At 43.6% G+C, this 57,671-nt stretch carries 53 protein-coding genes and 1 tRNA gene (2 of these 54 running past the window's edge); 31 read left to right on the top strand and 23 right to left on the bottom strand.

Going from position 1 to position 57,671, the window contains the following annotated elements:
• Both CLV31_RS12655 and fbp read right to left on the bottom strand, forming a co-directional pair.
• Positions 1–145, bottom strand: partial view of a PQQ-dependent sugar dehydrogenase gene (locus tag CLV31_RS12655; RefSeq protein ID WP_111393252.1) — the 5' end (the start) only. The gene continues 1,013 nt to the left of window position 1, outside the view; the window shows 145 of its 1,158 coding nt (coding positions 1–145); it begins with the start codon at positions 143–145; its stop codon lies beyond the left edge, outside the window.
• Positions 146–216: 71 nt separating this feature from the next.
• Complete coding sequence (fbp, locus tag CLV31_RS12650; RefSeq protein WP_111393251.1) at positions 217–1,254, bottom strand: class 1 fructose-bisphosphatase; 1,038 nt, start codon at positions 1,252–1,254, stop codon at positions 217–219.
• Between the two features lie 56 nt (positions 1,255–1,310).
• Here fbp and CLV31_RS12645 point away from each other — a divergent pair, with 56 nt between their 5' ends.
• Positions 1,311–2,579, top strand: coding sequence for an aspartate kinase (locus tag CLV31_RS12645; protein WP_111393250.1), 1,269 nt, complete (start codon positions 1,311–1,313; stop codon positions 2,577–2,579).
• Between the two features lie 66 nt (positions 2,580–2,645).
• On the top strand, positions 2,646–3,749 hold the full coding sequence (locus CLV31_RS12640; protein WP_111393249.1) for a Gfo/Idh/MocA family protein: 1,104 nt from the start codon (positions 2,646–2,648) through the stop codon (positions 3,747–3,749).
• 12 nt (positions 3,750–3,761) lie between these two features.
• Here the strand turns inward: CLV31_RS12640 and CLV31_RS12635 are convergent, their stop codons facing one another.
• Genes CLV31_RS12635 through CLV31_RS12625 form a run of 3 tightly spaced genes read right to left on the bottom strand, consistent with a single transcriptional unit; the run spans position 3,762 to position 5,609 of the window.
• Positions 3,762–4,259 (bottom strand): GNAT family N-acetyltransferase, encoded by a 498-nt coding sequence (locus tag CLV31_RS12635; RefSeq protein ID WP_111393248.1) that lies wholly within the window; start codon positions 4,257–4,259, stop codon positions 3,762–3,764.
• Entirely contained in the window at positions 4,259–5,131 is an 873-nt protein-coding gene (locus CLV31_RS12630) for a fructosamine kinase family protein (protein ID WP_111393247.1), read from the bottom strand. The genes CLV31_RS12635 and CLV31_RS12630 overlap by 1 nt, the downstream gene beginning before the upstream one ends.
• The gene (locus CLV31_RS12625; RefSeq protein WP_111393246.1) at positions 5,124–5,609 is read right to left on the bottom strand and encodes a low molecular weight protein-tyrosine-phosphatase; all 486 of its coding nucleotides are present in this window, start codon (positions 5,607–5,609) and stop codon (positions 5,124–5,126) included. The genes CLV31_RS12630 and CLV31_RS12625 overlap by 8 nt, the downstream gene beginning before the upstream one ends.
• A gap of 178 nt (positions 5,610–5,787) precedes the next feature.
• Between CLV31_RS12625 and CLV31_RS12620 the strand changes: the two genes are divergently transcribed.
• From CLV31_RS12620 to CLV31_RS12600, 5 genes are all read left to right on the top strand, one after another.
• Positions 5,788–7,038, top strand: coding sequence for a 3-deoxy-D-manno-octulosonic acid transferase (locus CLV31_RS12620; protein ID WP_245943394.1), 1,251 nt, complete (start codon positions 5,788–5,790; stop codon positions 7,036–7,038).
• Positions 7,035–7,958 carry a ribosome small subunit-dependent GTPase A gene (gene rsgA, locus CLV31_RS12615; RefSeq protein ID WP_111393244.1) on the top strand — a complete coding sequence of 308 codons (924 nt, stop codon included), beginning with the start codon at positions 7,035–7,037 and terminating at the stop codon, positions 7,956–7,958. The genes CLV31_RS12620 and rsgA overlap by 4 nt, the downstream gene beginning before the upstream one ends.
• A 54-nt stretch (positions 7,959–8,012) precedes the next feature.
• Positions 8,013–8,504, top strand: coding sequence for a phosphoribosyltransferase family protein (locus CLV31_RS12610; protein WP_111393243.1), 492 nt, complete (start codon positions 8,013–8,015; stop codon positions 8,502–8,504).
• A gap of 2 nt (positions 8,505–8,506) precedes the next feature.
• Positions 8,507–9,328, top strand: a complete 822-nt coding sequence (gene panB, locus CLV31_RS12605; RefSeq protein WP_111393242.1) for a 3-methyl-2-oxobutanoate hydroxymethyltransferase — start codon at positions 8,507–8,509, stop codon at positions 9,326–9,328.
• A gap of 161 nt (positions 9,329–9,489) precedes the next feature.
• A complete protein-coding gene (locus tag CLV31_RS12600) occupies positions 9,490–11,385 on the top strand; it encodes an outer membrane protein assembly factor BamB family protein (protein WP_181452626.1) in 1,896 nt (631 codons plus the stop codon).
• Between the two features lie 281 nt (positions 11,386–11,666).
• Here the strand turns inward: CLV31_RS12600 and CLV31_RS12595 are convergent, their stop codons facing one another.
• The 6 genes from CLV31_RS12595 to CLV31_RS12575 form a co-directional block, all read right to left on the bottom strand.
• Positions 11,667–12,860: a glycoside hydrolase family 57 protein gene (locus CLV31_RS12595; RefSeq protein ID WP_111393240.1), complete on the bottom strand. Its 1,194-nt coding sequence runs from the start codon at positions 12,858–12,860 to the stop codon at positions 11,667–11,669.
• Positions 12,857–14,146 (bottom strand): glycosyltransferase family 4 protein, encoded by a 1,290-nt coding sequence (locus CLV31_RS12590; protein ID WP_111393239.1) that lies wholly within the window; start codon positions 14,144–14,146, stop codon positions 12,857–12,859. Before CLV31_RS12590 ends, CLV31_RS12595 begins: the two co-directional genes overlap by 4 nt.
• An 11-nt stretch (positions 14,147–14,157) precedes the next feature.
• The gene (locus CLV31_RS12585; RefSeq protein WP_111393238.1) at positions 14,158–16,074 is read right to left on the bottom strand and encodes an amylo-alpha-1,6-glucosidase; all 1,917 of its coding nucleotides are present in this window, start codon (positions 16,072–16,074) and stop codon (positions 14,158–14,160) included.
• Between the two features lie 106 nt (positions 16,075–16,180).
• Positions 16,181–16,321 (bottom strand): hypothetical protein, encoded by a 141-nt coding sequence (locus tag CLV31_RS21850; protein ID WP_181452625.1) that lies wholly within the window; start codon positions 16,319–16,321, stop codon positions 16,181–16,183.
• 89 nt (positions 16,322–16,410) lie between these two features.
• Positions 16,411–16,487, bottom strand: a tRNA-His gene (locus tag CLV31_RS12580).
• A 79-nt stretch (positions 16,488–16,566) separates the two neighbouring features.
• Positions 16,567–17,910, bottom strand: a complete 1,344-nt coding sequence (locus tag CLV31_RS12575; protein WP_111393237.1) for a dihydroorotase — start codon at positions 17,908–17,910, stop codon at positions 16,567–16,569.
• Between the two features lie 47 nt (positions 17,911–17,957).
• Between CLV31_RS12575 and CLV31_RS12570 the strand changes: the two genes are divergently transcribed.
• The 3 genes from CLV31_RS12570 to CLV31_RS12560 all read left to right on the top strand — a co-directional run bounded on the left by CLV31_RS12570 (position 17,958) and on the right by CLV31_RS12560 (position 21,805).
• Complete coding sequence (locus tag CLV31_RS12570; RefSeq protein ID WP_111393236.1) at positions 17,958–19,316, top strand: DEAD/DEAH box helicase; 1,359 nt, start codon at positions 17,958–17,960, stop codon at positions 19,314–19,316.
• A gap of 297 nt (positions 19,317–19,613) precedes the next feature.
• The gene (locus tag CLV31_RS12565; protein ID WP_220084337.1) at positions 19,614–20,663 is read left to right on the top strand and encodes a DUF4221 family protein; all 1,050 of its coding nucleotides are present in this window, start codon (positions 19,614–19,616) and stop codon (positions 20,661–20,663) included.
• Positions 20,664–20,980: 317 nt separating this feature from the next.
• A complete protein-coding gene (locus tag CLV31_RS12560; protein ID WP_181452624.1) occupies positions 20,981–21,805 on the top strand; it encodes an alpha/beta fold hydrolase in 825 nt (274 codons plus the stop codon).
• Between the two features lie 38 nt (positions 21,806–21,843).
• Here CLV31_RS12560 and CLV31_RS12555 read toward each other — a convergent pair whose 3' ends face one another.
• Entirely contained in the window at positions 21,844–23,340 is a 1,497-nt protein-coding gene (locus tag CLV31_RS12555; protein ID WP_111393233.1) for a M28 family peptidase, read from the bottom strand.
• A gap of 189 nt (positions 23,341–23,529) precedes the next feature.
• Between CLV31_RS12555 and gcvP the strand changes: the two genes are divergently transcribed.
• Positions 23,530–26,424 (top strand): aminomethyl-transferring glycine dehydrogenase, encoded by a 2,895-nt coding sequence (gene gcvP, locus CLV31_RS12550; protein ID WP_111393232.1) that lies wholly within the window; start codon positions 23,530–23,532, stop codon positions 26,422–26,424.
• Between the two features lie 50 nt (positions 26,425–26,474).
• On the opposite strand, the gene CLV31_RS12545 is transcribed toward gcvP, so the two are convergent.
• The 3 genes from CLV31_RS12545 to CLV31_RS12535 form a co-directional block, all read right to left on the bottom strand.
• Positions 26,475–26,786 carry a hypothetical protein gene (locus CLV31_RS12545; protein WP_111393231.1) on the bottom strand — a complete coding sequence of 104 codons (312 nt, stop codon included), beginning with the start codon at positions 26,784–26,786 and terminating at the stop codon, positions 26,475–26,477.
• 85 nt (positions 26,787–26,871) lie between these two features.
• Positions 26,872–27,750 (bottom strand): lipoyl synthase, encoded by an 879-nt coding sequence (gene lipA / locus CLV31_RS12540; RefSeq protein ID WP_111393230.1) that lies wholly within the window; start codon positions 27,748–27,750, stop codon positions 26,872–26,874.
• 56 nt (positions 27,751–27,806) lie between these two features.
• A complete protein-coding gene (locus CLV31_RS12535) occupies positions 27,807–28,535 on the bottom strand; it encodes a hypothetical protein (protein WP_111393229.1) in 729 nt (242 codons plus the stop codon).
• Between the two features lie 71 nt (positions 28,536–28,606).
• Between CLV31_RS12535 and CLV31_RS12530 the strand changes: the two genes are divergently transcribed.
• Both CLV31_RS12530 and sdaAA read left to right on the top strand, forming a co-directional pair.
• On the top strand, positions 28,607–29,011 hold the full coding sequence (locus tag CLV31_RS12530; RefSeq protein WP_111393228.1) for an OsmC family protein: 405 nt from the start codon (positions 28,607–28,609) through the stop codon (positions 29,009–29,011).
• Between the two features lie 56 nt (positions 29,012–29,067).
• Complete coding sequence (gene sdaAA / locus CLV31_RS12525) at positions 29,068–29,976, top strand: L-serine ammonia-lyase, iron-sulfur-dependent, subunit alpha (RefSeq protein ID WP_111393227.1); 909 nt, start codon at positions 29,068–29,070, stop codon at positions 29,974–29,976.
• On the opposite strand, the gene CLV31_RS12520 is transcribed toward sdaAA, so the two are convergent.
• The 5 genes from CLV31_RS12520 to CLV31_RS12500 all read right to left on the bottom strand — a co-directional run bounded on the left by CLV31_RS12520 (position 29,965) and on the right by CLV31_RS12500 (position 34,743).
• Positions 29,965–30,423: a hypothetical protein gene (locus tag CLV31_RS12520; RefSeq protein WP_111393226.1), complete on the bottom strand. Its 459-nt coding sequence runs from the start codon at positions 30,421–30,423 to the stop codon at positions 29,965–29,967. The genes sdaAA and CLV31_RS12520 overlap by 12 nt on opposite strands.
• Complete coding sequence (locus CLV31_RS12515; RefSeq protein ID WP_111393225.1) at positions 30,420–31,361, bottom strand: calcium/sodium antiporter; 942 nt, start codon at positions 31,359–31,361, stop codon at positions 30,420–30,422. The genes CLV31_RS12520 and CLV31_RS12515 overlap by 4 nt, the downstream gene beginning before the upstream one ends.
• 1 nt (position 31,362) lies before the next feature.
• Positions 31,363–32,004, bottom strand: a complete 642-nt coding sequence (gene upp, locus CLV31_RS12510) for a uracil phosphoribosyltransferase (RefSeq protein WP_111393224.1) — start codon at positions 32,002–32,004, stop codon at positions 31,363–31,365.
• Between the two features lie 50 nt (positions 32,005–32,054).
• Entirely contained in the window at positions 32,055–33,344 is a 1,290-nt protein-coding gene (locus tag CLV31_RS12505; RefSeq protein ID WP_111393223.1) for an OmpA family protein, read from the bottom strand.
• 118 nt (positions 33,345–33,462) lie between these two features.
• Entirely contained in the window at positions 33,463–34,743 is a 1,281-nt protein-coding gene (locus CLV31_RS12500) for an OmpA family protein (protein WP_111393222.1), read from the bottom strand.
• A gap of 176 nt (positions 34,744–34,919) precedes the next feature.
• On the opposite strand from CLV31_RS12500, the gene CLV31_RS12495 reads away from it, so the two are divergent.
• The 11 genes from CLV31_RS12495 (at position 34,920) to CLV31_RS12445 (ending at position 46,101) form a co-directional block, all read left to right on the top strand.
• Positions 34,920–35,828 (top strand): M20/M25/M40 family metallo-hydrolase, encoded by a 909-nt coding sequence (locus CLV31_RS12495; RefSeq protein WP_111393221.1) that lies wholly within the window; start codon positions 34,920–34,922, stop codon positions 35,826–35,828.
• Between the two features lie 9 nt (positions 35,829–35,837).
• Positions 35,838–36,377: a hypoxanthine phosphoribosyltransferase gene (hpt, locus tag CLV31_RS12490; RefSeq protein ID WP_111393220.1), complete on the top strand. Its 540-nt coding sequence runs from the start codon at positions 35,838–35,840 to the stop codon at positions 36,375–36,377.
• Between the two features lie 13 nt (positions 36,378–36,390).
• Positions 36,391–36,963 (top strand): adenylate kinase, encoded by a 573-nt coding sequence (locus CLV31_RS12485; RefSeq protein ID WP_111393219.1) that lies wholly within the window; start codon positions 36,391–36,393, stop codon positions 36,961–36,963.
• A 76-nt stretch (positions 36,964–37,039) separates the two neighbouring features.
• Positions 37,040–38,032, top strand: coding sequence for a GTPase ObgE (gene obgE, locus CLV31_RS12480; RefSeq protein ID WP_111393218.1), 993 nt, complete (start codon positions 37,040–37,042; stop codon positions 38,030–38,032).
• A gap of 78 nt (positions 38,033–38,110) precedes the next feature.
• Positions 38,111–38,677 (top strand): nucleotide exchange factor GrpE, encoded by a 567-nt coding sequence (locus tag CLV31_RS12475; RefSeq protein ID WP_111393217.1) that lies wholly within the window; start codon positions 38,111–38,113, stop codon positions 38,675–38,677.
• 6 nt (positions 38,678–38,683) lie between these two features.
• Positions 38,684–39,790 carry a molecular chaperone DnaJ gene (gene dnaJ / locus CLV31_RS12470; RefSeq protein ID WP_111393216.1) on the top strand — a complete coding sequence of 369 codons (1,107 nt, stop codon included), beginning with the start codon at positions 38,684–38,686 and terminating at the stop codon, positions 39,788–39,790.
• A gap of 79 nt (positions 39,791–39,869) precedes the next feature.
• Entirely contained in the window at positions 39,870–40,754 is an 885-nt protein-coding gene (locus tag CLV31_RS12465; RefSeq protein ID WP_245943393.1) for a hypothetical protein, read from the top strand.
• A 6-nt stretch (positions 40,755–40,760) separates the two neighbouring features.
• Positions 40,761–41,657, top strand: a complete 897-nt coding sequence (locus tag CLV31_RS12460; protein WP_111393215.1) for an ABC transporter ATP-binding protein — start codon at positions 40,761–40,763, stop codon at positions 41,655–41,657.
• Positions 41,650–42,960, top strand: coding sequence for an ABC transporter permease (locus CLV31_RS12455; protein ID WP_111393214.1), 1,311 nt, complete (start codon positions 41,650–41,652; stop codon positions 42,958–42,960). Before CLV31_RS12460 ends, CLV31_RS12455 begins: the two co-directional genes overlap by 8 nt.
• Before the next feature lie 153 nt (positions 42,961–43,113).
• The gene (locus tag CLV31_RS12450; protein WP_111393213.1) at positions 43,114–44,349 is read left to right on the top strand and encodes a sensor histidine kinase; all 1,236 of its coding nucleotides are present in this window, start codon (positions 43,114–43,116) and stop codon (positions 44,347–44,349) included.
• 171 nt (positions 44,350–44,520) lie between these two features.
• The gene (locus CLV31_RS12445; RefSeq protein ID WP_111393212.1) at positions 44,521–46,101 is read left to right on the top strand and encodes a peptide chain release factor 3; all 1,581 of its coding nucleotides are present in this window, start codon (positions 44,521–44,523) and stop codon (positions 46,099–46,101) included.
• Between the two features lie 85 nt (positions 46,102–46,186).
• Here CLV31_RS12445 and CLV31_RS12440 read toward each other — a convergent pair whose 3' ends face one another.
• The 3 genes from CLV31_RS12440 to ade all read right to left on the bottom strand — a co-directional run bounded on the left by CLV31_RS12440 (position 46,187) and on the right by ade (position 51,508).
• The gene (locus CLV31_RS12440; RefSeq protein ID WP_111393211.1) at positions 46,187–47,344 is read right to left on the bottom strand and encodes a 6-bladed beta-propeller; all 1,158 of its coding nucleotides are present in this window, start codon (positions 47,342–47,344) and stop codon (positions 46,187–46,189) included.
• A 6-nt stretch (positions 47,345–47,350) separates the two neighbouring features.
• Entirely contained in the window at positions 47,351–49,804 is a 2,454-nt protein-coding gene (locus tag CLV31_RS12435) for an MG2 domain-containing protein (RefSeq protein WP_111393210.1), read from the bottom strand.
• A gap of 72 nt (positions 49,805–49,876) precedes the next feature.
• Positions 49,877–51,508: an adenine deaminase gene (ade, locus tag CLV31_RS12430; protein WP_111393209.1), complete on the bottom strand. Its 1,632-nt coding sequence runs from the start codon at positions 51,506–51,508 to the stop codon at positions 49,877–49,879.
• A gap of 130 nt (positions 51,509–51,638) precedes the next feature.
• Between ade and cmk the strand changes: the two genes are divergently transcribed.
• The 7 genes from cmk to nqrE all read left to right on the top strand — a co-directional run.
• Positions 51,639–52,343, top strand: coding sequence for a (d)CMP kinase (gene cmk / locus CLV31_RS12425; RefSeq protein ID WP_111393208.1), 705 nt, complete (start codon positions 51,639–51,641; stop codon positions 52,341–52,343).
• The gene (locus tag CLV31_RS12420; protein ID WP_111393207.1) at positions 52,327–53,223 is read left to right on the top strand and encodes a 4-hydroxy-3-methylbut-2-enyl diphosphate reductase; all 897 of its coding nucleotides are present in this window, start codon (positions 52,327–52,329) and stop codon (positions 53,221–53,223) included. The genes cmk and CLV31_RS12420 overlap by 17 nt, the downstream gene beginning before the upstream one ends.
• A gap of 132 nt (positions 53,224–53,355) precedes the next feature.
• The gene (locus tag CLV31_RS12415) at positions 53,356–54,705 is read left to right on the top strand and encodes a Na(+)-translocating NADH-quinone reductase subunit A (RefSeq protein WP_111393206.1); all 1,350 of its coding nucleotides are present in this window, start codon (positions 53,356–53,358) and stop codon (positions 54,703–54,705) included.
• 3 nt (positions 54,706–54,708) lie between these two features.
• A complete protein-coding gene (locus CLV31_RS12410; protein WP_111393205.1) occupies positions 54,709–55,908 on the top strand; it encodes an NADH:ubiquinone reductase (Na(+)-transporting) subunit B in 1,200 nt (399 codons plus the stop codon).
• Positions 55,895–56,644 (top strand): NADH:ubiquinone reductase (Na(+)-transporting) subunit C, encoded by a 750-nt coding sequence (nqrC, locus tag CLV31_RS12405; protein WP_111393204.1) that lies wholly within the window; start codon positions 55,895–55,897, stop codon positions 56,642–56,644. Before CLV31_RS12410 ends, nqrC begins: the two co-directional genes overlap by 14 nt.
• Positions 56,645–56,674: 30 nt before the next feature.
• The gene (locus tag CLV31_RS12400; protein ID WP_111393203.1) at positions 56,675–57,358 is read left to right on the top strand and encodes an NADH:ubiquinone reductase (Na(+)-transporting) subunit D; all 684 of its coding nucleotides are present in this window, start codon (positions 56,675–56,677) and stop codon (positions 57,356–57,358) included.
• A 12-nt stretch (positions 57,359–57,370) separates the two neighbouring features.
• A protein-coding gene (nqrE, locus tag CLV31_RS12395) for an NADH:ubiquinone reductase (Na(+)-transporting) subunit E (protein ID WP_111393202.1) crosses the window boundary here: on the top strand, positions 57,371–57,671 show its beginning. 311 nt of this gene lie beyond the right edge of the window; 301 of the gene's 612 nt are visible here — the first part of the coding sequence; its start codon is at positions 57,371–57,373; the stop codon falls past the right edge of the window.

The following is a 57,671-nucleotide window of genomic DNA, read 5'->3' as shown; positions in this document are numbered from 1 at the left end:
TGTCCACTTTGATGAGCAGTTTTTCAGTTTGAGTAGCGAAAGTCTCATCGATGACTTGCTCTTGTTCTTTTGGACCACATGCTGTCCAGAGGGACATCGATCCGGCCAAAAATGCAATTGAAAGAAAATGTTTGTTTGAAGACATAGTTTCCGATTTTATGAGCTCTAATTTAAAGCTAATACCTTAAAATCAGAATTAAGTTTTGAATAAAGGTCTTAAACCGTGACCAAACTTGAATGTAAAACTACCGATTGCTCTACTTCTTCGACCATTTGAGCAGAACCGATTAAAAGCGGTGTCCGCTGATGAAGGCTCTCTGGCTGAACATCCAAAATTCGTTGTTTCCCGTCACTGGCTTTTCCTCCTGCTTGCTCAATGATAAAAGCCAAAGCATTGGCTTCGTACAATAATCGCAGTTTTCCGGATGGGTTTTTCTGGGTAGCAGGGTAGAGGTAGATCCCCCCTTTTAGTAGGTTTCGGTGAAAATCCGCCACCAAGCTCCCTATATAGCGGGATTGCATTTTTCGCTCTTTGCAGGATTGGATGTAGGCAGCGATCCCTTTTTCCCACTCCAGTTGAAGACCTTCGTTGATGGAGTAGATGTTACCGGTCTTTGGAGCTTGGATGTCTGGGTGAGAAAGGAAAAATTCCCCAAGGCTGTTTTCGTAGGTAAAACCATTGACTCCGCAGCCTGTGGTATAGACCAGCATGGTCGAGGAACCGTAGAGTACATATCCCGCGGCTACTTGCTCGCGACCGGGTTGCATGATGTCCTTGAGTTGTATGGGACTTCCGATCGGAGATTTTCTTCGATAGATCGAGAAAATTGTCCCGATGCTGATATTCACATCGATGTTGGAGCTCCCGTCAAGCGGGTCGATGGCCACGACATATTTGCCTGAGTTATTTTGAAGGTCAATGACGGCATCTTCTTCTTCGGAGACGATGGCGCATACCTCGCCGCCTTTGCTTAATGCCCGCATGAATCGAATATTGGCGATCACATCCAGTTTTTGCTGCTCTTCGCCTTGGACATTGGTTTGTCCAAAAGCGCCTCCGATGTTGGCCAAGCCCGCACGATTGGTCTCGCGATTGACTATCTTCGCTGCCAAAACAATGTCCCGGAGTAGCTGTGAGAGCTCTCCTGAGGCAAAAGGAAAATCACTTTGTTTGAGTTTGATGAATCGATCAAGTGTAATTCCGACGGAGTAAGCCAGGCTCGTTTGGTCTGGCTGGAAAGGGGAAGTTTTCATTCTTTGAAAAGTACAATATTTGGGTTTATACTCTGGAAAATTAGGAAATATTCTTTATGGCAAAAACTTGGATTTACAAATTTGGAGGCGCTTCAGTCAAAGATGCCACTGCAGTGAAAAACTTAGCTGAAATTCTCCGTAATCGATTGCGAAAAAACCTCATTATTGTCGTTTCCGCCATGGGAAAAACCACCAATTCGCTGGAAGGCATCTTGGCAAACAAGCTAAACGGACTTGATTTTTATGAGAATAGTGCAATTTTAAAAACTTTCCATCGAGAGATCTGTGAAGAACTTTTTCCGGCAAATCATGCTGTTTTTGCTCAAATCGAAAATCTTTTTTTTCAACTCGATCTTCAGCTTCAAAAGCCGCTGTCCCGTGAGAATTACGATGAATTTTATGACCAAGTGGTCTGCTTTGGTGAACTGATTTCTTCCAAAATCGTGGCGGAATACCTGTGTTATCAAGATCTACTCGTGCTGTGGCAGGATGCTCGGGAAGTCATTCATACTGATTCTGACTTTCGCTTCGCAAAAATCAATTGGGAGAAAACACGCAAGGCTTGTCAGTCCACTTGGAAACCGATGCTGGAAAATTTCCCGATTTTGACGCAAGGATTTATCGGAAAGGATCCAAAAGGCCGAACCACAACATTGGGTAGGGAAGGGTCAGATTTCACCGCTGCGATTTTGGGAACGAGCTTGCATGCAGGCTCGGTCACGATTTGGAAAGATGTGCCCGGTGTGCTTAATGCCGATCCGAAGCTTTTCCCAAACACCGAAAAATTTGAAGAACTCGGCTATCGGGAAGCTGCCGAAATGACCTATTTCGGAGCCTCGGTCATTCATCCCAAGACCATCAAGCCTTTGGCCAATGCCGGGATTCCGCTTTTTGTCAAATCGTTTTTGAATCCGGATGCCCCGGGCACCAAAATCCACGAGCATGCCACACCACATGAAGTGCCCACCATCGTTTTGAAAAAGGATCAGATTCTGGTGAGTTTCAAAGTCACCGACTTCACCTTTATCGAGGAAAAACACATTCATCGGATCTACGAGCAGCTGCAAGCACTCAAGCTGAGGGTAAATATGCTCCAACTTTCTGCCATTTCAGTTTCGATTGTGATTGATGCACAGCTTTTCAAGTTTGAGCAGCTTCTGGAAAAACTCAAGGGAGAATTTGAAATCCGATACAACGAAGGTTTGGAACTGTTGACGATTTTGAAGCAAAAAGCAGAAGAAATTCCAGCATTCCTGATTGGTTATGAGGTTCTTTTGGAGCAATCCACCCGAAATACCTTTCAGGCCGTTCGCAGAAAAGTCTGAGCGAATATGCCTTGTCGACCTGAAGTTTTTCTAACTTCAAAGGGATAACCTAAAACCCACCTATCGATGACTTCAAGACGTGATTTTCTCCAAAAAGCAGGACTTTCGACCCTGGCTGTGAGCTTACCCTTTACCGATGCACTTTCTGCCATGAGTTTGGAGCGGGAGGATAAAGTCCTTCGCGTAGCCATCATGGGCTTGGGAAGCTATGGTACCCGAGTGGCAGAAGCGATGAAAGATTGCAAGCGGGCCAAGCTCGTCGGGGTCATCAGCGGTACCCCTTCCAAAATCGAAGCTTGGAAGCAGAAATACGGCATTCCCGCCAAAAATTGCTATAACTACGAAAACTACCATCAGATCAAGGACAATCCGGATATCGATGCGGTCTATGTGATCACACCCAACTCCCTGCACAAGCCGCATTCCATCGGTGTGGCCAAAGCCGGAAAGCACGTCATCTGCGAAAAACCCATGGCACTCAATGCCGAAGAAGGGCGAGAAATGATTGCGGCTTGCAAGGCAGCCGGGGTTCATCTCATGGTGGGCTACCGCATGCACTTCGAAGCCAAAACGCTCGAGGTGGTGAAAAAGCAGCGGGCTGGTGAGTTTGGAAAAACACTCTTTTTTCAGGGATTAAGCGGTTTTATGATTGGTGACCCAACACAGTGGCGACTCAATCGGGAGCTTGCCGGAGGAGGATCCATGATGGATATCGGTGTGTATTCGATCAATGGAGCCCGATACATGTTGGGAGAGGAACCGATCTGGGTGACGGCTCAAGAGGTGAAAACCGACCCGGTGAAGTTTAAGCAGGGGGTGGATGAGACGATCACATTTCAGATGGGGTTTCCTTCCGGAGCGGTGGCATCTTGCCTTTCGACCTATTCGATGAATAACCTGGACAAATTTTTCCTGAACGGAACCAAAGGTTTTGCAGAAATGCAGCCTTCAACCGGTTATGGACCTATCCAAGCCCGCACCAATCAAGGCCCGATTGAAGCACAGCACATCACGCATCAGACTACCCAAATGGAGGAAATGGCAGCCATCATTCTGGATGGGAAAAAGCCGTTGATCCCTGTGGATGGGGAAGAAGGGTTGAAGGATTTGGTGATTGTGGATGCGATCTATGAGGCGGTACGCACAGGAGCGAGAATCAGCCTCATTTGATCCAAAAATGGATTAGGAAAGTTTCAACTGCATAAAAACCAAAGTCAGCCACTTCCCAAATTTGAATGACACTTCGGGCATTCGGGCGGTTTCCCGAAACCCCAAGCGCTCGTGAAAGCGATAGCTTCCCAGGTTTTCGGAGTCCATGCCGGCAATCATCATGTGGAAGCCTTGTTCTTTGGCTTTTTCGATCAGCTGACGCATCATTTCAGAGCCCAAGCCTTTGCCTTGGGCTTTTTCATTGAGGTAGATGGAGTGCTCGAGGGTCTTGCTGTATCCCGGCTTTGCACGGAATTTTCCATAGGTAGCATAGCCCAATACTTCCCCGTCTAATTCCCCAACAAGAACAGGGAATCCATCTCGGATTTTCTCCGCAAACAGTGTCTGTACCTCTTCGAGCGTTTTGGGGTAATAGTCGTAATTGTGAGAGGTGTGAAGGATGGAGTCATTGATGATTTCGCGGATAGCAGCTGCATCCGTATCCCGATAAGTTCGAATCTGAAAGTCCATTATTGAAATCGGTTAAGCGTTTTTTCGATTCCGGGAAGGTATGCGGTGCCAAAGAGATTCAAGTGCACAAGCAAAGGATATAGATTGTAAACGGCAATTCGGGTTTCGAACCCGGGCTCAAGAGGTAAGATTGACTCATAGGCTTCATAAAACTTGGCATCAAATCCTCCAAAAAGCCTCGAAAATGCCAAATCCATTTCCCGATGTCCGTAGTAAATCGCCGGATCGATCAGGCAAGGTCTTCCATCAGCTCCACAAAGTACATTTCCTGACCAGAGATCTCCATGAAGGAGTGACGGTTTTTCTTTGGGAAAAAGGGACTCCAGTTTGGGATATAGGGTTTGAAATTTTTTCAGAAATTCCAGCGGAATCAAGCGGTCGAAATAGGCTTTTCCCAGTAAGGGTTCGAGTCGGTGTTCGATGAAAAAGTCCAGCCAATTGTCCAGAGCATGGTTTTTTTGGGGTAAGGAGGCGATGAAGTTATCATATTCGAGTCCGAACTGATCCTGATGATTGAGGTGGAGATGGGCGAGGCCCATGCCCAGATCTTCCCAATACTCTGGATGTGGGCGGCTGCTGGGGATGAATTCCGAAAGCAGGTAATTGTAGTCTTCTACCCGGCCGTGTGCGACCGATTTAGGGATTTTCAAAAAGGTAGACTTAGCCAATTTCTGAAGTCCTTCAGCTTCTTTTTTTAGAATATCTCTTTCATGATCAAAATTGAGTTTAAGAAAAAATGACCCTTCCGAGGTGTTTAGCTGGACTCCTTGATTGTGGTTTCCTGCTGCAACGAGGCTCGCTGAAATAAAATGAACCGAGGGGCCAAAAGTGTCAAAAAGTACCTGTTCGTAAATTTGATGCTGGTCAAGCATAGAGTTGATGAGTGACCTTTACCTGCTCCAAAAATCCTTCAATTGATTCCTCCAGGATTTGATAAATCTCGTCAAAACCTTCTTCTCCTCCATAGTATGGATCCGGAACGGGAAGGCCTTGCCAATCGGAGACGAAGTCTCTCATCAGATGAATTTCTTTGGTCGGGAAATTGTACCGCGCTTTAAGATTATTGAGATTTCTAAGGTTGTTGTCATCCATGGCGATGATATAGTCAAATTCCCGGAAGTCGGTTCGATTGACTTGTCTGCCACGATGGTCGATTTTCAATCCGTTTCGTTGGGCACACCTCAATGTCCTTTCGTCTGGGAGTTCTCCGATGTGATAGTCTGATGTACCCGCACTGTCAGATTTGAATTTGCCCTCCAATCCCAGCAGCTTGATTTTTTGATTAAAAATAGCTTCTGCAAGCGGTGAACGGCAAATATTTCCTAGGCAAACGAATAGAACTTTAATCATACTCTTTCAATATACTGGTCTGATAATTAGGTTGAAAAGTCAGGTTATGAATCTACTTATTTTTGGATTTAATTCTACCCGATTGAAATCAATTTTAAGGAAAAAATATTTCTTGAAGTTTTTATAGAGTGCAAAAATCAAAAAAAATGTGGAAATCTAAGGGATTGGCTACTTTTGGATGATGAAATTCATATATCCTGTTTTTTTGGGATTACTCACTGCGCTCTTACCAGTGATCGGTTTGTTTTCCCCCAAAGTCTCCGGATTTTTAGCAGGGCGGAGAAATCTTTTTATTATTCTTCAGCGATACCGAAATGAAAATCCCGGACCATTGGCCTGGTTTCACGTCGCTTCACTTGGGGAATACGAGCAGGCAAGGCCAGTCATCGCTGCACTAAAAAAGAGCAGAGAAAATCTGGCCGTGGTGGTCAGTTTTTTCAGTTCCTCCGGATACGACCATGTCATTAAAAAACCGCAACCTCATGTAGATTTTATCACCTACATACCATTGGACCGAAAAAGTTGGGCAAACAGATTCGTCACCATCCTCAGTCCTGAGATCGCTTTTTTTGTCAAGTATGACCTGTGGTATCACCATGTTTTAGCCCTAAAGAAAATGTCGGTGCCCACTTTTCTCCTTGCGGCATCTTTTCGGGAAAATCAAATTTACTTCACCTGGTACGGCGGGTTTTTCAGAAATATTTTGACTCAACTGGACTGGATTTTTACCCAAAATCAACAAAGTATTGAATTGCTTCAAAAAATCGGAGTTTCAAAGACAAGCCTTGCCGGAGATACCCGTTTTGACCGAGTGGCCGCCACTGCACAATCTCCCAAGGACTTGGCGGACGTGAGGACCTGGGTACAGGGTAAGCCGACTATGGTGGTAGGATCAGCTTGGGAGGAAGATATGCGATACCTGATTCCTTTGATCAATTCCAAACCGGAGTATTGTTGGATTGTAGCCCCTCATGATCTCAATCCGGAACCAATGGATCGATGGGCAAGTCAGATCGAACTTCCTTCAAAAAAGTATTCCCAGTGGACTTCGGCCGATTCCAATTCTGTGCTTTTCATCGACAACATCGGGATGCTTTCCTCTCTTTATCAATTTGCCCGGGTGGCTTATGTGGGAGGAGCTTTTGGAAAGGGACTTCACAATATTTTGGAGCCCTTGGGATTTGGAGTTCCGGTGATATTTGGGAAAGTCAAAAAAGCTGGAAAATTTCCCGAAGCGGCACAAAGCCAATCAGTAGGTTGTGGATTTGAGATTGAAGATGAAAATCAACTACAATACATCTTTGCCAAGCTGGAAGAGGATGATTTTTACCATAAAGCAAAAACATCTGCCCAAAATTGGGTATCATCGAACCTTGGTGCCGCAGATCGCATAGTATCCTTTATCCATGCCAAAAATCTTTCAACATGAAGGGAAGAGTCATCAAATCCACAGGAAGCTGGTACTTGGTCAAAGTTGAAGAACTGGTGATTTCTGCCCGGTTAAAGGGGAAGTTTAAGCAGGAAGACCTCAAGCTCACCAATCCTATAGCCGTGGGGGATTGGGTAGAATTGGAAAAAGAAGAGGGTCAAGAAACGGCTGTCATTCAGGATATCTTGCCGCGAGAAAACTATGTGATCCGAAAGTCTACCCGAAAGCAGCATTTTTCACATATTATTGCCAGTAATCTGGATCAGGCAATTTTGGTCATTACCATGAAAAAACCACGAACCTCTTTGGGGTTTATAGATCGGTTTTTGGTGAGTACGGAAAGCTTTGGAATCCCGGCCATTTTGGTAGTCAATAAGATGGATCAGCTTGAAGGTGAGGATGAAACCAGTTGGCTTCAAGACATTCACGAGATTTATGAGCCGCTCGGCTATCCTGTTTTGGAGGTTTCTGCCTTGAAGGATCAGGATTTAAAATCCAAGTTTTTACCCTACATCCATGGGAAATCCAGCCTGATCTCTGGGCATTCGGGAGTAGGGAAAAGCACGCTGCTAAACGCATTGATACCCGAAGCTAAACAGGACACGAAGGAGATTTCGGGATACAGTGCCAAAGGGGTGCATACTACCACGTTTGCAGAAATGTTTTTTTTACCGGAAGGAGGGGATTTGATCGATACACCCGGCATCAAAGAATTTGGTATTCTGGATGTGGAGGAGTTTGAATTGTCACACTACTTTCCTGAAATGAGACAATTTCTAGGTGAATGTAAATACAACAACTGCACGCATGTCAACGAGCCCGGATGTGTAGTGGTCCAAAAGCTGGAAGAAGGATATATCCATCCCTACCGATATCAGAGCTATCTGAATATTCTTCATGAGGAGGACAGCCACCGATGATCGGTTTGGTTAGCCCAGCATTTTGGCCTAATTTTCCTTTTTCAAAATCAATCCATGAGCGAGGTACTTAATCACAAACAGGTAGGGCAAAAAATTACCCGAATGGCCTTTGAAATATATGAGCGAAATATCCATACCTCCGGGGTGGTCTTTGCAGGGATTACCGGGATGGGGACCACACTCGCACACCTCTTAGCCTCGGAATTGAAAAGGATTTCCCCTATTTTGGTAGAGGAGGTGGAAGTAATTTTGGACAAAAAATCAATTTCTACTTCAGGAGTTGAGCTCTCTGATTCTTTGGATATGAGTGGCAAAACCATCATTTTGGTCGATGATGTCCTGAATACCGGAAAGACCTTGGTTTATGCCATGAAGCCCTTTCTGGATCGGGAGATCCAAAAAATGGAAATTGCGGTCTTGGTCAATCGAAGTCACGGCTTGTTCCCAGTCAGGCCAGATTATACAGGATATGAATTGGCCACCACGTTGAGTGAACATATTCGGGTGGATTTTTCTGATAACAACTATTCCGTACACCTACACTGATCATGTCTGTACATTCCTCTGCTTCCGTCAAGCGAATCACCACACATACCCTTCAGGAAATGAAGCATCGCGGTGAGAAAATCTCCATGCTCACGGCTTATGATTATTCCATGGCTAAAATCGTAGATGCAGCCGGGATAGATATTATTTTGGTTGGGGATTCGGCATCCAATGTGATGGCAGGTCATGAGACGACGCTCCCGATTACTCTGGATCAGATGATATATCACGCCTCCGCAGTCGTCAGAGCGGTGAGGCGTTCATTTGTGGTGGTGGATATACCGTTTGGCAATTATCAGGGAAACAGCACTGAAGCGTTACGGTCAGCTATCCGAATAATGAAAGAGTCCGGTGCCCATGCCGTCAAGGTGGAAGGGGGGGCTGAAATCAAAGAATCGGTCATAAGAATACTCAGTGCAGGTGTTCCTGTGATGGGACATTTGGGCTTAACTCCGCAGTCTATCTATAAGTTTGGGACCTATACAGTCCGTGCCAAAGAGGAAGCAGAGGCAAACAAGCTTTTGGAAGACGCGAAAGTTTTGGAAGAATGTGGATGCTTCGCGTTGGTACTGGAAAAAATCCCCGCCACCTTGGCTAAAAAAGTAGCTGAGTCTATTTCTATTCCGGTCATTGGGATTGGGGCTGGACCACAGGTTGATGGGCAGGTACTGGTTATGCATGATATGCTGGGGATCACTCAGGAGTTTAAGCCTAGATTTTTAAGACAATATGCCGATCTCCAGAAGATTATGATGGAGGCTTTCAAAAATTACATTTCGGATGTGAAAAGCCGGGATTTTCCCAATCAGTCGGAGAGTTATTAGTTTAATATCTGAGCTTAATTAGGTTTACCAGTAAAGTCCCTTTATCATTAGAAAAGAAGAAAAAGCACCCCAAAAAGGGTGCTTTTTTGTTTTAAATAGGGCAAATGGCGTATTACAGGAGCAATAGTGGTGCGATAGCTTTGATCAAAATTCTTTTCACTATGAACAAGCTATACAAAACCACTCAATCGATGTTTCTGGCCTGGGTAATCCTTTTGGCCTTTGGAACATCCGCCCATGCGCAAGAACCGCAATGGAAGCTCTCCTTGGAAAAAGGGGTAGAATGGACCAAGTACACTCCCAATAAGATTCTGTTGGTGGGGAGTTCGGACTGGGGACTGCACGGAGTAGATGCCAACACCGGCAAGCTGCTTTGGTCAAATGAGGACCTTTACAATTCTGCCAAATCCCTGAAAGGTCCTGACGGAAAAAAACTCGGCTACACGGCAGACCTTATTCAGGTCTTGGAGGATCCGAACCACGCTAAAATATCGGATTTTGCTTTGGTGAAGTATACCGACAATGTCATGGTAAAAAACTTTGTGGTGATCAATATTCGAACCGGCGAAGTAGTCATCAATCCCAAAATGGCAGGAATGCCCGTGGTCAAGGTGATTGGACCTGAAGTAGCTACCTTCAACTATGATGGCTCTGGCTATATTCAGGAACTGAAGGGGATTTTGCTTACTGCGAGCTTTGTGGATATGTACCAAGCCGGAAAGCCATATACTCAAATCACCAAATTTATTGATTTGGAAAGTGGTAAGGTAGCTTGGGAAAGCGATCAATTTTCTTCGATTTTTCTCCCCATAGTAACGAGTGATAACCATCTCCTTTTCATCGGTGAAAAAACCTCTGCAAAAATCGATGCCAAAACCGGGAAGCCATTCTGGACATTTGAAGTGGCAGATAAGAAAAACAATTTCGAGGCTTTCGATGCCAACATCAGACTCACCGAAGGATATTTTTACCAGAAAAAGGGAAATCAGGGGGTGGTTTCTGCTGTAGAATTAGGCTCGGGTAAAGTATTGTGGGAGAAACCCCTTTCTACCAAGGATGCTCCTATGCTAAAGGCGGAGAATTTTGGAGTAATAGTGTCAGATGAAAAGAATTTTACCCTGATGGAAGCTGAATCTGGGAATACCAAATGGACAGCCAAGAAGCTTTCAGGGATCGTGGTGGACTTGGGTAGGGATCGAGGGATCGCTGTGGGAGAAAAAGGCAAGTACTTGACCGTATTGGATAAAAATTCAGGTGCAGAAAAATGGTCCCAAAAGATCAAAGGAATTCAAATCGATCAGATGACTGGAGCGGGAATAATGTACCAAGATGAAGAAGGAAGTATCGGGTTGATCGATTTTGACGGTAATCTTAAATGGGGAAATAAGGATATGATCAAAGGACCTGGAGTGCTAAGGGCCAAATCAGCCTTGGATTCTGAAGTGTTTTATGCTGACGGGAAGGTGTTTCATGTCAATCTGGTAACCGGTGAGAAAAAAGAGATTATCGGCAAAGTGGATTTTAATGAAAAAGAAACTCCGGATAATCTGGAATATACCGGAGCCAATTTTATCCTATCCTCCAGTCAAAACATGCTGGGGTTTGACGAGAGCGGACGTGTGCAGTTTCAACAGCATTGGGCTTCTCCAAAGATCAGCTTGGCAGGAAGGATAGCACTTCGTACGATGCAGGTCGCCATGGTCGCTATGGCTGCTGCAAATGCGTATGCAGAAGGCGCCAGTACGGGAATGATGGGCTATCAGAGCATGGCAAGCAGACAATATGGGATTCAGCGCGAATTTTTTGAAGATATGTCAGGAGCATTTGGTCAGGCTGCCAATCAGCGTTTTAAAGCGTCCAAATCCAGAGGAGTGTATAATTTCATTTTGACAGATGTGGGGGAAGGAGTCGGTCTAGTCAAGGTGGATAAGGTGAGTGGTAAAGAAGTGGGAAAAATTGTCTTAAATGACAAAGAACCTGTCTATGATTCTGATCCTGAAAACGGAATGATTTTCTACAAACCTTCCAAGAAGGAGGTATTTGGGTATACTTTCTAAAGTTTTCCCTGCTAATAAAAATCCCGGGCAAAGATGTCCGGGATTTTTTCTATCTGGAGATTAGAAATCTTGTAATAATAAGGGACAAAAGACCAGAATTATCTTCCTTCATTTTTCATCTGTTTATAATTTGATTTTTAATGGCCAGATGGAATGCCCCGGATAATCATTCCCCTGTGTGAGAAGCATTTACTCATGGGCATTTCCTGTGAGATAATCCAAGAGAGTTTAGTCCTTGGAGAAAGGAAAGGCTATCAAGATGGATTTTTTAAACCCCGACCTCAGGAGGCCTTTTCTTTGACCCTCAAGATAAAGTCGCTCAACACATTCATGTAATTAATGAATGCATCATAGGGCGTGTCGTAAGGACTGAAATATTCATGGACCGATCCATCTGAGAAGAATTTGGTACACATGTAGTAGAAATGGTCGGAAGTCTGTAAATATTCCCAATCACGAAGAATCTCCGGATCATCGATTTTTCGGATTTGCTTTTCGAGTTCATATAATCGGTCAAAAGCCTCATCCTGCATGTCATTTCCAAGCCAGGCCGTTAGGTCACGTTCCTCGTCAGCCCAGGATATGGCTGTGGGGACATGAATTTTGCTGACTGCAGGAACCGCGGAAGCAACTTCTGAAGGGGTTGAAAAAGAAAAATCCGAATTTCTGAACACAGCCTCCGGCAAATGCCTCATGAATTCAAATATCCCTGTTTCGGCCCACTGATGCTCACCGAAAGTTTCATAATCCATGAATAGATTGACCACTTGTTCTTCTTTGGGAATGGCATTGAGCCAAGAGACGAATTTGTCGGTGGTCAGGGGAAAGTCCGCCCAAGTCTTATTGCTGAACCGGAAGGCAATATCATCGGAAAGACGGAAGTTTTTCAAAAGAACTTTCAATTCGGGCTTGTTGGCATTGGAATAGACATAGTTGGGGCTTTTCCAACCAAGGACATGTTTTGCTCCTTCAGTGAGCATCGCTTGGTAGCCCAATTCAGCGACCATTTCCCCGATTTGGTCTGAGTAAATCAACTCTGTATTTCTAAAAACGGTAGGCGAATACCCATTGAAAAGCTGTTTTATTTTTTCTTGGTGCTTTTTTACCAAGGAAAAGAATTCTTCTTTACTCTTCAGGGCAGCCAAGGAATGGGAATAGGTCTCGTTGAGAAGTTCTGCATGTCCTGTAGCTACCAGTTTTTGGAAGCTTTCCAAAACATCGGGAGCATAAGCTTCCATCTGGTCCAGAAATGTACCCGAAATCGAAAAGGCCACTTTAAACCGTCCATTGTACTTTTGAATGAGCTCCATCAAAAGTGCATTCATGGGGAGGTAGCATTTTTGAGCCACTTTTCGGATTACATTTCTATTGAGATAGTCGTCCCAGTAGTAATGATCCTCTCCGATATCAAAGAATCTATAAGGCTTGATCCTAAAGGGCTGGTGGACCTGGAAATAAAAGCAGACGGTTCTCATGATCGTTGAGCTAAAGTTTTTTCGTACACAGTGACAAGTTTGGCAGCGACATGCTCCCATTTCAATTTTTTCAGTTCTTCACCTCCAAGTTCCTTAAACATCCTTGAGATGCTGTCATAATGCAACAGCCCAAAAATGGCATCAGCCATGGCGTCTACATCCCAGAAATCTATTTTTATCGCATTTTTCAGTACCTCTGCTACTCCGGATTGCTTAGAAATAATCACTGGAGTATTGTGTCGGACAGCTTCCAAAGGAGCAATTCCAAAAGGTTCGGATACCGAAGGCATGACATAGACATCACTGATGGCATACATATGATCTACATCATCCCCTTTCAGAAATCCGGTAAAATGGAACTTGGTCCCCATCCTGAGCTCGGCCACTCGGTCGATCATCCTGTTGAGCAGGTCACCCGAACCCGCCATGACAAATCGGACATTGGGATCACGTTCAATTACTTTTTTAGCGGCTTCAACAAAATATTCAGGTCCTTTTTGGAAGGTGATCCGGCCAAGGAAGGTGACGATTTTTTCAGGGACTTTTTTCTGATAAGCGGATTTGATGATACTGGCATCCAATACAGCATTGTGCAATACGGTCACCTTTTCTGCGGGGACACCATATTTTCTGACACAGATGTTTTTGGTCAATTGACTTACCGCTACGATATGATCTGCTGCATGCATTCCTGCTCGTTCTATTTCATAGACAGGTCCATTGACAGATTCCCCGGATCGGTCATATTCGGTAGCGTGGACATGGACTACCAAGGGTTTTCCGCTGATTTCTTTGGCAGCAATTCCTGCCGGATAAGCTAGCCAATCGTGTGCATGGATAATGTCAAAATCCTTTCGATCTCGGGCTATTTGTGCACCTACCAGCGCATAGCGAGATACTTCCTCCATCAGATTTTTGCCGTATTTTCCACTAAACTCAAACTTGTTGGAAAATATACTTTCATCCACATCGGTACGATCGTGAATGGCATAATCTGTGAATTTTTTGAACTCTTCCGGTCCCAAATAAGGAACCAGAAAGCTGTTTACCTCAAGGTAAGTGAGGTTTTTCCAGATCTTTTTAAATTTCCTTTCTCTATAGTCGATTGTTATATCACTGGCATTTACAAAATCGGCAAGGGGCTCTTCGTCACCCCATAATTTTGGGACTACAAAGATCACCTCCTGATTGTGGTGGTTCATTCCTTGCACCAAGCCATAACATGCTGTGCCCAGTCCGCCTGAAATATGTGGTGGAAATTCCCAACCAAACATCAATACTCTCATATAAAAAGTCTTTAGATCCTTTTAACTATGTCCATCATTCTTAGCAACTCTGCCACACTCCACGCCTGCGAGACAGAGCCCTTGGGTCGGTGTGGCGCATCTCCATCATATATTTCAGCAACGGTTCCAATTCCATATTGGGTCATTACCCCATCAAAGCTTTTGATGATTTTCTGCACAAAATTTTTAGCAGCTTTGCCATGAAGCTTTAAGTAGCCTTCCACAAAATGACCGAGAGGCCAGGCCCATACGGTACCATTGTGATAAGCATGATCCCTGCTGATTTGGTTACCGAAATAATACCCTTTGTATCCGGGATCATCCGGCGAAAGTGAACGAAGGCCTCTTGGGGTTAAGAGTTTGGATTTGACGATTTCCAATACCCTGTCGCACTTTTCTTCTGAAAGAATGGTATAGGGTAAGGAAGTGGCAAATACCATGTTTGGTCTGATTGACCAGTCTTTCTCATCCCCATCCACCACATCTGCAAGGTAACCATAGTCCCTTGACCAAAACTCGGTTTCAAAGGATTCTTTCACCTTCCCGGCTAGGGAAAGATATTCTTCATCCCCCGTCAGCTCATGGTAGAAGCATAGTGCATTATACCAAAGGGCCTGAATTTCCACGGGACATCCGATTCGAGGGGTCACGGGGCCGTCGGGGGTAATGGCGTCCATCCAGGTGAGTGCTATTCCCTCCTGACCACCCCAGATCAATCCGGAATCCAGCATGTGAATATGGAACTCTGTGCCTTGTTTATATCCTTCAATAATCCCCCTGAGTTTTCCCAGATATCGATCCTGGACAGTTTTTTTGTCTCCGGTATACAGTATGTATTGTTGAAGAGACCAGAAAAACCACAGGGGAGCGTCCATTGAGGTCATGTTGGTGTAATCACCGCTCCCGATATTGGGGAAAAGTGGGCCCTTGAGATCTCTTGCCATGGTGTCCATGATTTCCAGAAAGGTCTCTGAATCCCCTCCCGAAAGTGTCAATCCCGGAGAAGCGATAAAGGTGTCTCTTCCCCACCAGCCAAACCATGGGTATCCTGCGATCACCCGCACATCCCCGTCCCTTCTTCTGATAAACTGTCCGGCAGAATTTCGAAGGCAGTTTTCAAAATTGTTTCTGGGGATTCTTCGTGCTATTTCTTTAGAAAAAGCGTTTTGTCGTGTATCCGGATCAGCTTCAGTCAAACCCGCCGAAAAAATGACGGATTCTCCTTTTGCAATGTCGAATTCAAAATAGCCCGGGACAAAGAGATCTTCTTGGTAATCATATCCCCGTTCTCTTTCTTGGATGTATTCTACATTGTAGTACCAATCCGGAATAGAAACGAATTCACACTTTTTGGAAAGTTGGAGAAACAGTGGATCGTATTGAGGGTAAAGCCTGAATTTTACTCCGTTTGGTACAATTTCATGTTCCTTGTTGATCAGATCATTGGCTTTCATCAGCTGGTGATAGCCCCTGAAGGCGAGAAAGGGCTGAATCCGGATTTTTGTGGGAGAATGGGCTTCGACTAGCGTATATCGGATCATTACCCTGTCCCTGTTGGTGTCCAAAATCAGCTCTTTTTGCAGCACCACACCACCGACTCGATAGGTGAGTTTGGGAATGGGTTCAGAATCAAAATCCTCTAGATATTTATGTCCCCTTGGAGAATAATTTCCTGGAAATTTGGAGATGCCAAGATTAAAACTGGCTCCTCGCTGGATCACTGTTTCATGGACTGTAGAAAGAAGAACATGATTTTGGGAATCAATCTGAGGTTGGGGGACTACCAACAAACCATGGTATTTTCGAGTGTTACATCCGATGATCGTAGTGCTGGTGTAGGTTCCAGATCGATTGGTCCGAATAATTTCCCTTTCCAGGGAATAATTCAGATTGATTAATTGGTTTTTATCAAAGTGGATATAACTCATATTGGAAATTGAAAGAATTTAAAAATAGAGTTTTGCACGGACAAGAAAAATTAAAGGGAAAAAAATAAAGGTTATGTTTCCATAACCTTTGTCGAAATTTTGAAATTCAGGAGTGAATCGGTTCTTTTTGAACCTCCTCAAAGGCCTTGATTGATTCCTCAAACTTGCTCAGGTAGCTTTGAATCTGCCTGATATTTACCGGCTTCACCACCGGAAATTTTGGAGCGGCTTTGAACAAAGTAAACATAGTAGTGTGGTTTAGTCTGATCGATTTAGTCAAATCGTATGCCAACTTGAAATGACTTATAACAAGAAAACCCCTCGAATGAGGGGTTTTGGGGTGAAAGACCGGGTTCGAACCGGCGACCTCTGGTGCCACAAACCAGCGCTCTAACCAGCTGAGCTACAATCACCATTTTATTTTTCCATGAGGGCGTTTCCTCAATTGGTCTGCAAAAGTAAGGACTCGGCCTAATTGGTGCAAGGGAGTGCTTATTTATTTGTAAAAAAAGTTAATCGCTCACCTTTTTTACTTTCATCAAATATCCCTTCACTGTACGCTAAATGTCCGGAAACGATCGTGTGTGTTACTCTGGATTGGAAAGTATGCCCCTCAAATGGGGACCACCCACATTTAGCCAGGATATTTTCTTTACTGACGGTCCAAGGGGAGTTCAGATCGACCAGCACCAAATCTGCCAAATAGCCTTCTCGGATAAATCCCCGGTCTTTGATTCGGAACAGGCGTGCCACTCGATGAGTCATTTTGTCAGCAATTTTTTCCAGACTTATTTTCCCCTGATGATAAAAGTCCAGCATGGCGACTAAGCTATGCTGGATCAAGGGTCCTCCTGAGGGTGCTTTGAGGTAAGATTGTGCTTTTTCTTCCAAAGTATGAGGCGCGTGATCGGTAGCAATGACATCTATCCGGTCGTCCAACATCGCCTGAAAGATTTGATCCCGGTCATTGGCCGTTTTCACGGCGGGATTCCACTTGATCCGATTTCCTTTGGTATCGTAATCCTCCTCTGCAAACCACATGTGGTGGATGCAGGCCTCGGCCGTTATTTTTTTCTCCTCCAGCGGAATTGAATTGTCGAAAAGTTCCAGCTCCTTGGCCGTACTGATATGTAAAATGTGGAGGCGGGTGCCGTACTTTTTGGCCATCGCCACCGCACGGCTGGAGGCATCATAGCAGGCCTCTTCTGACCTGATTTTTGGATGGAATTTTACCGGAATATCATCCCCATAAATTTTTTTGTATTCCTCGAGATTGGCTTTGATGATGTGGTCGTTTTCCGAGTGGATGGCCAACAGGCCTTTGAATTCTTTAAAAATTCCCTCCAGCGACTCGATGTTGTCCACCACCATGTTGCCGGTGGAGGAGCCTTGGAATACTTTCAAGCCGCAGACATTTTCCAAATCCAGCTTCAGGATTTCTTCCAGATTGTCATTGGTTCCGCCCAGAAAGAAGGAATAATTCGCCAAGGAAACTTCTTTTGCTCTTGCATATTTTTCTTCCAAAAGCTTAATAGTCACCGCTTGTGGTACTGTATTGGGCATTTCCATATAAGAAGTGGTGCCGCCTGCCACGCCGGCTTTGGCCTCGGTGTAGATTTCACCTTTGTGTGTGAGACCCGGCTCACGGAAGTGTACCTGATCATCAATCACCCCTGGGAAAAGGTGTTTTCCCCTTGCATCCAAGTGGATATCAGCGGCCTCCAGGCTGAGGTCAGGGCCGATTTTGGAGATTCGCCCTTCTCTGATCAAGAGATCTCCCGGAGTAATCCGGCCTTCATTGACTATATTTGCCCCGGTGATCAGGATACTTTTCATCGTTTCTTCTTTTTTCAAGTGGAGATTTCAATTCAAAATTAACAATCATGAGCAATGAAACCGTAGGGTTCGATGTATTTAAGCTAAACAAACAATTGCTCGATGCAATCTCCGAATCTGGCTATATCACACCAACTCCCATTCAGCAAAAGGCCATTCCCTTGGCATTGGCCGGCCACGATGTACTGGGGATTGCTCAGACGGGGACAGGTAAAACTGCCGCCTATATCCTGCCTGTCCTGATGAAAGTGAAATTTGCGCAAGGGAAGCATCCCCGGGCTTTGATTCTGGCTCCGACTCGCGAACTGGTCATGCAGATCGAGGAAGTTGCCCGGCAGTTAGGAAAAAATACAGACCTTAGAATTGTCTCCTTATATGGAGGTCTCGGCCCAAAGACTCAAATCGAACTGATCGAAGCGGGTGTGGATATTCTGATTTCTACACCGGGTCGATTTATGGATATTTACCGAAAAGGAAATATCTATCCCAAGGATCTCAAAACGATGGTGCTGGATGAAGCGGATAAAATGATGGATATGGGATTCATGCCTCAGATTCGTTCTATTTTGGAAGTGATTCCCAACAAAAGACAAAACCTTCTTTTCTCAGCCACTTTTTCAGGGAGGATCGAGCACCTGGCAGCCGAATTCCTGGAGTTTCCGGAGCGTGTGGAAGTAGCCCCTTCCGCGACTACTGCCGAGACGATCGCTCAGGTCAAATACACGGTGCCCAACATCAAGACCAAAATCAACCTCTTGGCGAACCTCTTGCAAAATGAAGAAATCAGCCGGGCGATGATTTTTACCCGAAGTCGAAAGAATGCCGAGTCGGTGTATTCTTATTTGGAGCGGAAAGACTTTGGAGAAATCCGGGTTATCCACGCCAACAAAGGTCAAAATACCCGAATCAATTCCATGGAGGACTTCAAGGCGGGGGATGTTCGAATCTTGGTGGCGACGGACGTAGCTGCGCGGGGTTTGGATGTCACGTTGGTGTCTCATGTGATCAACTTTGATGTGCCGCTGATCTATGAGGATTATGTGCATCGAATCGGACGAACTGGACGTGCAGAAAATGAAGGAAAAGCCATCACCTTTATCAATCCGGCAGAAGCATACCATTTTGAAAAAATCGAAGAGCTGATCCGGATGAAGGTGGAAGAATTGTCCATTCCTGAGGAAGTGGATGTGCCGGCCACCCCATTTGAAGAAAAGCAAGCCTACGAAAGAGAGCTGGATAGATTAAGGCAACGTGATAATCCGGATTACAAAGGAGCTTTTCACGAGAAAAAAACCCAACCCAAGAAAAATATCGGCAAGGGTGAAAAGGTAAAAGCGAAAAAGCACAGTAAAAAGCCCAATCGAAATCAGTTGAAGACCAAGAATCAGAAGAATAGGGGGAAATAAACTATATGATTGTCCGCAATTGCACCACCAGCCAAATTCTCTTTGATTAATGGGTCGGAAGACCGAAGGATTCCAGATTTTAACCTTCTAGAGAAATTTCTTAGGCTACCTATGCCTTCTGGTAAAAAAGTAGATTTACAGATAAACTAATTTTAACATCTATTTTTTTTTCTTTTTAATAATATTCGGAGAATTTAGGGCTAGGATTAAGTTAGTTTTTGATCTATGAATCTGGTAAGATTTACCCTAATATTCTTTCTTTTTGTCACCTCAGCTTGTGACCCAAAATCGAAGCAGGTGAATTTTCAACCTGATATTGAAATGATATCTATTCCGATTTCGGAAGTCTACCTTAATTCCTATCAGGTTTTGGATAGTTACTCTGAAAACGGAGTTAATAAGCTTATTGCCTACAATCCGTCTAGACATGCACTGGATTACTTTGATTTGGATGAAGCTATCGCATTAAAGTCAATCAACCTTTCTTTAGATGGGCCAAATGGAGTAGGTAGAATAGAGTCAATTTATTGGCATAATTCTGATTCCATTTTTCTTTATGAAAGGGGGAAAGTCCATCTTTTGAAAGAGGGGGGAGAAAAGTCAACATCATACGATTTATATGGACTTTTCAATGGGAAGAATCTTGGAGAGCCAGTATGTAATTTTTATTTCAAGCTCAATTACCTGGCAAAAGAAAAGTTGATTTTCTTTTCCCTTATCCACCACGGAGCGAATCTTGAAGAAAGATCAAATCTACCATTAGTTGCCTCTGTCAATATTGCGACCTTGGAGGTAAAGGCACTTCCTATTTCACATACTAACCATTATAAAAAAGTAGGAGGCAATGTGGGGTTTATCACCTATTTGGGGTTTCATAGTTTTATGAAGAATCAAATGATTTATAATTATCAGTATGAGTCAAGTTTGTTCTCCATTGATCCCAAAAATCAAGCCGGAACATCTAGCATATCTCATGAAGATAAATACACTCCTGAATTGATTGATTTGGAAAATATTGATCAGCATGCGATTGATAACCCACATTTTTTAACTCCAATTCCTGATAACTATCGAAACCTAATCTATCGTGGTACTTGGGATTCACCTGATCTTTCTCTTAATGAATCTGGCTTCACAGAGAAGAAAATTTCAATCAGCGTTTTTGATTCTGAACTGTCCTTGCTTTCTAAATTTGATCTTCCCAATTATACCTACCAAATCAATAATTGGTTTGTGAACAAAAACGGACTGTACCTGAATTATGCGCATCCTCGTAATGAAAAGGTTTCTGAGGATTTTTTAATATTCCATGTATTTCAATTTGACCAAGAAATTGAAGAAAAATGATTGGGGTGATTGGTTTGATTTTGGGCCTTTTTCTTAGTCCCTTAGCAGAAAACATCTTAGTCCCGTTGGATCATTCGGATCCGCAAAGCAGGAAAATTACGATCACTTATCATTATGAAAATGAATTTGATCCTGATAGAAAGACAGTCTTCACCTTGGATGATCCGATTGATGATGCTTTTCAGAAGTTTGATTTAGGTGAAACGGTAAAAGAAGAATTCAACTGGGTTAGGATTTCCGGAAGGCATTTTTCAGAAGATCTTCAAAGTTTCATGAGGGAAAGTTCACCTCAGGATTGGGAGAAAATCTACCGCTGGTTGAATCAGAATCAGGTTTCCCAAGACATTGAAATGATCAGAAGAAAAATTTTGGGTCAAAAGAAAGTGACCTTGCTTGGTTATTCTTCATCCACAGGTATTCTGCTTCATTATTTATCAAGCTATGCTCCAACCGTAGAAAAACTGATATGCATCAATCCATTTCTAATGGATATTCAGACTAATTTGAGTTTTTGGAATTTTTCCAATTATTTTCAAAATAAACAGACCGAATTGACTGACGCTGAATTTTTTGAATTTGCATACCGATCTTCTGTAGATTTTTTCAATTCTGATCCGTCTCTGAGAGACAGTTTAATCAATTCATCACTGAAGGTATTTAAGGAAAGCTCTTCAAATGATATGAAAACAAATTTTCCAAACTCTTTAGCTGTGCGGTTTTTTGAGCATTCCATTGAACTCATGACAGAAGCAAATTCTGATTTCCCGATCGCTAATTTTTTAAAAGAGAAAAGTAAACCGCTTTGGACGGAGTATTTCAATAAAAGATTCCCACTAATAGGTACCAATTATGATGTGGGTCTTAGTTTTACAGGACAAGTGATCATCCTTGGAAGTGTTTATGATATTTTAATTAATCCCAAGGTAGTAGATGTCTTAGCAGAATTTTTTCCTAAGAGCACGTTGGTTTTATTTCGAGATGGTCATTCATTTGAGAAAATGCGGGAAACAAAGGAATTCTATGTTTTGCTTTTGGCATTTTTGAAAAATGATTTTCAACAGAAAGTTCGATCATATCAAATCTTGAGTGATTTGAACTTGCTTTTTATAGGAAAGAATTACAACAACATTCGGATAAATTGAAAAAAAATGGCCCCGAAATTATTTCAGGGCCATTTAATTTATCTGTCTGTTCTCGTGTTGGTTCCGTCAACCGGAGTTCTTTGGTCTCTGTTGGCCAAGTCCCAAGCGGTGTGGAAGATCAGTTGCGCTCTTTTGGTCATCAGCGGAAACTCGATCTTGTCCACGGTGTCAGTCACCTGATGGTAGTCGTCATGCACACCGTTGAAGAAGAAGATCACCGGAATATTGAACTTCGCAAAGTTGTAATGGTCTGAGCGATAGTAGAATCTGTTGGGATCGTCTTCCGCATCGTAGCGATAGTCAAGGATCAGATTGGTGTAGGTGATGTTGTTGTATTCGTTGATTTTCTTCAGGTGAGAAGAAAGCATCTCCGAACCGATCACATAAATGTAATCTTTGTTTTCAGCCTTTTGGTATTCGTAATCGATGCGGCCCACCATGTCGATGTTGATGTTGTTCACCGTATTGGCAATTGGGAATACCGGGTTTTCGGCATAATATTCAGAACCCAACAGTCCCTTTTCTTCACCGGTCACGTTCAGGAACAGAATGCTTCTTCTTGGCTTATTGCCATCTTTGGCGGCCAAAGCAAACGCCTCTGCGATTTCCATCACAGATACAGTACCCGATCCATCATCGTCAGCACCGTTAAATACCTCTCCGGTGGAGCTCACACCCACGTGGTCATAGTGAGATGAGATGACCAGTACTTCTTCTTTTTTGTCGGTTCCTTCTAGAAAGCCCATTACATTGACCGCTTCTACAGGGGTTTTGGTTTTTACGACCTGGTAGGTAGCTTTCTGAGATGTGATGCTGGTTGGATTGGATTTAGCGGCCTCTTTCAAGGTTTCCACTGGGGTACCAAAAAGCTGGGCCATTTTATCAGAGCTGACCATAAAGATCGGTCTCTGCTTGATTTCCTGATCAAAGCCGATTCGGCCTCTACCGGCCAAGGTTTTGTATCGGTTGGCGATTCGGTCAAAGTTGGCCTGGCCTTCCATGGTCACAATCACGATTCCGGCAGCACCTGCATCCATTACCTTATTGACTAGGTCATTGCTTCTTACGCCAACAGCCCAAAGTCCGACCAATTTTCCTTTCACATCTACTTTGGCCAGGTTTTCATCCGTCACCAAGCCTAGGAATACCAAATCAGCTTTGGCTGCTTTGGCCATATTTCCGTCGCCGGTAAATACAAAGTCTGTGTTTTCTACCAGTTTTGCTTTACCGATCTGAAGTGTCACTTTAGTAAAATTGGTGCTTACCAATGGGACATTTTGGAAGTAGCTACCATTCACTGGAGCGGAAAGGCCCAAGCCTTTGTAAAAATCTGCCAGATACTGTGCGGCAATTTTTCCTTCAGGAGAGCCTGTATCCCGGCCTTTCATTTCGTCAGAGGCCAGGTAGGTGAGGTGTTTGGTTAAATCTTCTACCGTAATGGTATTGGCGTATTTTACCTGAGTTGGATTCTGAGCCAGAACCGGCGTCATTAATCCCATCATCAGGGCACCGCTAAATAGGAGTCCTTTGTTCATATTTTTCAGTTTAGGGCCCTAAGCTAGCCAAATTTTTAACCCTCTTAAAAACCGCTCGTCAATTCTGGTGTTTAGGAGGTAAATAATTGAAAGTGTGCGAAGGCTTTTCTTTCAGGAAACCTTACCTTTGCGCTCGTAAAATCGGGATGATTCCAAACCCAAATAGATCATACTTCCATAGCGTTCTTTATGCAGATCAATCTTTCTAATGCTGTCAAATTTGAGAGCAGACACAATGGCCCGACAGAGGCGGAAATCGCGGAGATGTTGGAGAAAATCGGTGCCTCTTCCCTGGAGGAATTAATCAACCAAACAGTCCCTACTTCTATTCAACTGGAGCGTCCGCTAAACCTTCCGGCGGCACAACTGGAGTCTGAGTTTTTGAAAAACTTCAAAAAACTTGCCTCCAAAAACAAGGTGTTCAAGTCCTACATCGGGATGGGGTACTACGACACGATCGTTCCTGGAGTAGTGTTGAGAAATGTGCTTGAAAATCCGGGATGGTACACTGCCTATACACCCTATCAGGCTGAGATCGCTCAAGGTCGCTTGGAGGCGCTGATCAATTTCCAGACTGTGGTGATGGAATTGACCGGAATGGAGTTGGCCAATGCCTCTTTGCTCGATGAAGGTACCGCAGCAGCGGAAGCGATGACGATGCTGCATGCCGTAAAACCTAGAGAGAAAAAGAACGCCAATAAGTACTTTGTTGACGAAAAGGTATTCCCTCAGACCAAAGCCTTGCTTGTCACCCGTGCGGAGCCAATTGGAATTGAGCTGGTCTTTGGGCCACTTTCTGCCTTGGATTTGACTGATCCTGAGTTGTATGGCGTAATGTGCCAATACCCGAATGCAGACGGAGCAGTAGCTGACTATTCAGCCATCGTCGCAGCAGCTAAGGATAATAAAGTATTGACTGCTTTCGCTTCCGACTTGTTGGCTTTAACCCTTTTGACTCCTCCAGGGGAAATGGGCGCTGATGTCGTGGTAGGATCTGCCCAGCGTTTTGGGGTACCGATGGGCTATGGTGGACCGCATTCTGCGTTTTTTGCAACGAAAGATGAATTCAAGCGTCAGATCCCAGGAAGAATCATCGGGGTTTCTATTGACCGTGCGGGAAACAAAGCCTACCGAATGGCTCTTCAGACCCGTGAGCAGCATATCAAGCGCGAAAAAGCAACTTCCAATATTTGTACTGCTCAGGTTCTATTGGCAGTGATGTCCAGCTTTTATGCGGTCTATCATGGACCAACAGGTTTGAAGAATATTGCCTTGAGAACTCACGGCTTGGCCAAACTTACGGCAACAGCTTTAACGAAAATGGGTCTTGGTGTTTCTTCTAAGACTTATTTTGACACGATCAAAGTAAGCGCTGATGGTGTTTTGCAAAAGAAAGTTCAGGATGCTGCACTCGCTGCGGAGATGAATTTCAGATATGAGGAGGGTGCGATTTTTATTTCTTTTGATGAGGCAAAAACCGTGGAGGATGCCGCAGAGGTGATTTCTGTTTTTGCGAAAGCAACCGGAAATTCAGCTCCTGATGTTCACGCGATGGCAGCTAATCTGAATTTGGAGTTGCCGGAGGCTTTGATGAGAAAGTCTGAATATTTGACACATCCGGTATTTAATAATTACCACAGCGAACATGAAATGCTTCGCTACATCAAGCGGCTTGAGACCAAAGATCTTTCTTTGGTCCACTCTATGATTTCTTTGGGATCTTGTACGATGAAGCTTAACGCGACTGCGGAGATGATTCCGGTGACTTGGCCGGAGTTTGGTCAGTTGCACCCATTTGCCCCAATTGATCAAACGGAAGGATATCAAGAGCTCTTCACTAATCTGAGAACTTGGTTGACCGAGATAACCGGTTTTGCAGACACTTCTCTTCAGCCTAACTCCGGTGCCCAGGGTGAATATGCAGGTCTGATGGTGATCAGAGCCTATCATATGAGCCGTGGAGAAGGCCACAGAAATGTAGCCTTGATCCCTACCTCTGCCCATGGAACCAATCCGGCTTCTGCTGTCATGGCGGGAATGAAAGTGGTCTTGGTCAAGTGTGACGAAAAGGGAAATATCGATGTAGAGGACTTGAAAGTCAGAGCAGCAGAGCATGCGGATGACTTGTCTTGCTTGATGGTGACTTATCCTTCTACCCATGGGGTGTTTGAAGAAGCCATTCAGGAGATTTGCGCAACGATCCATCAATATGGTGGTCAAGTGTATATGGATGGAGCCAACATGAACGCTCAGGTTGGTCTGACCTCTCCGGGTAGAATCGGGGCTGACGTCTGTCACCTAAATCTGCACAAGACCTTCTGCATTCCTCACGGTGGTGGGGGACCTGGCATGGGACCAATTTGTGTAGCTAGTCACTTGGCACCTTTCCTACCTGGAAACCCCGTTGTGAAGACAGGCGGAGAGCATGCGGTTTCTTCGATTTCGTCAGCACCTTATGGCAGTGCCAGCATTTTGCCAATTTCATACGCCTATATCTCCATGATGGGTGGTGATGGATTGACGAATGCCACCAAAATGGCGATTCTCAATGCCAACTATATCAAAGAAAGACTTACCGGCCATTACTCAATCCTTTACACCGGATCTCAAGGTCGTGCCGCGCACGAGATGATCTTGGATTGCCGGGCATTCAAAGAGGTAGGAGTAGAGGTAGAGGATATCGCCAAGCGACTGATGGACTATGGTTATCACGCGCCTACTGTATCGTTCCCTGTTGCGGGAACTCTGATGATCGAGCCGACCGAATCTGAGACTAAAGCGGAATTGGATAAATTCTGTGATGCGATGATTTCGATCCGTGCTGAAATCAAAGAAATCGAAGAAGGAAAGGCCGACAAAGCAGAGAATGTGTTGAAAAATGCGCCTCACACTGCTACTATGGTATTGACAGGAGAGTGGAATCTTCCATACAGCAGAGAGAAGGCAGTTTTCCCAATCGCTTATGTGAAAGAAAACAAATTCTGGCCTTCTGTCCGCAGAATTGATTCTGCCTACGGAGACAGAAACTTGGTATGTAGCTGCATTCCAGTGGAGGAATATGCGAAAGAGGCCGAATTGTCCTAATAAACGCAACATAAAAATGAAAGAGGCTGTTAATCGACAGCCTCTTTTTTTTAGCCTTGTGGTATAGGATTAAGATCTACGATTTCCACCTCTAGTCCTCCGAATTTGTTACCGACAAAATTATACACCAGAGCTCCAATAGCTCCAAAAAAGACGCCTATGATTCCATAAAGAATTGGGATAAATATTAACATGGCAACTCCAAAACCGGCCCCTGCCATGGGAATTTCTTCACCTACCAAAGAGCTAATGGAGCTGAATATCAGTGCGTAGATGAGGCCGATTACAATTCCTAAAATTCCTAGCGTCAGCCCATAAACCTTAGCGGCCGATCCGACATCGATTTTTTTGATTACTTGCATAAAAAGAGAAGTTAAAGTTTAGTCTTTAAAAATTAGGCAAAAAAAAAGCACGTTACCAAACGTGCTTTCAGATTTTAAATGATTTTTAGACATGAACATGTCGCTCGGCATGGTAAGATGACCTCACCAAAGGTCCTGATTCGACATATTTCAGTCCTCTTTTCAGTCCTTCTTCTTTGTAGTGGGCGAAAAGATCCGGATGGATAAATTCTGCCACTTCGATGTGCATTTTAGTTGGTTGAAGGTACTGACCCAACGTGAGGATATCACAGCCGTTTGCTGCCAAATCATCCATGGCTTTGTAGACTTCGTCTTTGGATTCGCCAAGGCCTAGCATGATACCGGTTTTGGTGCGTTTGCCGAATTCTTTGGTCAATTTGATTTGTTCCAAAGATCGCTCATACTTGGCCTGAGGTCTTACCATTCGGTAAAGTCTACCAACAGTTTCCATATTGTGTGAAACTACTTCCTGTCCTCCTTCAATCATTCTATAGAGGGCATCCCAGTTTCCTTTTACGTCAGGAATCAAGGTTTCAATGGTAGTGGATGGAGACATTTCTTTAGTAAGAACTACAGTTTGATACCAAATCTCCGCTCCGCGGTCTTTCAGTTCGTCTCGGTTGACGGAAGTGATCACAGCGTGCTTTACTCCCATCAATTTGATGGCCTCAGCAACACGTTTTGGCTCCTCAGTATCGTATTCAATGGGCCTGCCAGTCGCCACTGCGCAGAAGGAACAAGAACGGGTACAGACATTTCCCAAAATCATAAAAGTGGCTGTTCCGGCACCCCAACATTCGCCCATATTTGGGCAATTTCCACTTTCGCAGATGGTATGGAGCTTATGTTCGTCGACTAGTTTTCTGACTTTGGCATATTCCTTTCCTACAGGAAGCTTCACACGAAGCCAATCAGGCTTTTTGCGTTTGGTAGCTTCCTCGGAAATTACGGGTAATTCGATCATCGTCTTGAGATTTGATACAAAGGTAACTCCGGCCTATTCAAAAACCCAAACCGGTTTTATTTTCTGAACCCATAGAAAAAGGTGAAATAGGCTGATTGAAAGAGTTGGTTATTTTCGGTGGTTGGGATTAACGGAATTTCTTTGTTATAACCCTCCAGCATATATCCAAGTTCCAGTCCGGTCGCACTGCTTTTAAAAACCCCAAATTCAAAATTAATGGCAGCTTTGACCATGGCTCCAATTGCCAGCTCAGATTGTCCAATACCCTGAAAAAGTCTGCCGGTACCCAAAATATTGAATCGGCTTTGATGAACATCAGGATTATATTGTTCTACAACCGTTTCGACTCTATTGACCGCGTATTCTATGTAGTAGGGGGCGATTAATCCAAAAGACGGACCTACCGCCGCCAATGCAGAAACTTGGACACCTTGGTTCGGTGCTTTTTTGAATAAAATTATTTCCCTTCCATAGTGGGGACGGATGGCATAGAGATAGTTTGACTTTCCAAAAACGTAGCTGTTTCCTAATACAGTATTGTACCTTGTTTCTTTTGGGTTTTTCACATTTGAAAGTTCCAAGCCCCAAAATGAAAATTGAAAATCGTCTATTCGAGTGCCATTTTTGAATACTAAACCGCCAATAAGACCTCCATTGGTGTTTTTATTCAATCCAAACATGAACTCTTTGTCGTATTCATAATTGCCCACGTCATCTCTTTGGGAAAATCCCTGGAACGAAATAAAAAATAAAATCAATGGGAGGAGGAATTTCAGCTTGATCATTCGAAATGGTCGAAATTATTGCCCTAATTTTGGTTACAAAGTATTTAACTGAATTTTAAAAGTAAGAGTTTATGCCCACTATAAAAAGTACGTATTTAGGGAATTTAAGAACCCAAGCCACTCATTTGCAATCTGGAAATACGCTCATCACCGATGCTCCCGTAGATAACAACGGTAAAGGTGAGGCTTTTTCTCCTACGGATTTGGTATGTGCTGCTCTTGGGGCATGCATGGTGACTATAATGGGTATCGTTGCTGAGCGAGAAGGAATTTCGCTGGAGGGCCTTTCTTGGGAGATGACCAAAGTAATGCAGTCCAATCCCAGAAAAATTCAAGAAATCATTGTTGATTTTAAGTGGGATCAACCCGGTGGGGATAATATCCTTCGGCAAAAGCTTAAAAATGCCGCTAAAACTTGCCCTGTAGCTTTGAGCTTGGACCCTGAAATAAAGCAGACTGTGAATTTTAATTTTTGACTTGTGGTTTCCTTGATGAGGAACCCGGTAATCTTGACTTATAAACCCAAATAGACATGTGTTATCTTTTTGAAAGTTTCAGAGGATGGAAAAAGTATTGTGAAGAGAATAAAGTGTCTCTAGTCCAATCGGTAATTGAATATGAGGTAGAGCAGAAGAATTCCTCCCCGGAAAAGATTTGGGAAGGACTCGGACAAGCCTACCAAGTCATGAAGGAAGCTGTAAAAACAGGGCTCAAAGAAGATATGACCTCTCGGTCAGGGATGATTAACAATGGTGCTAAAAAAGTATTCAATAATCCATTGACTGTCCTGTCCTCTGAGTTTCAAACACTCATTGCGCGTGCTTTAGCGGCAAAAGAGGTGAATTCCTGTATGGGCAGAGTAGTGGCTGCGCCCACTGCAGGCGCTTCCGGGATTCTTCCCGGAACTATGGTGACACTCCAGGAAATCCATCAGTTGGAGGACCAGAAGATATTAGAAGGGCTGCTCATTGGAGCTGGCATCGCCTTGATTATTGAAGAAAAAGCAAGTTTGGCAGGTGCTGTGGGTGGATGTCAAGCTGAAACGGGTTCTGCTGCGGCTATGGCTGCAGGTGCTATTGTGTATTGTTTGGGAGGTGATGTGGATCAGTTGTTTAATGCTGTAGCAATTACAATTCAATGCATGCTGGGATTGGTCTGTGATCCAGTGGCAGGATTGGTAGAAGTCCCTTGTGTAGTGAGGAATGCCAGTGCAGCAGCGATCTCTTTCAGTTCGGCGCAGATTGCATTATCCAGTGTAAACGCTGTAATCCCGGTGGACGAATGTGTAGAGGCAATGGGTGAAATAGGAGCTTCTATGGAAAGCAGGTATAAAGAGACTGCAATGGGCGGCTTAGCTGCCACACTGACTGGTCAGGAAATTTCAAAAAGGGTTTTGATTCAGGATATTGAAATTTTGCCTGATGAAAATTTAACCGAGTAAATTCTTGATTGCCGGGATAGACAAAATCCAGTCTATGGAATAGCTGAAAAATGCCGCCCATATCACAGCACTCAGGAACATATAGGTGAAAATCCTTCTTTTTTGAGTGCCAAACGAAACCAAAATGAGTGTTCCTCCTATCGGAGTAAGCAAAATAGGTGTCAGAAATGCAATGCCTAATTCGCCATACTTACTCCATACGCTAACAATGTTTCGGTTTCTTCTAGTGAAGAGTTTTTTCTTACTGCCAATTTTAGATTGGTAAATTTTTTTTAAGCGATCACCCAGAAATGTGAAAATGGTTACACTTGACATCATGCTCAAAATGGTTACTCCCATCATTTGCCAAGGTTGGTATCCAGCGGCAGAACCTAATACCGGACCCGCAATAAATTTGAATAGCGAAAGGAAATAGATTCCGAAAAATGTGTACAAGGAATCATTCATAAAAGAAAATATAAATAAGAGAGATAAGCCAGTAATAGAATAGACCCTTCAACCTTTGAAATTCTCATTTTACTCCGCATCAATGGGAACAACAAAATTGAAATTCCCAGCATCCATAAATAATCTGATTGAATAAATGCTTCGGAAACGCCAATTGGCCTTACTATGGCCGTGATTCCAATAATTGAAAGGATATTCATGATATTACTTCCAATGATATTTCCAAGGGCCAAATCTGTCCTTTTCGAAAGGGCTGCAATGATGGATGTAATCAACTCCGGAAGACTTGTGCCTATGGCGATGATGGTTATTCCAATGACTCGTTCGGAAACACCAAACTCTTTGGAAATTAAAACTGCATTTTCGACCAAAAGCTCGGATCCGAAATAAAGACCAATTACTCCTCCAAAAAACAAGGCAAGGGAAATCAGCCATCCATAGTTTTTAACCTGCTCGATTTCTTCTTCAACTAATCTGGTTTCTCCTGTTAATCCTACGCCTAAATTTCGGAATAGGTATCCATTGAATAGGATGAATCCTCCAAAAAGAATGATTCCATCCCAAAGGGAGATTTTATTGTCGAGGCTTAGTAAATAGAAAACAATTGAGACAAGAATCATCACTGAATAATCGAACCGAATGTTTTCTTTTCGAATCAAAATGGGGTAAAAAATCCCGCTCAATCCAAGCACCAGGCCAATATTTGCGATGTTTGAACCCACTACATTTCCGATCGAAATGTCGCTGTTGCCTTTCAATGCGGCGTTTAAGCTGACCAACAATTCAGGTGCAGATGTCCCAAAAGCGACCACTGTTAAACCAATGAGTCCCGTGCTCATGCCGAGTTTGAGAGCGATGGAAGATGCTCCGTCGACTAATAGTTTTCCGCCAAGAAGTAGGATGAAAAGTCCTAAAAGCAAAAGATAGTAAGGTGTCATATCAAATCTTTTCTCCAAATGCCAAATCTCCGGCATCCCCAAGTCCAGGTACGATGTAGGAATGTTGATTTAGTTTTTGATCCAATGCTCCCAGCCAAATTTTGTATGGAATATTTAATTGTGATTTGAGGTATTCTACTCCCTCAGGAGCAGCAAAGGCTGCCGCAACATGAATTATGCTGGGTTTGCCATGTGTCAGGAGAGTTTCGATGGATTTGATGAAAGATTTCCCTGTGGCCAACATGGGGTCAGCAAGGATCAATTCTTTTCCGGTTAAATCCGGGCTTGCATGGTATCCCAGATTAATGGTAATTGAATCTGATTTTTCTTCTCTAAACGCTCCGATAAATCCACTTTCAGCTTGGTCAAAAAAATTAAGAAATCCTTGGTAAAAAGGTAGTGAAGCTCTCAGCACAGCTACAATGACAGGTTGTCTTTTTGGAATTTCTACCGTCATTTTGGCAAGAGGTGTTTCTACTTCATGACTTTTATATTCCATAGATTTTGAAATCTCATAGGCCAGAATTTCTCCTAAGCGTTCAAGATTTTTCCTAAATCTCATTCTATCCTTTTGCGTATTGAGATTACGGAGCTCTGCCAGAAACTGGTTGGCTATGGAATTTTGGTTAGAAAGAATAAACATAGGGTGAAATTAAAATAAAACCCGGTGATTAACCGGGTTTTGAAGAGGTCTTATTTGATTTCAAAGGTTGTTTTTCTTGCCATTTGCCGGGCATCTTGAGAGGATTTATCCACGGATGTGTCCTCCCCGTACCCTTTGTAAGAAAGCCTAGAAGCTTCTAATCCAGATGAAATGAGTAAATCATAAACGGACTTTGCCCTACGTTCTGAAAGTTTAATGTTGTAATCCTCTGGTCCCAATTCATCCGCATACCCTTTTACTTCAATAGAAGTTCCAGGATTTCTTTTTAGGAAATTTGAAATGTAGTTTACAGCGGTAATGGAGTAAGTCTGAGGTTTATCACTATCGAAAGCAAAATAAACATTAACATAGCCCTCATTGATAGCTTTTTTGAAATAATCAATCTCATCTTTAATTTCTTCAAGCGAACATCCATTTGTGGAAGCGGGACCGGGTACAAATGGACATTTATCTAAATGGTCCGGCGTTCCGTCTTGATCGGAGTCTAGCGTGGCTCCATCCGACCCAACCCTGGCACCAATTTGCGTGTTGGGTTCTTTGTCTAAATAATCAGGTACGCCATCACCGTCAGAGTCTTTCAACATATCCTTGATTCCGCTGATAGCTTCTTCTAATTCGAGTTTTGTAGCATACTTGTCTGAGGAGATATACCAGTCGGCGTGCTGTTCGGACTTCCCTAAGTAAAAGTTAAGGCCAATAGTACCTGTCCACCACCCTCCAACTGCATGGACAAAAGGGTTTGCTGGTGGATTTGGCTGAAATGGAGCGTTGTAATTATTCCCATCAAATGTATAGGTCTGGCGGCCATTGTGTATGTAAGAAATATCTCCCACTAAAGCCACTTTTTCAGATAACTTCAATTGAGGAGTTACACCTGCAATAATGTTGTAAACGTAATCAGGTTCTTGATTGAAAACTGAATTTTTAAAATTCAATAGGCCAGCCCCACCACCAAAATGGCCAAGAAGTCCTAGTTTATTTGAGAAATTTTCAAATTTCATCATTCTACCATAGTTCATTACCATTTGGAGGTTAGCTCTTAAATAATTGGTTTTAAATTCTGGACTTTCTCCTTTTACCTCTCGAAACGTTCCAGTTCCTAGGTCTCCTTTAACTCCAAAATATTCATTGAACATATATCTGGCGCCAAAATCAACGTGACCGATATTTAATGTCGGTGAAAGGTATCCAGGTGTAAGGGGACCCATAGCCTTGTTAAACCCTCCATTGACCTCAAATGACCATTGATTAAAATCCTTTTGGGCTATGCCAGGAATAACAATCCCGATTGTGAGAATTAGAAATAAGTAGTTTTTCATTTTTGGGGGGTGATATTTGGGATGATTTGCGTACCAAAAGTAAAAAAATCCTATCTATCTGACATAAAAAAGCCCGTTCAATTTGAACGGGCCCTTATTTTATCAAGTGAATGTTATATTATTTCACTTCGAAGCTTGCTCTTCTAGCCAATTGTCTAGCGTCAGCAGATGACTTATCAACTGAAGTATCCTCTCCATAACCTTTATAAGAAAGTCTAGAAGCATCAACTCCTGAGGCTACAAGCAAATCATAAACTGCTTTAGCTCTTCTTTCAGATAATTTCATGTTGTAATCTTCAGGACCAAGTTCGTCTGCATAACCTTTGATTTCAACTTTCACACCTGGATTTCTCTTCAAGAAGTTAGAGATGTAGTTTGCAGCACTTACTGAGTAGGCCAATGGTTTTGCACTGTCGAATGCGTAGTATACGTTTACGTATCCATCATTGATGGCTTTCTTCAAGTAATCAACTTCTTCTCTTTCTACTTCTGCAGGAGGACATCCGTTAGATGAAGCAGGACCTGGCTGGAATGGACACTTGTCCAAGTGATCAGGAGTACCGTCACCATCCGAATCTAAAGTTGCACCTGAAGGGCTAACTCTTGCACCTGCTGGAGTATTTGGTTCCTTATCAAGGTAATCAGGCACGCCATCTCCGTCAGAGTCTTTCAGCATGTCCTTGATTCCATTGATTTGAGTAGCCAATTCTTCTTTAGTAGCATACTTATCGGCTGCGATGTACCAGTCAGCGTGCTGAGTTTGCTTACCTAAGTAGATATTCAATCCGATAGTACCGGTCCACCAAGTTCCGTTAGCTCCATAAAAACCGTTGCTGATGTCAGGTCTGATTGCTGTGGCACCGTCGAAGGTAACTGTCTGGCGACCATTCAAGATGGTTGAGATATCACCGACCAATGCAATTTTCTCGCTCAATTTAATTTGAGGAGTGATCCCGAATATCAATGTGTACACATTGTCATCGAAATCATTGTAGAGGTTTTCTTCAGGATTAACCAATCCGACACCAGCACCTCCATGCATTAATAGACCAAATTTTCTGGTGAAAGATTCAAAATTCATTATCCTTCCAACATTCGCCACACCTTGTAGATTCAGGCGATTGTATTTTGTGTTAAAACTTGGACTTTCCCCTTCTACTTCTTTGAAGGAACCGAAACCGTAGTCAAGTTTCAAACCGAACTTTTCATTGAACATGTATCTGACTCCAAAGTCAACATGGCCAATGTTTAATGTCGGTGAAAGATAACCACCTGTCAAAGGAGCCATTGGCTTGTTAAAACCTCCGGTAGCCTCGATTGACCATTTGTTGAATTCCTGGGCGTTAGCAGCTACTGCCATCGCTCCAGCCATAAGGGTTGAGAGTATAAATTTTTTCATGACAAAAAATTTTTTGTTCAAATTTTAAGTGATTGATAGATGTGATTACAAATTTATAAACTTTTAATTTACTGCAAATCTAGATGTTTTATTTAATTGCCAACTATAACACCTGAAATTATATCAGTCCAAATTTTCAGTTTATTTAAGCATTATTAACATAATTGGTGCCAAAAATGAAATTTTTATCCGAATTGCTTTCTGTACAATCAGTCTCTGGTGATGAAGCAGAAATTTCCTTTTGGGTCCTTAATTTCATCGAAAAACGAAAGAAATCCTGGAAGGTTTTACCGGATGTTTTTTTTGGCGAAAATTTCCACGATTGCATCTTACTTAAATTTGGCCATCCTACGACCGCCGTTTTTGCCCACATGGACACAATTGGTTTTATGACCAGGTATGAAAATCAGCTCATACCGGTAGGTGGCCCCGAGATAATCCCAGGGACTAAACTTGTTGGAAAAGACAGTCTGGGAGAGATTCATTGTCGCCTTGTCGGGCAGGAAGATGCCTTGTTCCATGATTTTCCAAGAAAGATTGATCGAGGTACTAGGCTCTCGTTTCATCAGGATGTTCGTGTAAACGACGAATTCATTCAAGCGGCTTATTTAGATAATCGGTTGGGCGTTTACAATGCGCTTCAACTTTGCGAAAATTTGGAAAATGGGTGGGTCATTTTTACTACTTATGAAGAACACGGTGGCGGAAGCATGCCATTTTTACTTCAGTTTATTCAAAAGGTAGCTCCCGTTAAAAATGCCTTGATTTCTGATATTACGTGGATTACTGAGGGGATTTCTCACCACAATGGGGCGGTAATTTCCATTAGAGATAAATATATTCCGAGAAGAAAGTTTATCGATAGGATCATTCAACTCGCAGAAAAAAGTGGAATTCCGTATCAATTGGAAGTAGAGGCTTATGGAGGAAGTGATGGAAGAGAAATCCAATTTTCGCCATACGCCATTGACTGGTGTTTTATCGGCGCTCCGGAGGATCATGTCCATACTCCGGATGAAAAAGTTTCACTCAAGGATTTGGATTCAATGATCTCTCTTTACAATTATTTAATGAAAGAACTCTAATCTTGTCAAATGAGCAAAATCCAAGTAAATGATAAAACCTTCGAAATTTTTCTGCCAAAGGAGAAATTGAACCAAAGAATTTCTGAATTAGGTAAGGAGATTACACAAGATTTTGAAGGGGAAGAGCTGATCCTTTTGGGGATTCTCAACGGTTCTTTTATAGTAATGGCCGATTTGGCAAGATCCATTGAATTGCCTGTTTCTTGTGAGTTTTTAAGGATTTCCTCCTATTCAGGTATAGAATCTACCGGAGAAGTCAAATCTGTTTTAGGATTATCGGTTAGTATCACCGGTAAAAATGTCGTAGTGGTAGAGGATATTGTAGATACAGGAATCAGCATGAATTATTTGATTTCTCATCTTTCAGGGTTGGGTCCGAAGAAATTGAGCATTGCCACTTTACTGTTCAAAAGGGAAGCTTTTAGGTTTAATTATCCACTTCATTATGTGGGTTTTGAAATTCCCAATAAATTTGTCGTCGGCTTTGGCCTTGATTATGATGGATTGGGGAGAAATCTTCCGGATATCTATCAGCTAAGTACTACGTAAAAAGACCCCTGTAATGCTAAATATTGTTCTTTTTGGCCCTCCCGGTGCGGGAAAAGGCACTCAAAGTGAAAAAATCATCGCTTCCTACGGATTGACTCATCTTTCTACCGGTGATCTCTTCAGAAAACATCTCGGAGAAGGAACTGATCTTGGTAATCTCGCAAAGAAATATATGGATGAAGGCCATCTTGTACCAGATGAGGTAGTCATTCAGATGGTAGAGCATAAAATCAATACTACAGATGAAAGCAAAGGCTTTATTTTCGATGGCTTTCCCCGAACTACCGCACAAGCTGAAGCTCTGGATGTCATGCTAGGAAAGCACGGGATGAAAATCTCCGGAATGATTGCTTTGGACGTTCCTCAGGATATTTTGAAGGAGCGAATCAAGGAGCGGGGAAAAACTTCAGGACGGGCGGATGATCAAGATGAAGAAAAAATCAACACTCGGATCAAAGTATATTTGGCGGAAACTTTACCAGTTGCAGCGTACTATGAAAAGCAAGGCAAGTTTAAAAATATCAACGGAGTGGGTAAGATTGAGGAAATCTTCGACGAAATCTCAAGAGTAATCAATAGCTACTGATTTCCAAGGTTTTCTTAATTTTGCAATTCCAAGACATGGCTAAGCTCTCGGGCTTAGCCTTTTTCTTTCCCAGACCATGGCTGATTCCAATTTCATTGATTACGTAAAATTTTGTTCCAGATCCGGTGCCGGTGGAGCTGGTTCTGTTCACTTTAGAAGAGAAAAGCATGTCCCAAAGGGTGGGCCCGACGGTGGAGACGGTGGGCGTGGAGGCCATATTATCATTCGTGGCAATGCCCAACTCTGGACCTTACTTCACCTTAAATACAAAAAGCATGTAATTGCTGATCCAGGCAAAGGAGGAGAAGGAGGAAGAAGGACAGGGGCAGATGGTAAGGATGTCATTTTGGAAGTCCCATTGGGAACAGTAGCCAAAGATGCCGAAACTGGCGAAAAGCGATTTGAAATTACAGAAGATGGGCAGGAAGTAATCCTAACACGAGGCGGTCGAGGCGGGTTGGGCAATGACCATTTTAAGACGGCAACCAATCAAGCTCCCCATTTTGCCCAGCCAGGCGAACCTGGGATTGAAGAATGGATTATTCTGGAGTTGAAACTTCTGGCAGATGTGGGACTGGTCGGGTTTCCAAATGCAGGAAAATCAACCCTGCTTTCCTCTATTTCAGCAGCTAGACCTGAAATTGGTGATTATCCATTTACCACTCTTGTGCCCAATTTGGGGGTGGTGGGCTATCGCGACGACAAATCATTTGTAATGGCGGATATCCCCGGTATCATCGAAGGAGCTGCAGAAGGAAAAGGTTTGGGGATTCGTTTTCTAAGACATATAGAGCGAAATTCCATTCTTTTGTTTTTGATTCCTTCCGATGCATCCGACTTGCAGGAGCAATACAGAATCCTGCTAAAGGAATTGGAGAAATATAATCCGGAGCTATTGGACAAAAAGCGAATCTTGGCGATTTCCAAGGCTGATATGCTGGACGAAGATTTGATCAAAGAAATGGAAGCTGAGGTGCCCAAAGATATTCCTTATGTGTTCATTTCATCGGTAAGCCAATTTAATCTTGAAAAGCTTAAAGATTTAATCTGGCAGGCGATTCATTCATAAAAATGTCACTTTGTCAGCAAACACCCTCTGGCAAAGTCCTTGTTATTCGATTACCGCTCAAAATTGCGTGAAGTAAGTATGAAAAATAAAGAACAAATGGACCAGGAAACCAATCAGCCCTTGGAGGATCAATTGGTAGATGAAAAACTCCAGCAGGAATCAGATTTGTCAACCGATCAAATCCAGCCTGAAAGTCTTGAGTCCAAATTGGAAGCAGAAGTGGCAGACCTCAAAGATAAATACCTTAGGCTGTATTCAGATTTTGAAAATTTCCGTAAGCGGACCGCTAAAGAAAGGATTGATTTGATTAAAACTGCCTCCGAAGATGTCCTTAAAGAATTGATTCCTGTAGTAGATGATTTCGAAAGAGCATTTAGAGCATCTGAAAGTGAAACAGATGTCTCCAAAGTTCGAGAGGGAAATCAGTTGATTTTCCATAAGTTTTTGAAGGTTTTGGAGTCAAAAGGGTTAAAACCCATGGAAGATTTGATTGGTAAACCATTTGATGCCGACACCCAAGAAGCCATTACTCAAATCCCAGCGCCTTCCGATGACATGAAAGGAGCTGTCATTGATGTGGTAGAAAAGGGATATACCTTAGGTGAAAAAGTAGTGAGGTTTGCCAAAGTGGTGACCGGAGCATAATAGGATATGGCAAAGAGAGACTATTACGAGATACTGGGAGTATCCAAATCTGCAAGTGCGGACGAAATCAAAAAAGCGTACCGTAAGCTCGCTATTCAATACCATCCCGATAAAAATCCGGATAACCCTGAAGCGGAAGAGAAATTCAAGGAGGCAGCTGAAGCCTACGAAGTCCTGAGTAACCCTGACAAGAAAGCCCGATATGACCAATTTGGCCATCAAGGCCTAGGAGGCAATGGGGGCTTTGGAGGCGGGGGGATGAACATGGAGGACATCTTCTCACAGTTTGGAGATATTTTTGGTGGCGGAGGCTTTGGATCCTTCTTTGGTGGAGGCGGAGGAGGCCGACGTACCAAGAAAGGGACAAACCTGAGGGTAAAACTGAAGCTCAATCTTCAGGAAATTGCCAACGGGGTTGAGAAAAAGATCAAGGTCAAGCGTCATGTTGTTGCTCCAGGAGTGACATTTAAGACTTGCTCAGCATGTCAGGGAACCGGTCAGGTGAAAAAGGTGGTAAATACCATGCTTGGCCAGATGGTTTCTGCCAGTACCTGTGCAGTATGTGGTGGAGCAGGTCAGATAGTTGACAAAAAACCAGCCGACGCGGACTCCCGAGGACTTATAATCAAAGAAGAAGTCATTTCGATCAATATTCCTGGTGGTGTGGGCGAAGGTATGCAACTCAGCATGTCAGGGAAAGGAAATGAAACCCCGGGAGGAATTCCAGGGGATTTACTCATTGTAATTGAGGAAGCTGAAGAAGGGATTTTCCAGAGAGAGGGAAACAATGTAATCTATGATCTGCATATTTCCTTTATTCAGGCCGCTTTAGGAGATTCTGTAGAAGTTCCAACTATTGACGGGAAAGTGAAAATCAAAATTGATGCAGGTACCCAAAGTGGAAAAATGTTGAGGCTAAAGGGGAAAGGCATCAAAGATATCAACGGATATAGTAGAGGCGACCAATTAATAATGGTCAATGTTTGGACTCCTACACAGCTCTCTAAGGAAGAACGGGCTACTCTTGAAAGATTGAAAGATTCAGAAAATTTCAAACCTGATCCAGGAAAACAAGAGAAATCCTTCTTTGATAAAATGAAGGAATTTTTCTAATTCATCAAAAAGCCAGATTTGATTCTGGCTTTTTTTATATTTTTCATAAACCTTTTCTGAGTCGCCCCGTACCAACCGTATGCTGAAAAAACTGTGTCTGCTTCTATTTCTGATTGTAGCGGGTGGATTACCCAGCAAGGCACAATTTGTAAAAGAATATAAGGTTTCGGAGAAAAAAGACTTTGACCTAGTCCAACTCAATTTTACCACCTACAAAAGTTTGACTCAGCTGAAAAGAGTCAAAACCCTCGAGCCACTTTATATTCACGGACACTTATCCAAATCTAATGTCCTTCCTGATTTTAGGTATTCCATCAAGAGAAATATTCTTGATGCAACCTTAATCCATAAAAATGTCGAATCTGATAACCTGGGCAAAAGCATCACTTCTAAGCTCTTTTCATCAGAAACAGACTTTGAACACTCATGGGATATAGGCTTGGGATCAAATTACCTGTATGAACTCGATTTTAACTTAGGAATGGGGGCGGCAGATTTTGATCTGTCTCAAATCCCCGTTTCCAATTTTAAAGTTAAAAGTGCCAGTGCAGATGTTGTCATTCGCTATGGATCCGATGCGCCCAATCAGGTGGCAATGGATACTTTGTTGGTGACTTTGAATATGGGTAAGGTTGAAGTGCAAAGGGCAAATTTCACCAATTCAAAAAAAATCATTTTAGAAGTCAATTATGGTAAAATTGACCTGAATTTCAGCGATGGAATGTCTGCCGGATGCCAGGTAATCGCCGCAGTTGGTGGAGGAACAGTCAATCTTAAGCTCCCATCTGATACTTACCCCATCAAAATTAAAATGAAAACCACTCCCATGTGCCGGACTTCTTTGCCGAAATATCTAAAATCACTGGATAAAGAAACTTACGTGACAAAGGGATTTAGTGCTTCAGACCCGAGGCTATTAGAATTGATTTTGGATGTGGGAGTTGGTTCAATTACAGTGGAATAAAATCCGATGCTCAAAATCACCCGGCTCAATAAGGCTTATTCAAACCATCGTGCATTGACAGATGTGGATTTAGTAGTCCCGCAGGGTATGATTTTTGGCCTACTCGGTCCAAATGGTGCAGGAAAAACAACGCTCATCCGAATTATCAACCAAATCATCGAACAAGACAGCGGGACGGTAGAGATTGACGGCAAATCCCTTTCGCCTGATGATATCCGAAAGATTGGCTATTTGCCCGAGGAGCGAGGTTTGTATAAGAAGATGACCGTTTGGGATCAACTGATCTACTTTTCCAGATTGAAAGGTCTAGATCAGTCGGAAGCTAAAGGAAAAGTCAAAATATGGCTTGAAAAGCTGGAAATCGGAGGGTGGAAAGAAAAGAAAATAGAAGACCTATCCAAGGGGATGGCCCAAAAGGTCCAGTTTATTTCCACGGTTATTCATGAGCCTAAACTGTTGATTTTGGACGAGCCTTTTTCCGGGTTTGACCCGGTCAATGCAGAGATTATTAAAAATGAAATTCTGGAGTTGAAAGCTAAAGGTACCACGGTGATTCTCAGTACCCACAGAATGGAGTCAGTAGAATTACTCTGCGACCATGTGGCCATGATTCATAAGTCGAGAAAAATACTCGATGGTACCATCCGAGAAGTTAAGAACAGTTTTCGGCCACAAGAATTTTCGATTTCTCTGATCAACCTTCTGCAGGATTTACCGCAGGACTGGAAAGTTAGGCATGACGAAGATCGCGCATTTAATTTTTCTTTACCTCTGAATGGGAGATCACCCAATCAGTTGCTTAAAGAATTGATGGAGTACGGTGAAGTGATGGAGTTTAAGGAAAAAGTGCCATCAATGGAGGAGATTTTTATTCACCAGGTAAAGGCAACCCAATATGAATAAGATTTTCCTGGTCATTCAAAGAGAGTATTTGGCAAGGGTCAAAAAGAAATCCTTTTTAATAGCGACCTTGCTTACTCCACTTATTTTCCCGGCGATCATGGGGATTTTTGTTTGGATCGCGGTTTCGGAAAGGGAAAATCAATCGCTGAGGATCATCGAGGTCATCGATGAGACGGGTTTGTTTTTTATGGAAAGTTCAGAGCAATATGCTTTTACTTCCTCTATAAATGACCCTGAAGAGGCCAAAAAAATGGTTCAGGAGGGCGAGCGTTATGGGTTTTTATACATCCCAAAGATGGAGATCTCCAATCCAAAAGGAATTCAGTTTTTCGGGATTGAAAATCCGAGTATGAGTCTGATGAGCTATTTGGAATCTGCCCTCAAGCGGAAAATAGAAGATCAGCGTCTTTACGATAAAGGGATAGATCCAACCGTATTAAAAGAAATCCGAACCCAAGTTTCGATTCAATCGGTCACCTTAGGAGAATCTGGCGAGGAAAAGATCAATGATGCCACCGTTAACTATGCCATTGGGTTTTTAGCCGGTATCTTGATTTACATTTTCATTTTTGTCTATGGAAATCAGATCATGCAGGGAGTGATCGAGGAAAAATCCAGTCGAATTGTCGAGATATTAGTTTCTTCACTGAAGCCCTTTCAGCTGATGCTGGGTAAAATTGTGGGGATTGGGGCAGTGGGACTGACTCAGTTTCTGATTTGGGTGGTCTTGATTGGGACACTTACCACACTCGTGACAGGAGTATTGGGTATGCAAATGCCTCAACAACAAGCCATGGAACTCGCTAACCCAGAGATGGCACAAGCTACGCCGGATAGTAGTGAACTTGCAGACATCCTGATGGTCATCCAAGGGATTGATTTTGTTGCCATTGTAGTAAACTTCATAATTTACTTTTTGGGAGGCTATCTGTTGTATGGAGCCTTGTTTGCAGCGGTTGGGTCAGCAGTTGATGCGCCTTCAGATGCGCAACAGTTTATGTTTCCCATTACTATTCCCTTGATCGTAGCCTATATGGGTTTGTTTGTTTTTGTGCTTCAAGAACCCAATTCCACCACCTCTTTTTGGCTATCCATGGTTCCTTTGACCTCGCCTATAGCCATGATGGGTCGAATCAGTTATGGAGTTCCTTTCTGGGAATTGGCCTTGTCCATTGGGTTGTTGGTACTCGGATTCCTGTTTACCACTTGGTTGGCAGGTAAGATTTACAGAATCGGAATCCTGATGCATGGGACCAAGCCAACGTATAAAATTCTTTGGAAATGGATCCGATCGAGTCAATAGGATTGGACGGAGTCTGATTTTGATGGTTATTTTTTTTCCAAGCCTAATTGACCTATTTTTCTCATGACTGAATAATTGAATCCAAATCATTAATTCAGTATACTAAATCAGAATATTCTTGAGTTTCTTACTCAGTAAGCATTTTCCCAACGAATGAAAAATAGGTTTCAGGATCTGACTTCGATCGATTTTTATCAAAACAAAAAACAGGTTAAATGGCTGGTATTTTTTGTTTCTATTCTAATTGGTTCTGGGTCGATTTGGTATACCAATCTCTTGGTGGATGAACTCAGGGAAAGAGAAAGCAGGCAGATTCAATTGCTGTCCTCGGCATTGGAATATGCCGCTACCACTTCCGAAAACCTCACCTTTATCAACCAGGAAATCATTCAGCAGAATTATTCTATTCCCATCATCATGGTGGATGCCGCAGGTGAGCCGATTGAATTCCGGAATATCAAGTTTAAAAAGAATGCCAATCAGGCGGATTCTGTTAAAACCTTAGACAAGGAACTGCTCGAGATGCAGGAGGAATACGAGCCCATTTACCTTCAGGAGGCCGATATCCGAGTGTACTACCGCAATTCTGAATTGCTGACCAATCTTCGTTATTATCCCTACGTCCAACTTGCGGTTATTTTGCTTTTTGGAGCATTGGCCTATGCACTTTTCAATCAAAGTAAAATCGCCGAGCAAAACCGCGTTTGGGCTGGTTTGACGAAAGAAACGGCCCATCAACTCGGGACGCCTATTGCTTCTCTGATGGCGTGGATTGACTACCTGAGAAATTCTCCCGTTTGGGAAGAAAACAAGGAAATCATCCAGGAAATGGACAAAGATGTGGTCAAGCTCCGAATGGTGACCGAACGATTTAGCAGTATAGGGAGTAAGCCAGTCATTCAGCCAGAAAATCTGTACCAAGTCATCGAAGAAACCATCACCTACTTGCGACCGAGAATTTCTACCAAGGTAGACATGTTTATCAATTCTGATTCCAAGGACTTAGATGCCATGATGAACAAACCCCTTTTTGAATGGGTGGTGGAAAATATCTGCAAAAATGCAGTCGATGCCATGAAGGGGAAAGGCACGATTACTATTGATATCATACAGGACAGCGATAAATATGTCATTGTGGATATCACTGATACCGGAAAAGGCATCGAAAAAAAGAACTTTCGAAAAGTATTCAACCCCGGTTTTTCCACTCGTCAGCGGGGTTGGGGCTTGGGCTTGACTTTGGCCAAACGCATCGTAGAAGGCTACCATGGAGGGAAGATTTTTGTCAAAAACTCTGAAGTCGGCAAAGGCACCACTTTCCGAATTATGCTATTGGGCAATCTGGAGGATGCTTCACAGTTTATTACCGAGGGGATTTTGGAATATTAGCGAATTTACGAAGGCAGATTTACGATTTACGACGGGAAACTGGACTTCAACCTTTTACCCACAAGTTTGAGCCTTTGAAAATCAGGGTTGAGGTTCGGTTTGATATCGTAAATCGTAATTCAAAAATCGTAAATCCATTTTCTTACCTTTGCCCCCTGAATTTTACTACCCATGAGTTTGACCGAGGAAATCAAAAAGCGGAGAACGTTTGCCATTATTGCACACCCGGATGCGGGAAAGACCACTTTGACCGAAAAGTTGCTCCTTTTCGGAGGGGCAATTCAGACCGCTGGTGCTGTCAAGTCCAACAAAATTGACACCGCTACCAAATCCGACTGGATGGAAATCGAAAAGCAACGGGGCATTTCCGTGGCGACTTCGGTGATGGGTTTTGAATACAAGGATGTCAAAATCAACCTCCTTGATACGCCGGGTCACCAGGACTTCGCGGAGGACACCTACCGTACCTTGACTGCGGTGGATTCCGTGATCATGGTCATCGATTGTGTGAAAGGCGTTGAGATCCAGACCGAAAAGCTGATGGAAGTCTGCCGCATGCGAAATACCCCGGTGATCTGCTTTATCAATAAGCTTGACCGGGAAGGCCGAGATCCTTATGATTTGTTGGATGAGGTAGAAACCAAGCTTAATATCAAAGTTCGTCCGCTTTCCTGGCCAATCGGGATGGGAAAAGGCTTCAAAGGAGTGTATAATCTCTATGAGAAAAAGCTCAACCTCTTCACTCCTTCGCAGCGAAAGCTCAGCGATGACCGTCAGGTGTTTGAAAACTTGGATGACCCGCAACTTGATGCCTTGATCGGCCCGGGAAATGCAGCTCAGCTCCGGGAAGATGTGGATCTGATCGAGGGAGTGTACCCTGATTTTGATGTGAATGAGTATCTAGAAGGGAAAATCGCCCCTGTCTTTTTCGGTTCAGCAGTAAATAACTTCGGCGTAAATGAAATGCTGGACACCTTCATCAAAATCGCCCCCACTCCAAAGAGTCGGGATACCGATGTGCGGGAAGTAAATCCCGAAGAGTCCAAATTCTCCGGCTTTGTCTTTAAGATCCACGCCAATATGGATCCGAATCACCGGAACCGAATCGCTTTCCTAAGAATCTGCTCGGGTAAATTTGAGCGAAATAAGCCTTACAACCATGTCCGTGGACCCAAGCCGCTTCGTTTTTCCAATGTGACCCAGTTTATGGCTCAGGACAAGGAAATCATCGATGAGGCTTTTCCGGGGGATATTGTCGGACTTTACGATACAGGAAATCTAAAGATCGGAGACACCTTGACCGAAGGGGAAAACATGGTCTTCACGGGGATTCCGAGCTTTTCTCCGGAGATCTTCCGAGAGGTGGTCAACAAGGACGCGATGAAGACCAAGCAATTGGAAAAAGGACTGAAGCAATTGATGGAGGAAGGCGTGGCGCAGCTATTCACCTTCGAAATGGGACAGCGGAAAGTCGTCGGTACGGTCGGGCAACTTCAATTTGAAGTGATTCAATTCCGATTGAAAAACGAATACAACGCCACCGTGGAGTTTCATCCGATGAACCTATACAAGGCCTGCTGGATCAGCTGCAAGGACAAAAAACAATTGGATGAATTTGTGCGCTCCAAGAATCGATACATTGCCCGAGACAAGGACGACAAGTTGGTCTTTATGGCCGAGTCCAAGTCATGGCTACAAATGGTGCAGGACAACTACCCCGAAATTGAGTTCCACTTTACTTCGGAGTTTTAGGGGCTTCAACCCTCCAAGGGTTCCGAACCCTTGGAGGGTTTTCTTCGCTGCTTTTGGGAAAGAATCTTAGCAGGAAATTCAGAAATTACTCCCTAACGCTAAACTTCAACAGAATCGGAGAGTCGTATTCTTCTGTTTCAATGGTACTGAACTCAATGAAATTTTTTATTCCTGACCAATTTGGATCATTGTCTACCAGTTTCTTTAATTCCTGCTTTGGAATTGAAAGTGTAAAATTATTCCGGTCAGCAACTAAAGGCCCTTCCGTAAACACTAGCGATTCTGATTTTTTACTTAAATAAGCCTTTCCGGTTTTTTTATCAAAGAAGCCAATTCTTGGGTCAATCACGTATCGTACAACTTGGTCTTGCTTCTTATTTAAATTGAACAAAAGGTATCGATCCGATTCTTCATAAAATCTTCTAAGATGAGTGAGTTTTGCAGCACCAAGTGTTTCAAAAAAACCGTTGAGGTTGTGTCTATCGTTTTCTTCCCAAAGTTCAGTGTCAGAAATGAATTGAAATTTTGGTTTGATTTCCAGCTCCTCGTTGATTTCAAATATTTTGGCTGAGGCAGGTTCATTAAACAAGATTGAACCGCTAAAATTCGTGGTAAGGTGTCCTGATATGTTTTTTAGTAAAATGGGAAATACATCTGAACTGTATGGAAAATAGGTCCTTAATGTATCACCTTCGAGGTTGTAGATGGCCAAATTCTTATTGAGTTGATTAAAGTAAGTCAAGGATGCAAAAATATGGTTGTTGCCTACCGCCAGCTGATCCAACTGGTCTTTGAATTTGATACTGTAAAGGAATTCACCTTCCTTGGAATAAATGGATGCTTTCCTCCCGGATCCACTTCCAATCACGATATTCCCTCTCTCATCTATTCCAAAATCTGAGAAATTAGGCAACTCTTCGGGACCTTCTCCGATTTTCCCAATTCGATTGAGTGGTTTACCATTCGAATCAAATCGAATTAAATTTCCTAAGGTCTCATCCAGAGCGAAGTATTCGTTTTGATGTACTTTAAGTCGATAAATTGTTGAAATAAAATAGTCTTGGGAGAGTTTTAACTCAATTGCACTTTCGAGCTTGAATAATTCCCAGAAATCTTTTTCTAGCACTTCTGATAGCAAGATGGGGTACTCTGCTTCTTGATCTAAGTAAAATGTTGACTCTTTATTCTGAGGCGAACAACTTAATAAAATACTGAATGTGAGTAGTCTAAATAATTTTCTCATTTTTAATTACAAGTCCTTTTTAATTGAATAAAAGTAGTTGGATTTTCCCGCTTTCCCCTCCTGACTTATTCCCTCGGCCTCAGCCTTGATCGTGGTTTCCCGATCCGAGTTGTAGAATATGACCGACGCCTTTCCCGTAGAGTCGGTTTGGATCATGGGTGCCCAAAAGAGCGTTAATCTGCGGCCGGGTCTTGGGGAAGGTAAATCTTCCGGAAGGTAGGTGGGTGAGTAAAACTCCCGTTCCACCTGGTATCCTCTCAGTCCTTTGGGATTGGGCTTTCGTAAAGGCTGAGTATCCAGTTTGTCTGAGGAGTTACCTTTTTTGGTATAAAAAGTAATCGCTCCATTGGCTCCCCGAGCTCCGAAAATGGCGGTATCGGCACCTTTCCATACCGAAAATCGCTCGATCTCCTGTACGGGAATGGTATGTAGAAACTCCAACTGAACCGGAATATCATCCACCAAGATCAGGGGTTCTAAAGAGCTGTTTATCGACCCCACACCCCGGATGATTACCGACCAAGTTTGTCCACTGCCGATGACTTGTACGCCTGCAACTCGGCCTTTGATCAGATCCAACGGGTGAAGTAGATTTTCCAAAGCGGGATTTCCGGCTACCTGCATGTTGACTGTACCGCTGCCATAGATTCGTGGGCCGAAGTTCGGTTCCTCTATTTTTCTGCCCCGAATTTCCACTCCATCCAGAACAAAGGCTGTCGTGTCGAGATCGATGGCCCGGTTGATATTTTTTCTAAGTGTGGATTCGGAAATGAATTTTTGTTCAGAAGCTGTATTTCCAAGCCATTGATTTGGGTTCCAAGCCACTGAAGAAGGCCTTTTAGCGTCATTTTCCAACAGGATCTCTAAGTCCGTTCGGTTGTTTTTCGATTTTCCTTCCAGTATTACTCCTGTGGAGTCAAAAAAGATAAGATCCCGCAACTCAAACTTTCCATTTGTGTCAGTAACCGTTTTTTCCGAGGAAATTACCGGATAGAGAGACAGAAAGGAAATCGTTCCTCCTGCCTCTGCTTGGCCTGTTTTTGTATTTTTAAGGGTTCCTTGAATGGTAATTCCCTGCTCTTTTGGAAATTTTGCCTCTGGAAGAGTCCCCGTCAAGGCCTCCATTATGGTATATTTTCGCCAGCCTTGCGTGAGCATCAAATAATCCAAGGCTTCTTCCCGATCGGAGTTTTTGGTATGGAAATAATAGCCGGGTTCTTCAATGTGCCCCTTGAGCTCGGAAGTAAGTAAGAGGTGAGTGAGGATGGAGGTTCCATGTTCAGATTCTTCCAACTGTTCCGCATCCACCACACTGAGTGAAAGATTGGCGATGGCGGGTTTGCCCTCCTTGGTTTTTGCCTCGATGTCCAGTCGTACCCGTTCTCGGGGCTGATAGGTAGCCTTGTCAGTGGTGATTTTGATCTGTAAATGATCCTGGTGATCGATAAAAATAAGCCGCTCCGCCAGAGGAACCCCATTTTCATCTAAGGCAGCTAACTGGGCGATTCCGGTTGGGAATTCTTTTTTCTTGATTCTTACAAAAGCGACCTGATTGGAAAGGTCCACTTGTCCCGTAGCACAAACCAGCCCGCGACTTTGAGCCACCAGAAAAACGGATTTTCCGGGAGACTTACCCGAAGTCAAAAACTTGATGACCACTTCATCGGATTTTGGGGAATTGGTCACAGCCATGATCAGTCCTGATTCTAATGCGGCCGGCAAAGAGAAGGTTTGATCATCCCCTTCGATTTGGACAGTGTAGGTTTTTCCTTTTTCGGGCAATAAGGCGAATACACCCATGCCTAAAACATTGCTTTCGAATGATCCAATTTCCCGAGTTCCTTCAAAGATTTTTCCTTTGACTTTCTTGCCCAAGCCATTTGAATCCAAGGCTTTGAAGGCGACCTTGCTGAGAATTCCCTCCACCAGATTTCCCCCTTCCGGGAAAAATTGGAGATCAAGTTCGGAGACTGTTTGAGCGTGTGGACGGGGAGAAGAAAATTCGGAGAGAACCTTGATGGGGCGCTGAAAGAAATATTCCTCCCCAACGTTTTTCATCCATTGGGTATAAGCTCTCAGGAGGTAAGTGCCCGATTGCAAGGAATCAGGTAGAGGAAGTTGGCCGCTGCCAAAGCCATCCGGCGAATAAATGATTTCCTTTTGGATGAGTTGATTTTGAGCATCGATCAATTCGACATAGATTGTGCTGCTAAGCGTGGAGGGAAGGAGAAAAGGTCCTTGGGTCAGGTAAGCTTTGAACCAAATCGTTTCTCCCGAGGCGTAAATTTGCCGATCTTGGTGGAGGTAGATTTTTTCCTCAGGTAGCTCAGCAAGGTATCGTTGGAAAGAAGCGATAATCCTGGGTAAGGGGTCACTGATGAAGGTGAATGAAAAAAGGAAAACGGCTAAAACTCCTGAAAAAAGGATTGAGAAGTATTTTCTGACTTTACGTTGAGGCAAAATATAGCTTGGGTTTATTCTGTTAGGTTGGGGGCTTTATTTTTCTCCGAACGGAAAATTAAACTTAAGGATTTAATCATTTCCTGAAAAAACCTCAATAAACTTAAAATTCCTTCCATCAAATAACCCCTTATCACTCAATTTCAAATCCGGAATCACCAGCAAGGCCATAAAGCTCAGGGTCATAAAGGGGGAATTCAGGCTAGAACCCATTTCCTTGGCCATCCGGTCGATTCGGGTATAGGCTTCGGCCACCTGATAGCCGTCTTCTGGAGACATGATCCCTCCTACGGGTAGCGGGAGAACCTCCTCCTTTTCTCCCGAAACTGCTGAAATTCCGCCTTTTGCTTTGATCAGGAGATTCACCGCTCTGCTGATAGACTCGTCATCGATTCCCACTGCAATGATATTATGAGAGTCATGTCCGACTGAAGAAGCGATGGCCCCGGTTTTCAGACCGAAGTTTTTGATAAAAGCCACCGCAGGAGGAGCATCCTGATAGCGGTTGACCACGGTGATTTTCAGAATGTCTTTTTCCAGGTTAGGTTCTGCAAATTCGTCGTGAATCAAAATTTCTTCCTCGATCTCAGGGGTGATCAGTTGCCCGTCGAGAGCTTCGATTACCCTTACTTTTGTGCCGGAGGCGTAGAGTTGAAAATCTTCCGATTTTTTCAGCGAGGTATTGAAATTATTGATGACCTCATTGTTGACTCGGGGAATGAGTGTCTTTCCGTTTTCGGCCACCTTTTGGCCTTTGATATAAGTGGCCAGGACTTCAAACTGTTCCAGATCCTTGACCAGAATAAAATCAGCTGGATCCCCTTCCCGGACTTGACCCACCGGTAAGGAATAGTGAGTAATGGGATTGAGGCAGGCTGCTCTCAGCACGTCAAACACCTCTTTTCCCTTGGCGATTGCTCGGGCGGCGAGTTCATTGATATGACTGATGGCCAGATTGTCAGGATGCTTGTCGTCGGAGCAAAATAGAATCATATCGGGATAGTCGTCGATCAGATCAATCAGCGCTTCAAAGTTTTTGGCGGCCGAACCTTCCCGAATGGAGATTTTCATCCCGAGTTTGATTTTGCTCAAGGCTTCGGCATAAGTGAAGCATTCGTGATCCGTGCTTGGCCCTGCGGACACATATTTTTCTGCCAGTTCTCCCATCAGGCCAGGCGCGTGGCCGTCGATGGGTTTGCCGTATTTCTGAGCAATCCGGATTTTTTCCATCACTACAGGATCTCGATGAACTGTCCCCGGCCAGTTCATCATTTCGGCCAAGTAAAGAATCTCGGGTCGAGCCATCAGATTTTCGATATCGGCAGCATTGATTTCTCCTCCGGCGGTTTCAAATGGAGTGGCCGGCACGCAGGAAGACGCGCCGAAAAAAAAGTGGAAGGGCACCTGTTTGCCGTTTTCGATCATGTATTCTACGCCTTGCATGCCGCAGACATTGGCGATCTCGTGGGGGTCTGAGATCGTGGCGACCGTCCCATGCACCACGGCCAGTCGGGCAAATTCCGAAGGAACCAGCATGGAAGACTCCACGTGAACGTGGGCATCGATAAATCCCGGCATTAAAAAAGGGAGCTCTTTATCGGGTTGGATTTCTTGGATTTGGGTGATTTTTCCACCCTGCACAGCCACTTTGGCGGGGTAAATCTTTTTGCTAGGGATGTCTACTAAGTTGGCTTGTATGTTCATGGGTAGATTGATAAAAATCAGTGAATTTCAAGACTATTTACTCCCAGTGGGGGGAGTCTTTCGGGATGGTTTAAGATTAAAACTACTATATTTGCCCAAAATTAAGCAGTAAACCAAGACAGCTTTTTTGATGGGTAAAATCGTCATCGCCATAGATGGATATTCGGGATGTGGAAAAAGTTCGACGGCAAAAGCAGTAGCCAAGGATTTAGGGTTCACTTACATTGACTCGGGTGCGATGTATCGGGCTACCACACTCCATTTTTTAACAAACTATTTATCTCCCTCTAATCCTCATGATGTCGAAAAGGGATTAAAGTCTCTGGAAATTACCTTTCAAATCAATCCGGATACCAGGAAGCAAGAGACCTACCTTAATGGGTTGAATGTAGAAGATGAAATCAGAACCATGCGGGTTTCCGAACGTGTAAGTGAGGTGGCAACCATCAAAGAAATCCGTAAGGAATTGGTAGCTCAGCAGCAACGATTGGGTAGAAAAAAGGGGGTGGTGATGGATGGAAGGGACATAGGTTCAGTTGTTTTTCCTGATGCAGAATTGAAAATTTTCATGACGGCTGATCTGGAAACCAGGGCAGCCCGGAGGCAACAGGAGCTCTTAGAAAAAGGGGAACTGGTTGATCTGGAAGAAATAAAAAAGAATTTGGCAGAGCGTGATCGGGTTGATTCTTCACGGGCAGAAAGCCCGCTGACTAAAATGCCTGACGCCATTGAAATTGATACGAGTAAGTTGGCTTTTGCCGAGCAAGTGGCTCAGATCGTAGGACTTGCAAAGGAAGTCATAAAAAAGGAAAAGGACTATGCAGGTAACCATTGATAAAAACTCAGGCTACTGTTTCGGAGTAGAGTTTGCCATCAAAATGGCAGAGGACGAAATGGAAAATAGCGACGGACTTTATTGTCTGGGAGACATTGTCCATAATGACATGGAGGTCAAGCGGCTGAGAGAAAAAGGCCTCGTGGTGATCGATAGGGAACAGCTTCAAGAGCTCAGCAATTGCAAAGTGTTGATCAGAGCACACGGAGAGCCTCCAGAAACATACAAAACAGCCATTGAGAATAATATCGAGCTTATCGATGCCTCCTGTCCTGTGGTACTCAAGCTTCAGCACCGAGTGAAAAATGCATTCGATAAAATGGAGCGGGAGAATGGACAGATTGTCATCTATGGTAAAAAGGGGCACGCTGAAGTCATTGGACTGACTGGGCAGACTTTGGAGAAAGCCATCGTAGTCATGGAGGATTCGGATCTGGAAAAAATCGATTACCAAAAGCCGGTGACCCTTTTCAGTCAGACCACCAAAAGCACCAAAGGTTTCTACGAATTGTCTCAAAAAATAGAAGACCGCATCAAAAAGGCCAAAGGAGAATTGACCGAATTGGACTTTAACGCCAATGATTCGATCTGCAGGCAAGTATCCAACAGGGAGCCCCAACTGCAACGCTTCGCTCAGGAAAATGATGTGATTCTTTTCGTATCAGGAAAAAAGAGCTCCAATGGAAAGGCACTTTATCAAGTTTGTCTCCATGAAAATCCGAGAAGTTATTTTATCGAAAACGAAACAGAGCTCGACCCGGAGTGGTTTCATCCTGGAGATAAGGTGGGGATCTGTGGTGCCACTTCCACACCGATGTGGCTGATGGAACAGGTAAAGTCCTATGTGGAAACCATGGAAGAAAACATGCTTCAAGCTTAAGTTCATTCCTGATTTTCACCGCCTGTCCGATTAATCAAAAGTTCGAACAATAAATGTGACCAAGCCTCCATTTCAAAAGGTTTTTCTTTAGATTTGGGGCGTTTTTCAAAAGCTCATAGTTCAAAAACAGATATGTCTAAAATAGTGAAGCTTAAGAAGGGATTCGACCTCAAGCTAGTTGGAAAGGCTCCTTTGGAGATGTCCAACTTTGCCCCGGCAACGACCTTCGCCATTAAGCCAACGGACTTTCCCGGGATTCAGCGTCCCAAAGTCCTTGTGAACGAAGGAGATACGGTCAAGGCCGGTACTCCCATCCTGATCGACAAAGCCTTGGATCAGGTAATCTATGCAGCGCCGGTTTCCGGAGAAATCGTAGAAATCAAGCGAGGTGAGAAAAGAAAGCTCCTTGAAATCAAGATTTTGGCTGACCAAACAATCACCCACGAAAACTTTGGTAAAATTGACCTCAATCAGGATCGTGAAGCCTTAGCTGCAAAGCTTGCTTCTTCCGGAGTTTGGCCAAATATCATCCAAAGACCATTTGGGATTGTTGCCAACCCTTCAGATACACCGAAGGCAATCTTTATCTCTGCTTTTGATACTCATCCTCTCGCTCCTGATTTTGGATTTACCCTTCAGGGAGAAGAAAAGTATTTCCAGGCTGGCGTGGATGCCTTGGCTAAATTGACAAAAGGAAAAGTTCATCTGAATGTCGACGGCTCCAAGTCGGCTCCTGCGATTTTCTCAGGAGTGAAAAATGCACAGATCAACCAATTTTCCGGTCCACACCCTGCCGGAAACGTGGGTACCCAGATCCATCATTTAGATCCGATCAACAAAGGCGAAATCGCCTGGACTGTCAGTCCTTATGGCGTTGTCCAGATCGGAAAGGCTGTACTTGAGGGTATCTATGATGCCTCAAAAGTAATCGCTTTGACCGGGTCTGAACTGACCAAAACCGGCTATGTGAAAACTTATTCCGGAGCGAATGTATCTTCTTTCGTAAAAGGTAACCTCAATTCGGGTCACGTTCGGGTGATCTCAGGAAATGTGTTGACAGGGGAAAAAGTGAATTTGGATGGATTCTTAGGATTTTATCATAACCAAATCACAGTCATTCCTGAGGGTGATTATGAGGAATTCTTGGGATGGATCAAGCCAAGTACTTCCAAACTTAGCTTCCACAAAGCGATTGGTATGCTCTCCTTTCTTAATAAAGGGGAATTCAAAGTGGACACCAATACCCACGGTGAAGAACGTCCGTTTGTGGTGACCGGTGTTTTCGAAAAAGTAATGCCAATGGATATTCTTCCAACATATTTGTTCAAAGCAATTGTTGCAGAGGATTTTGATGAGATGGAGGAGTTAGGTCTTTATGAGCTGGTAGAAGAAGACGTAGCGCTTTGTGAATTTGTGGATCCTTCCAAGAATGATTTGCAGGAGTTGGTAAGACACGGGATAGAATTATTAATGTATAGTTAAGATATGAAGGCATTACAAAATCTCTTCGATAGCATAAAGCCAAACTTTGAGAAGGGTGGCAAGTGGGAAAAGTTTCATACTCTTTATGAAGGCCACAGAACGATTGCTTTTGCACCTGATTTGATCACCAAAGCTAAAGGTACCCAGATTAAAGATGCAACTGACTTGAAGCGTGTGATGATCACGGTAGTGATCGCCATGATTCCAGCCTTGCTGTTTGGTATCCTTAACATCGGTCATCAGCACTTCATCGCTTCCGGAGAGGAGGCGACATTCCTTGACAAGGCGATCTTCGGTGCACTTTCTGTGCTTCCTATTCTGATCGTTTCCTATGCGGTTGGCTTGTTGACAGAATTCACGTTCTGTGTGATCCGAAATCACCCCATTTCTGAAGGGTACCTAGTTTCCGGAATGTTGATTGCACTGGTAATGCCTCCGTACATTCCTCTTTGGCAGGTTGCTTTAGCGACAATTTTCGCTGTCGTAATCGGCAAGGAAGTTTTCGGAGGTACGGGCATGAACATCCTCAATGTGGCAATGACCGCCCGTGCATTCTTGTATTTTGCCTATCCGGCACAGATCTCCGGGGATCAAGTGTGGACTTATCTGGGAGAAAAAACTGCCGTTGACGGATTTTCAGGAGCGACCGCACTCGCGGTGGCCTACAACGCCGGAGTGGAAGGTACACCTGCTGTAGAAGCACTTTCTTCCCATAATGCCTCCTTTGGCGCTGACTTTAGCTTCCTTAATATGTTCATGGGCTGGATCCCAGGATCTATAGGTGAAACATCTACGCTGATGGCCTTAGTAGGGGCCGTCATCTTAGTAGCGACAGGTGTAGCAAGCTGGAAAATTATTGTTGGTGGATTTGGCGGCGCTTACGCCATGGGATTGGTGATGAACGCACTGGCTGTAAACGAATACATGGCCATGCCTGCTCAATATCATTTGGTAATGGGTGGTTTGGCATTTGGGGTAGTCTTTATGGCTACGGATCCAGTATCTGCCGCTCAAACGGAAACAGGTAAATGGATTTATGGAATTCTGATTGGTGTTTTGACCGTAATCATCCGAGTGACAAATCCTGCCTATCCGGAGGGAATCATGCTTGCGGTTCTATTCATGAATGTGATGGCACCATTGGTTGATTATTATGTAGTAAAAGCTAATAAAACAAGGAGGATACAACGTGCAACAGTCTAATACATACATCATCGTCTTCTCGGCGATTTTGACAATCGTTCTTGGGTTACTCCTGTCTGGCACTTCCCAAGTTTTGGGGCCTTTACAGCAGGAAGCAATTGCTTTGGATAAGAAAAAGCAAATTCTTGGAGCCGTGATTGATCCGAGTGAAATTGACAACATGACTCCTCAGCAAATCAATGAATTCTACGCCACTCGAATTTCTGCCACGGTGGTAGATATTAACGGGAAAGAAATTTCCGGAGTGGAAGCAGAAAAAGTGGAGATTGCAAAGGATTATAAAAAACCTGCCGATAAAAGACAGTACCCGGTTTTCATGTTCCATGCCGAAGGAAATCCTGAGGCAGTAGAATCCTACATCTTCCCGCTTTATGGAGCAGGACTTTGGGATGCGATTTGGGGATACATGGCTCTGGAGACAGATATGAATACGATAGCGGGTATTACCCTGGCACACGCAGGTGAAACTCCCGGATTAGGAGCGAGAATTACCGAAGGTAGCTTGCAGGCTAGATACGTGGGAAAGAAAATTTTTGATGAGTCCGGTGAATTAGTAGCCGTTCAAATGCAAAAAGGTGAAGGGAAAGATTATTCTTCTGATGCTCACAAAGTGGATGGGATGTCTGGTGCTACGATCACGGCTACAGGTGTGAACAATATGCTTAAGGCTTATTTGGGGCACTACCAGGCTTATATCAAGAATAAGACATCCAACCAGGCAGTAGCCGGTCTTTAATTTATTTTCAACTCAAAGAATTTCTGAAAAATGAGTACTGAAACAGTAGAAAAAGCGATTGAGAAAAAGCCGGCTGAGCCCTTATTCTCAAAACGCAGAAAGAAACTGGTTACTGATCCTTTGGTGGATGACAATCCGGTAACTATCCAGGTATTGGGGATTTGTTCTGCACTAGCAGTTACCACCCAAATGAAGCCTACCTTGGTCATGGCGATTTCTGTAATATTTGTTATTGCGATGTCCAACTTTGTGATCTCGTTGATGCGAAACACGATCCCTAGCCGGGTTCGAATCATTGTACAACTAGCCGTAGTAGCTACATTGGTGACTCTGGTGAGTGAGGTGCTGAAAGCCTTTGCGTACGATATGTATAAGGAATTATCCGTATTTATCGGTCTGATTATTACCAACTGTATCGTAATGGGTCGACTGGAAGCATTTGCCTTGGGAAATAAACCTTATGATTCAGTATTGGATGGTTTGGGTTCCGCTCTTGGATATTCCTGGATTATCTTGACGGTGGCTTTCTTCCGAGAGCTATGGGGCTCAGGTTCCGTATTCGGAGTACCTGTATTTGATTACGTTTCCAGCATTTTCGGTCCTGACTTCAAGTTGGCGACCAACGGCTTGATGGTTTCTCCAGTGGGAGCTTTTATCATCCTGGGTTTGATCATCTGGGTACAGAGAACTAAGACAGGTTACGTTGAACACTAAAAAGGAATTAAAATGGAATTATTCAGCTTAGGTATTCGGTCGATTTTTATCGACAATATGATTTTCGCTTACTTCCTTGGGATGTGTTCCTTTTTGGCCGTTTCCAAGAAAGTCAGCACAGCTTTGGGACTTGGTGCTGCGGTAGTATTTGTACTATCGGTGACCACTCCAGTCAACTGGCTTTTGAACGAGTTTGTATTGAAAGAGGGAGCTTTGACTTGGGCTAATGCTAGCCTTGCGACGATTGACCTATCTTTCTTAAGATTCATCATGTTTATCGCCATCATCGCTGCGATGGTTCAATTGGTAGAGA

This window comes from Algoriphagus aquaeductus (genome assembly GCF_003253485.1).
Classification (GTDB): Bacteria; Bacteroidota; Bacteroidia; order Cytophagales; family Cyclobacteriaceae; genus Algoriphagus; species Algoriphagus aquaeductus.
The sequence above is the reverse complement of the archived record's forward strand: the minus strand, read 5'-3'. Positions and strand labels throughout refer to the sequence as shown.

Excerpts from the sequence above, each read along its gene's own strand:
- CLV31_RS12445 (WP_111393212.1), top strand. The coding sequence starts at position 44,521 with ATGAGTTTGACCGAGGAAATCAAAAAGCGGAGAACGTTTGCCATTATT.
- CLV31_RS12545 (WP_111393231.1), bottom strand. The coding sequence starts at position 26,786 with ATGCAAGTAATCAAAAAAATCGATGTCGGATCGGCCGCTAAGGTTTAT.
- hpt (WP_111393220.1), top strand. The coding sequence starts at position 35,838 with ATGAGCAAAATCCAAGTAAATGATAAAACCTTCGAAATTTTTCTGCCA.
- CLV31_RS12495 (WP_111393221.1), top strand. The coding sequence starts at position 34,920 with ATGAAATTTTTATCCGAATTGCTTTCTGTACAATCAGTCTCTGGTGAT.
- CLV31_RS12645 (WP_111393250.1), top strand. The coding sequence starts at position 1,311 with ATGGCAAAAACTTGGATTTACAAATTTGGAGGCGCTTCAGTCAAAGAT.
- CLV31_RS12465 (WP_245943393.1), top strand. The coding sequence starts at position 39,870 with ATGCTGAAAAAACTGTGTCTGCTTCTATTTCTGATTGTAGCGGGTGGA.
- CLV31_RS12575 (WP_111393237.1), bottom strand. The coding sequence starts at position 17,910 with ATGAAAAGTATCCTGATCACCGGGGCAAATATAGTCAATGAAGGCCGG.
- CLV31_RS12505 (WP_111393223.1), bottom strand. The coding sequence starts at position 33,344 with ATGAAAAACTACTTATTTCTAATTCTCACAATCGGGATTGTTATTCCT.
- dnaJ (WP_111393216.1), top strand. The coding sequence starts at position 38,684 with ATGGCAAAGAGAGACTATTACGAGATACTGGGAGTATCCAAATCTGCA.
- CLV31_RS21850 (WP_181452625.1), bottom strand. The coding sequence starts at position 16,321 with ATGTTTACTTTGTTCAAAGCCGCTCCAAAATTTCCGGTGGTGAAGCCG.
- CLV31_RS12440 (WP_111393211.1), bottom strand. The coding sequence starts at position 47,344 with ATGAGAAAATTATTTAGACTACTCACATTCAGTATTTTATTAAGTTGT.
- CLV31_RS12635 (WP_111393248.1), bottom strand. The coding sequence starts at position 4,259 with ATGGACTTTCAGATTCGAACTTATCGGGATACGGATGCAGCTGCTATC.
- CLV31_RS12530 (WP_111393228.1), top strand. The coding sequence starts at position 28,607 with ATGCCCACTATAAAAAGTACGTATTTAGGGAATTTAAGAACCCAAGCC.
- CLV31_RS12610 (WP_111393243.1), top strand. The coding sequence starts at position 8,013 with ATGAGCGAGGTACTTAATCACAAACAGGTAGGGCAAAAAATTACCCGA.
- fbp (WP_111393251.1), bottom strand. The coding sequence starts at position 1,254 with ATGAAAACTTCCCCTTTCCAGCCAGACCAAACGAGCCTGGCTTACTCC.
- lipA (WP_111393230.1), bottom strand. The coding sequence starts at position 27,750 with ATGATCGAATTACCCGTAATTTCCGAGGAAGCTACCAAACGCAAAAAG.
- CLV31_RS12620 (WP_245943394.1), top strand. The coding sequence starts at position 5,788 with ATGATGAAATTCATATATCCTGTTTTTTTGGGATTACTCACTGCGCTC.
- CLV31_RS12420 (WP_111393207.1), top strand. The coding sequence starts at position 52,327 with ATGCAGGTAACCATTGATAAAAACTCAGGCTACTGTTTCGGAGTAGAG.
- CLV31_RS12520 (WP_111393226.1), bottom strand. The coding sequence starts at position 30,423 with ATGAATGATTCCTTGTACACATTTTTCGGAATCTATTTCCTTTCGCTA.
- CLV31_RS12400 (WP_111393203.1), top strand. The coding sequence starts at position 56,675 with ATGAGTACTGAAACAGTAGAAAAAGCGATTGAGAAAAAGCCGGCTGAG.
- CLV31_RS12515 (WP_111393225.1), bottom strand. The coding sequence starts at position 31,361 with ATGACACCTTACTATCTTTTGCTTTTAGGACTTTTCATCCTACTTCTT.
- cmk (WP_111393208.1), top strand. The coding sequence starts at position 51,639 with ATGGGTAAAATCGTCATCGCCATAGATGGATATTCGGGATGTGGAAAA.
- CLV31_RS12595 (WP_111393240.1), bottom strand. The coding sequence starts at position 12,860 with ATGAGAACCGTCTGCTTTTATTTCCAGGTCCACCAGCCCTTTAGGATC.
- CLV31_RS12640 (WP_111393249.1), top strand. The coding sequence starts at position 2,646 with ATGACTTCAAGACGTGATTTTCTCCAAAAAGCAGGACTTTCGACCCTG.
- CLV31_RS12460 (WP_111393215.1), top strand. The coding sequence starts at position 40,761 with ATGCTCAAAATCACCCGGCTCAATAAGGCTTATTCAAACCATCGTGCA.
- CLV31_RS12555 (WP_111393233.1), bottom strand. The coding sequence starts at position 23,340 with ATGAACAAAGGACTCCTATTTAGCGGTGCCCTGATGATGGGATTAATG.
- sdaAA (WP_111393227.1), top strand. The coding sequence starts at position 29,068 with ATGTGTTATCTTTTTGAAAGTTTCAGAGGATGGAAAAAGTATTGTGAA.
- CLV31_RS12535 (WP_111393229.1), bottom strand. The coding sequence starts at position 28,535 with ATGATCAAGCTGAAATTCCTCCTCCCATTGATTTTATTTTTTATTTCG.
- CLV31_RS12485 (WP_111393219.1), top strand. The coding sequence starts at position 36,391 with ATGCTAAATATTGTTCTTTTTGGCCCTCCCGGTGCGGGAAAAGGCACT.
- gcvP (WP_111393232.1), top strand. The coding sequence starts at position 23,530 with ATGCAGATCAATCTTTCTAATGCTGTCAAATTTGAGAGCAGACACAAT.
- CLV31_RS12410 (WP_111393205.1), top strand. The coding sequence starts at position 54,709 with ATGAAGGCATTACAAAATCTCTTCGATAGCATAAAGCCAAACTTTGAG.
- CLV31_RS12630 (WP_111393247.1), bottom strand. The coding sequence starts at position 5,131 with ATGCTTGACCAGCATCAAATTTACGAACAGGTACTTTTTGACACTTTT.
- CLV31_RS12500 (WP_111393222.1), bottom strand. The coding sequence starts at position 34,743 with ATGAAAAAATTTATACTCTCAACCCTTATGGCTGGAGCGATGGCAGTA.
- CLV31_RS12625 (WP_111393246.1), bottom strand. The coding sequence starts at position 5,609 with ATGATTAAAGTTCTATTCGTTTGCCTAGGAAATATTTGCCGTTCACCG.
- CLV31_RS12450 (WP_111393213.1), top strand. The coding sequence starts at position 43,114 with ATGAAAAATAGGTTTCAGGATCTGACTTCGATCGATTTTTATCAAAAC.
- CLV31_RS12475 (WP_111393217.1), top strand. The coding sequence starts at position 38,111 with ATGAAAAATAAAGAACAAATGGACCAGGAAACCAATCAGCCCTTGGAG.
- rsgA (WP_111393244.1), top strand. The coding sequence starts at position 7,035 with ATGAAGGGAAGAGTCATCAAATCCACAGGAAGCTGGTACTTGGTCAAA.
- upp (WP_111393224.1), bottom strand. The coding sequence starts at position 32,004 with ATGTTTATTCTTTCTAACCAAAATTCCATAGCCAACCAGTTTCTGGCA.
- CLV31_RS12585 (WP_111393238.1), bottom strand. The coding sequence starts at position 16,074 with ATGAGTTATATCCACTTTGATAAAAACCAATTAATCAATCTGAATTAT.
- ade (WP_111393209.1), bottom strand. The coding sequence starts at position 51,508 with ATGAACATACAAGCCAACTTAGTAGACATCCCTAGCAAAAAGATTTAC.
- panB (WP_111393242.1), top strand. The coding sequence starts at position 8,507 with ATGTCTGTACATTCCTCTGCTTCCGTCAAGCGAATCACCACACATACC.
- obgE (WP_111393218.1), top strand. The coding sequence starts at position 37,040 with ATGGCTGATTCCAATTTCATTGATTACGTAAAATTTTGTTCCAGATCC.
- CLV31_RS12590 (WP_111393239.1), bottom strand. The coding sequence starts at position 14,146 with ATGAGAGTATTGATGTTTGGTTGGGAATTTCCACCACATATTTCAGGC.
- CLV31_RS12600 (WP_181452626.1), top strand. The coding sequence starts at position 9,490 with ATGAACAAGCTATACAAAACCACTCAATCGATGTTTCTGGCCTGGGTA.
- CLV31_RS12415 (WP_111393206.1), top strand. The coding sequence starts at position 53,356 with ATGTCTAAAATAGTGAAGCTTAAGAAGGGATTCGACCTCAAGCTAGTT.
- CLV31_RS12570 (WP_111393236.1), top strand. The coding sequence starts at position 17,958 with ATGAGCAATGAAACCGTAGGGTTCGATGTATTTAAGCTAAACAAACAA.
- CLV31_RS12455 (WP_111393214.1), top strand. The coding sequence starts at position 41,650 with ATGAATAAGATTTTCCTGGTCATTCAAAGAGAGTATTTGGCAAGGGTC.